The sequence below is a fragment of the Acinetobacter sp. YH12099 genome (genome assembly GCF_013419195.1).
Taxonomy (GTDB): domain Bacteria; phylum Pseudomonadota; class Gammaproteobacteria; order Pseudomonadales; family Moraxellaceae; genus Acinetobacter; species Acinetobacter towneri.
Window position 1 is genome coordinate 57,672 of sequence record NZ_VPAP01000009.1, and the last position, 54,687, is coordinate 112,358.

Here is a 54,687-nt window from a genome sequence, read left to right on the forward strand (position 1 = left end):
GTCATGCAGGGGGTGACTTCATTGCAAGAAGTCAATCGTGTGACCAGTGAATAGTTGTAAAATTTAAAATAAGGATAAATACGCATGGCTGTCAAAAAAGCACAGATGATGCCCACCTTCGTTTATGAAGGGATTGACCGCAAAGGGGCTAAGTTAAAAGGGGAAATTCCAGCGCGTAATATGGCCTTGGCAAAGGTTACATTGCGTAAACAAGGGATTACCATCAAGACGATTCGCCAAAAGAAAAAGAATATTCTTGAAGGCTTAATGAAAAAACGGGTGTCGACCTTAGACATCACTATTTTCACGCGTCAGCTTGCCACTATGATGAAAGCAGGTGTGCCTTTGGTACAAAGCTTTGAGATTGTTGCCGAAGGTCTTGAAAACCCCGCCATGCGTGAAGTGGTTTTAGGCATTAAAGGTGAAGTGGAAGGCGGGAATACCTTTGCTGGCGCATTGCGTAAATATCCTCAATATTTTGACAACCTATTTTGTTCTTTGGTCGAATCTGGTGAACAATCGGGTGCCCTAGAAACCATGCTAGATCGTGTCGCGATCTATAAAGAAAAGAGTGAGTTACTCAAACAAAAAATTAAAAAAGCCATGAAATACCCTGCAACGGTCATTGTGGTGGCCGTGATTGTGACCATTATTTTGATGGTGAAAGTCGTACCTGTGTTTGAAGAGTTGTTTAGCTCTTTTGGTGCGGACTTGCCTGCCTTCACTAAAATGGTGGTGAACATGTCACAATGGATGCAGAAATACTGGTTTATTCTGATTATTGTGATTGGGGTCATGATTGCAGGTTTCTTGGAAACTAAAAAACGCAGTAAAAAATTCCGTGACTTCTTAGACAAAGCGGCACTGAAAGCGCCTATTTTTGGTGACTTGGTCTATAAAGCGATTATTGCACGTTATAGCCGTACTTTAGCCACTACTTTTGCTGCTGGTGTACCCTTAATTGATGCCTTGGAATCTACCGCTGGGGCAACCAATAATGTGGTCTATGAAGAAGCCGTGATGAAAATTCGTGATGATGTTGCGACAGGACAGCAGCTACAATTCGCCATGCGTGTCACCAATAAATTCCCGTCTATGGCAGTGCAAATGGTAGCCATTGGTGAAGAATCAGGTGCGCTAGATGCCATGCTAGATAAAGTCGCAACCCACTATGAAAACGAAGTCGACAACGCAGTAGATGGCTTAACCTCAATGATGGAGCCGTTGATTATGTCTGTCTTGGGTATTTTAGTGGGTGGTTTAGTTGTCGCCATGTACCTTCCAATCTTCCAAATGGGTTCTGTGGTTTAATGCAAGAATTAATCGCGTACTTTATCCAAAATCCAACTGCGCTCTATATCGCAGTTGGACTTTTTAGTTTATGTATTGGCAGTTTTTTGAATGTGGTGATTTACCGCACCCCAAAAATGATGGAACAGGAGTGGCGTAATGACTGCCAAATGTTATTACATCCTGAACAAGCCATTATTGATGAAAGTAAAATCACCCTCAGCAAACCTGCATCGACCTGTCCCAAATGTCACAACCCAATTCGTTGGTATCAAAATATTCCTGTGCTGAGTTGGTTGGTATTACGCGGTAAATGTGGCAACTGCCAAAACCCGATCAGTATACGTTATCCACTGATTGAGGTATTAACTGCTATTTGCGCTCTGATTGTGCTTGCGGTATTTGGCCCAACCGTACAAATGCTATTTGGCTTGCTACTCACTTATACCTTGATTGCGCTCACCTTCATTGATTTCGATACACAACTCTTGCCAGACCGTTATACCCTGCCTTTGGCTGCACTGGGTTTGGCCGTCAACAGCTATGCCATCTATACCTCACCAACCTCGGCAATTTGGGGCTATGTGATTGGCTTCCTATGTCTATGGGTGGTGTATTACCTATTTAAAATCGTCACAGGCAAAGAAGGCATGGGCTATGGCGACTTCAAGCTCCTTGCCGCTTTAGGTGCATGGATGGGGCCGATGATGTTACCCCTGATTGTGCTGCTATCGTCCTTAGTTGGGGCGATTATTGGCATTATTCTGTTAAAAGTACGTAAAGAAAATCAACCCTTTGCGTTTGGTCCGTATATCGCCATTGCGGGCTGGATTGCCTTTTTATGGGGCGAGCAAATCATGAAAGTATATTTGGGACAATAAGGACAGCACATGCGTTTTGTTTTGGGTCTAACAGGAGGAATTGGCAGTGGCAAGTCTGCAGCCAGTGCGTGGTTCGAGACCCAAGGCATTGTTGTGGTCGATGCGGATGTGGTTGCACGTGAAGTGGTTGAAAAAGGACAGCCTACCTTAAAGCAAATTCAACAACACTTTGGCGATTGGGTTTTACTTGAAAATGGCGAACTAGACCGTCGCGCATTACGTGAACACATTTTCAAAGAACCAAGTGCACGACAAACACTTGAAAAAATCACCCACCCTGCAATTCGTGAATCGATTATTCGACAATTAAATGCTGCCAATAGCCCCTACGTGGTTTTGGTTTCACCACTCTTGTTTGAAACCAATCAACATCAATTGACCCGACATACATTATTGATTGATGCTACTGAAGCCCTACAAATTCACCGTGCTTCACAACGTGATGGTCAAACGGTTGAGCAAATTCATAAAATTATTCAAGCACAAATGCCACGTGCTGAAAAACAACGCCTAGCCGATGACATTGTGCTAAATGATGGGCATTTAGAGCATTTGTATAGCAAACTTGAAGTATTGCATCAGCAGTATTTAAAGCGAGCGATGCAGTAAGCAAATTAATCTGACTGTTTTTTTTGCTGTTCAAGTTGGGCTTTTAAGCTGTCAGGTCGTGCCCACCAACGCCAAGGTTGCAAAGCGCCAATCCCCATACCCATCAAGCCACATAAAATTGCCAGACTCAACGGCTCGCCCAATAAAGGGACAGCAAGAATCGCAGCAATAAACGGCGCCAAGGTCACAATACTACCAGTTTTGAATGCCCCCAAACGCTTAATTGCCTCGACATAGCTAAGTGTTGCGATGATTACCACAAATACCCCATGAAAAACAGTTTGCAGCAATAAATGAATCGGTTCGGGTGCGGTGAGTTGTTTCGGGAAAAACAGTACGTAAATCGGGACATAGACGATTGCCGACCAAATTGCGACACCTGCCATAGCATGCCAAGCGGAGAGCTTCCATTGTCTTAATAAAACCGTAAACACACCCCACCAAATAGCGCTGATAAAAAACAGTCCATCCCCAAGTCCAAAGGCAACACCTGTTTCTTGATACATCAGCGCACTCATACCCGCAATGGCGGTCAGCATAATTACAATACTGATCCATGTATGGCGGTCAAAAGGCACTCGAAATAACATCCAAGCAGCAATGGCGGTACAAACAGGAATACAGCCATTCAAAAAAATGGCAGCATGCGCAGCAGGTACATAATGAAAAGCACTATACGCAGTCAGGCAATAGCCCACTCCACCAATCATTGCCAAAATAAAAGGCTCTTTTTTCCATAAAAATGCCGTATCTTTTTTCCAGATAAGAATCGGCATTAAAATACAAAAAGCCAAAGCAAAGCGTAAGGCGGTAATATCCCAAGCACTGATCTGCCATTGTGCATTCAGCCGAGCAGTTAGGGTAAAACCACCCCAAATACACATGGTAACAAGCACCAAAGCATAACCTTGCTTTTGGGGAGATAGACGAATCACGGTGTTGAAAGCATCAATAAAATAGCAAATACAAAATCAGCAATTAAGCCTGACGCTGACGACAAGCTTCATACAAGGCCATACCTGTTGCAACACTGACATTCAGACTTTGCAGATTTCCTGCCATTGGAATAAATACGGTTTGATCACATTGTGACTGGGTAATTGGGCGTAAACCTGTATCTTCTGCGCCCATCACCACGCATACTGCTGTGCCTGTAAAGTCAAATTGCTGAATTGGCAAAGCTTTTTCATCCAGCATCGTACCCACCACGCGCACATTAAACTCTTGTTTCAAATGCGCCAAAGTACGTGCCAAATTGGTCACTTGGATAAATTTGACTTTTTCTGCACCACCTGCAGCTACTTTGCGTGCAGTTGGGGTCAAACTTGCTGAACGATCACGCGGCACAATCACGGCAGTAACCCCCATCGCAGCGGCAGTACGGATACACGCACCCAAGTTATGCGGGTCGGTGACTTGGTCGAGCGCCAAAAGTAAAGGCTTGCTATCAGCCTGCAACAAGGCATCCAAGTCTTTTTCATTCAGAGTTGGATGTGGGCGTACTGCAGCCACCACTCCTTGGTGAAAAGGCAAACCTGCCAGTTTTTCCAAGCTGTCACGGCTGGCTTTTTGCACACTAATGCCAAATGGTTCGGCAAGTTCTAAAATCTTTTGTAAACGCTGATCATCACGCCCTTTTAAGGTAAAAAGAGTTAAGACGCGCTCTGGCTCAAGCTCCAATAATGACTCCACCGAGTGAACGCCATAATAATATTCAGGTTTTGCCATGAACGACCTCTAATTAATGCACCAATAAACCAGCGAAAACGAAAAATCCTGCAAAGCTGACTTTACAGGATTTCAATAAGATCTAGTTTAACCGATTCGGGTGAAAATTTCTTGATTCAATTCCGCTTGATTGGGTGCTCAAGCAGGAGAAAAATGAAATCTTAATTCAATACCCTATTATCGGCTGATTAGCCTTCTAAGTGGCACACGTAATCGAGCACTTCATCGGTTTCGATGCTGAAACGGCTATTGCCAGGCACATAGAACGATTGACCCGCGCGGAATAATTCACTTTCTTCGCTATCGGCAATTTTGACACGACATTCACCTGAAATAATTTCCATACGTTCAGGTACATGCGTTTCGAAAGTCAAGGCTTGTTCAGTCGGTAAAATTACCCCTAAGGTTTTTTTGGTACCGTCTTCAAATTGCACCGTGTGACTGATGCATTGCCCACCAAAATAGACATTCGACTTTTTCACAACTGATACATGATCAAACTGAGCTGACATGCGTATTCTCCAGGTAACGCGTTTTTATATTTTTGACTGATGTAGTTTAATTCTGTCCTCAGAACTAATCAATCTGTGTTTACAGTGGGCTTTGCGTAAATTGAACAATGTTTCAATACGCAGCATGCAACACGCTGACAGCACAGTCTAAGCCAATGCCAGAGGCATGCAAAGTACTCTGCTCTAGATTCTTCCCCACTAAAGTGCTAAATCTGAATGTGAAACAGATCACGAATAGTATCTATATCGTTTAAGTTCCACCATATCAAGCAGCACCGAAAACTCCCCAAGTGAATATACTGCAATTTAATGACCATCCAATGAAATGATCAAATGATCATGTGTTTTATATATGATGCTTATCGGGTACATTTTTTGTTGTTTGCGCTGCAATTTAAGCTAGAATTAAATAGAAGAAAATAACAGCCTTGTTATGGCATTTCCAAAACTTGACTCTCTTTCACTGACACTTTTCGCAGCTTGGATGCGTTTATGCTGACTCATTTAACACTGATTAACTTTGCCCTTGCCGACCACTTAGCACTGGATATTGAAACAGGTTTTAACGTTCTGACAGGGGAAACAGGTGCAGGTAAATCCTTACTTTTAGATGCGCTCTCTGCCTGTTTAGGTGAACGTACCGATACCAATTATGTACGTTTTGGCTCAGATAAAGCCGATGTGACCGCGAGTTTCAGTTATCAGGACAATAGCCCTGAAGCACAATGGCTAAAAGAACATGAATTAGATGATGAGTCTGGTGAAATCCATTTACGTCGGGTAATTTTTGCCACAGGACGCAGCAAGGCATGGATTAATGGACGCCCAAGCAGTTTGGCAGAGCTGAAAGAAATTGGACGCTTACTGGTACAGTTATACAGTCAGCACAGTCAGCAACAATTGCTCGAACCGCCTTATCCAAAACACTGGCTTGATCGTTATTATAATTTTTATGCCCCTGCCCAAGCAGTACGTGATGCTTATAGTACCTGGCAAAAAAATATCCGACAGCATCAGGCAGCGCTGGATGCACAGGCAACTCGCAAGCAACGCATCGAAACCCTAAACTTACAGCTCGAAGAACTCGAAGAACTGGTACAAATAGATTATAAGGAGATTGAACAAGAGTTTGATCGCCTAAGCCATCATGAACATATCATGCAGGATTGCAGTTATAGCTTAAATGCCTTGGATGAAGCCGAGCAAAACATCACTCAGGAAATTGCTTCAATTATTCGCCGCTTGGAATCGCATGCGGGGCGCAGTGAGCAATTATCGGAAATTTATAATTCATTGTTAAATGCGCAAAGTGAATTAGATGATGCGACAGCCAATTTACGTCAGTTTATTGATCGTCAAAGCTTTGATCCAGAGCGCATGGAAGAACTGAATCAGAAGCTGGAAGTTTTTCATCGTTTGGCACGTAAATACCGCACTCAGCCTGAATTACTGAAACAAGAGTTCGATACTTGGCAAGCCGAACTCATGGCTTTACATGAACTGGAAGATCCTGAAACTTTGGCAGAACAAGTCGAAGTGGCACATCAGGACTTTTTAGCCAAAGCACAACATTTAGATGACATCCGTCGTGAAGCAGCCGCACCACTTGCCAAACAACTGACCGAGCAAGTCAAACAGTTGGCACTGCCTGAGGCACATTTTGAATTTAAATTTGAACCTTTAGAACAAGTTTCTGCGGAAGGGTTAAGTTTTATTCAATTATTGTTTACCGCCAACAAAGGTATTCCTGCACAGCCATTGGCACGCGTGGCTTCTGGTGGTGAATTATCGCGGATTGCCTTGGTTATGCAAGTCATGAATGCCGAAAAAACCGAAGCCGAAGTCTTGGTTTTTGATGAAATTGATGTCGGGATTAGTGGTGGTACCGCAGAAATTGTGGGGCGCTTACTCGCAGGTTTGGCGCAACACGTTCAAATTTTATGTATTACCCACCAAGCACAAGTGGCAGCACAGTCTGATCAACACCTTTTAGTGAAAAAGCGTCAGACCGACCCTGCCAGCAGCACCATTGTTGAATTAGAAGAAGATGCGCGTATTTTAGAATTGGCACGCATGACAGGCGGCGTTGAAATTAATGACACTACCTTGCAACACGCCAAACAATTACGCCAATTGAAGTTTCAACAGGCTTAAAAAATAAATCCCCTGATTTTCAGGGGGATTTATTTAGGTCTAAAACAAGCTTAATCATTATTTACCATTTCACAGGTTGGTCACTTGAACCAGGTGTCATTTCATAACCTGGAGAGGTATCATAAAATTGACTGCTAGAAGATTGCACAGGTTGTAGTTTAAGACCCTGTAAAATTTCAGGATTTAAACTTTGGGCAATCTTATCTGCAGTACTATCATTTAAACTATTATTTAAAAGATTCTGTGTCATCAAGTTCGATAAGGTACGATTAAAAGTCCCTGCCGCAACTACCTTACTGGTATTCGCTTCAATCACTCGCCACGTTAAACGCACCTGCTCTGCACCAGCATTTAACCCATACATTTGTTGACCGCTAGCAACTGACAAATCGTTAATACGCCCCACGAGTAAATAATCAGCACCTACTTTTTGACCAATACGCGCTAACTCATGCGGTGCACCATCCCAATACAGGAAGTCATTTTCAAATTGCATTTCATCTATGTAATGACGATCAACAACACTTAACTGCCCTGACTGTGCCAAATAAGTACCTAAAGTATCTGATAATTCTTGACTAAACTCAGAAGCAGAAGCACCGCTGGCTAAGCGGTTATTTTTTTCTGCCATTTGAAATGGCAAGACTGCAATACGGCGCATGTGTTGATCTTGTACAGTAGATTCAAACTTCACCACATGTGCGCGAACTTTAGCGCGATAATTATTTTTAGCACCAGAAACACTCAAGACCTGAAACTTGGTGACAGAACCCGAACCTTGATTGGCTACACTAAATACAGGTGAAACTTTACCCGTATATGTCCAGCCCTGATTATTTACAGATAAAGAAACTGTTTCTTCATAATTCATTTGTGACGATACCGAAGCACCATTCACCGATTGAACTGCAATCAATAATGCTTCAGAAATAGCTTGGTGTTGTGTTGGACCACTACCCGTTGCCTCTTTAATCACTTCTTTAATCGCAGCAAAAGCAGGACTGCACAGTAATCCAGATAATAAGCCTGCAAATAATATTTTTTTCATGTTCTATTCTTCAACAGCAACTGCGCTTATCACAGCGCAGTTGCTTTCAGATTAAATTAAAGACCAAAAGTTGAGCGCTTTGCTGCCTTACGGATTTCTTTTTCGCCTGTCCACTCTACAATGCCAGTTTGTAAGTTCTGCAATTTAAATGTGAACTTGTAATACACATCGCTCTTACCACCTGCATTTTTTACAATACTAGATAGATTGCCATTGAGCATATATTCAGCACCGATATGTCCACCAGTACGCACTGCAGTCGCTTGATTGACCATGCCGCTTTGCTTTTGATAGGCAAGTTGCTGCGCCATCGCATTGACAGATTTCATATCTACAAAACGAAACTTCCCTGAATTAATTAATTTGTTCTGAATCGTATCTGTAATAGATTCTGTATCGATATGTTCTTGTGTCTTGTTATGAATACGATCAAGCACAATGACTGGACGACGAGTTTGCGTCATTTGCACCACAGGTGGGAAGGTCAGCATATCATCCACCATCTTTGCAGCAATCATTTGTAAATCTGTAGATCCAAAATCTTTAGTTAAAGTTTCTACAGCCTGAGCATCTCCATAGCTCACTGCACTTCCTGTTGTTGCACAACCTGTTGCTAAAACTGAAGTCGCTACCACAGCCATCATTAACTTTGCATTCATTGCTCTATCTCGCTTATTTCTTTAAATACACAACAACATCTACAGCCGATGGATTTGGTGCTAAAGATTGCACGCCCTTCACCTCTCGACCCGTTAACTGAATTGGTTTCCAAATCGCACCTTCAGGGTTCACTTCTGCTCCATGTGCATCGACCCATACGATTTTGTAGCTAAAATCTTTGTTATTGAAACGGCGGTTTTTAATGGCAATTGATGCCTTTTTTAAGTCGCCTGCCATAGACATTCCCACACGCTCAACAAATACCTCAGTGGTTAAGACTGGGTTATTGGTAATGGTGCGAATACTTACTTCGTTATTCGCATCTGTCTGTGTAGACAAAGCATTAGGGGCTGTACATCCAACCATCGCCGCAGCACTAAGACCGAGTAATGCGAGTTTTAACTGATTTTTCATAAAGTTCTCTTCAAAATTATTGGCGTGGAATACTACTTACACTTGCTGTAATTTTGTCATTTACATGATGTGCATAAACAAATACTGTCTCATTGGCTTTTACATCTAACTTCACAGAGGAGCTTGACAAATTACCTGACGATAACTGTAAGTTGTGTGTCCCTGGTGTTAAGTTCAGACGTGCAATTTGCGTATTACTTGGCAAAGTTGTCCAAGCTCGTAAATCTGCTCGCTCGGTTGCCATATTGAGCACGTTACCTGCCAATTGCCCTAAAACACCAAATTGGTTACCAAGCTCTTTTTGAGCAGCATATTTGGCTGTGGCACGAATCACTTGGGTTGTTAAAGTTCCAACGACTTTTTCTTTTAAGTCTTTAACAGCCAATGCACCAATATCACTAATCACATAACTGTCTTGCAAAACTCGGTTATTCAGCTTCACTTTCAGGCTTTTGGGTGCAACATAAGTGCTAGGTTCATAAGTCGCAAAAGCAATGTTGATAATGCCGCCTGGAGTCGGAATATCTAACTTATTTTCAATTTTCTGTGGAACGATACCTTGTTCAATAAATACAATAACAGGCACACTACTATTACTTTGTTTTGCAACCAATTGATCTAAACGCTTTACATCTTTAGCAATCTGCTCATCAGGCTGTAACTCATAAGCTTTTTTGTAATCCACCAAAGCATCGTTATATTCGCCTAAGGTTTCCCACAAGTTAGCTGCCATATAAAAAGCATAGGCATTTTGATAAGTATTCTTAATCTTGCCCGCAATTGGATCTAAGCCAACAAATGCCTCATCTAAAACATGCAATGCGGCATTTGAAGATGCATTTGCTTTTGTATTTTTCTCTTTTTTCTTTTCAAACTCAGCCTGATGTGCCAGTTCAATTTCACGCTGAATACCCTGTGCAACACGCATTTCTACTGCAGCAGCCTCAAGGTTTTTTAGAAAAATATAATTTTTGGCTTGAGAAATATGTGCCAATACCTGTTCATGAGGTGGTACCAAATAAGGCACCACCGAATCATTACTCACCATAGAAAGTGCTTTAAATCCGACCCGACTCAGACTAATTTTTGCACGACTTTTTTGTTTATCTAGCAATTCAAAAGCCTGCTTATAATGATTCAAACTTTCTTCATACTGATGATTGACTTGTAATAGACGTGCCTGCTCCAGTAAATATAGTACGCCGTCTTTTGAATCTACTTTATCTTTAAATTTAGCAACTAAATCTTCAGATAAATGATTATTCAAATGACTGCGAAATAAATTACCTTCATCATTATAAGTTCCAAAAATTGCTGCTTGAGAAAAAACTGAAGCTGAAAAAACAGCAGCAAACAAACTTCCCTTTATTAAATAATTCATATTAAACCATCAAAAAAAAGCTATAAAAGATGAAAATTTCACCATCTTACAAACAATCATTTTTTGTTTCAATATGTATTTTATGTATATTTATTGAAACATATCAAGCTATAAAAAACACAAATTTTACACTAAAGTACAAAACTTACAAAAGAGATAAACAAACTTATAGATTTTTTATATTAAAAAACCACTACTCATTAGACAAACTTAATATTTAATAAAAGAGAATCTAAATGTAGTAAAACCGCCTATTTTGCAATTAAAAAACAGAAATCACATTAGTTAAAATTAAAAAAGTAGATTAAAAAATATACACTGAAACATTTAACAAACCCACCTCACAAAGATAATAAAGCAATCAATTATTATGTTCCTATATCTTCAACTTTGTAACTAAATAGATAAATTTAATGACATCATTTTTTCTAAATTTTAGATTTATTCTTTTATTTATTCTTTGTCTCACTTTTACCAAAGCAAAGTTGTCATCAGAGTGGTTTTATGGGATAAGTACAGCTAAGTAATAGTAATTTGCATAATTGAACTTTAATGTTTACGCTGCTGCAAAAGAAGGCTTGTTAACTCTATTACACCACCTCTGTTTAAGGAGAATTGCTTAGGTGACCAAACAATATCTGACGCATCGCTGTCTCATTGCCCCGCCCGATATGAATGACGATTTTTTTGCAAATACCGTTATTTATTTGGCTCGTCATGATGAAGATGGTGCGCAAGGCATTATCATCAACCGTCCTTCTGGCATTCAGATCAAGGAATTACTGAATGATTTAGATATAGACGCCGATAATGTGCATCCTCACGAGGTTTTACAAGGTGGTCCATTACGACCTGAGGCAGGTTTTGTTTTACACACAGGGCAGCCAACTTGGCATTCATCTATCGCTGTTGGTGAAAATGTCTGTATCACCACCTCTAAAGATATTTTAGATGCAATTGCCCACAATGAAGGCGTTGGACGCTACCAAATTGCCTTAGGCTATGCCAGCTGGGGCAAACAACAACTCGAACAGGAAATTGCTCGGGGCGATTGGCTGATTTGCGAATCCGACATGGACTTAATTTTTAATTTACCTTATGACGATCGTTGGGATGCCGCTTATCGTAAAATGGGCGTAGATCCAACATGGTTATCTTCCGAGATTGGTCATGCCTGAAACAACACAAGCCCAAACCATTATGGCATTTGACTTCGGTACGCAAAAAATGGGCATGGCTGTGGGGCAGGCACTGATTGAAAGTGCGACCCCTCTCGCCCTCTTTCCCATGAAAGATGGCATTCCGCAATGGGAAAACTTGCTAAAAATTATCAAGCAACATCAGCCACAATTATTTCTAGTGGGCTTACCTTTAAATATGGATGATAGCGAGTCAGAACTGTCTACCCGTGCGCGTAAGTTTGCTAGACGCTTACGCCATCAAAGCAATATCAACACCCTAATGGTCGATGAACGCCTAACCACACGTGAAGCACGTGATGAGCTTGATCATTATCAAGCCCAAGGGCGTGGTAAAAAACTCGCTGCCGATAGTCTTGCCGCAGCACTATTGATTGAAAGCTGGTATCGTGACCCTCACGGCGTTCAGCCTTAAATCCTATTTCTGAATAGATAACATCGACAAATGCAAAAGAATTGGGACATTGATCGTTAGAATGCCTAAGACCATCTGTAAAAAGTCTATTGGTCTGGCGATTTTTTGATATAAAGTGACACCATCCTTTTGGTGTGAATGGGTAAATCCGCATGGCACTGTCTAGCTTTGGCAAGATTCTCACAGTCTTAGACTTATTTTCAACCGCACGTCCTGTCATTAATGTAGATACCATTAGTGAGGAACTCGGTTTATCTAAGCCCACCAGTTACCGCTATTTAAAAGAGTTGGTTTCGGCAGAGTTGTTGCAGCGCATGAGTGGCACATCAGGAGATTACACCCTAGGACCAAAAATTGCAGTATTGGATTTTATCTCTCGCACGACCGATCCATTGGTCACCATCAGTATTCCGTTTATGAAAAAAATTGCGGAACGTACTGAATTTTGCTGTTTGCTGACCCAACTCAATCAAGATTCCTGCATTGATGTGCATCACGAAATCTTTAAAGATACGCCTTTGCTGTCTTATGGTCGCGGCTGCCCACGTCCTGTTTATGTCGGCTCATCGCCAAAAATTATTATGGCACATCTGCCTAAAGCTAAAATTTTAGACTATTACCAACGTTTTTCTAACGAATTGGCACAAGTCAATTTTGCACAAGATGAAGATGACTTTTTGCAGCAAATGCGCAAAATCAAAAAACAAGGCTATTATTTTTCTAACGGCGAACTCGATGCAGAAATTGCAGGCTTATCTGTACCGATTCGTTTTTCATCTAAAGATGCACCTTATGCATTGACGCTGCTGGCATCTAAAAACCGTTTTGAATTTGTCAATTTGCAAAAACTGATTGAAATTTTGCAGGACAATGCAGAACAAATTGAAAAACAGGTGGAAGTACTGAATACCAGTTTTAGTATAGAACTCACTTAAAGATTTAGGTTGTTGATACCTTAAAGCACTGAATTTAAATACAATTAAAATTTATTCCTGAATAAGGATTTAGAGTGCTAAATCAAGTTTTATTCAATAGCCGTGTGAAAATAGCGAAAGGTCAGATTAATTCTGGGTTGTATAATTTTATTGGACTTCATTAAGGCATGTTTCCAATAGTGTTGTGTCGTGCCACGCATGACCAACAACTGACCGCTGTGCAACAGTAGCTCAACCTTGTTGGCGCGGTGTTTATGCTGAAAACAAAATTTACGGGTTGCCCCCAAACTCAAAGATGCAATGACAGCGTGTCTGCCTAAATTCGGCTCATCATCACTGTGCCAACCCAAGCCCTGCGTACCATCTTGATATAAATTGGCCAAACATGAATTAAAGGGATGCCCGACCCATTGTTCAATTTGCTGTTTCAATCGCCACAAAGCAGGCTGCCATAGCAGTGCCTGCTTAACTGCTCCCGAATAACGATATTGATACTGCTCATCGCCATACCATGCCACTTGGCGCTGTGTCCGATAATACTGACCAAAGAGCAGACCTTCATCAGGCTGCCATGCCAAATGTTGCAGAAAATACTGCAAATAACGCTCACTATGCTCCGCACTCAGCACCAAACCATAGTCCTGCACAATGCCGTCATAAGGCAGTACGTTGTCACAACGCTCAGGTGCAAACAATTCTAGATTCATGGTCATTCCTATGCTGAATAGCTTATTGTTTAATCTAAAACAAGGATCAGGACTGCTCACAAAATGACACAGCTTTTTGGCTTGTGAGTCGTGAAGTTCATCCTTAGACTTAAAATCATCGTTCTTATAACAATAATAGCTTATGAATTTATGGCATTTATTTCAAAAATTGCGTCCCTTCGTTCGACCTTATCAGCTCTTGGTGATTGCTACCTTAGTTTTAACGCTCATCGGCTCATTAACAGCTCAAGTCAATGCACTAACTTTACAATACGCTGTTGACCGTATTAACGCCTTAATTGAGGCAGGACAAGGTCTGTCTGCAGGCTGGCACATTTTAATCACCATTTCAGCCATTTTGCTGGGTAAAGAAATCATCAATGCCTTTGTGCAGTTTGGACAGAAGTTTTATGGTGAAAAACTACGCATTTTTGTGTCACAAGATTTGGCACAGGGCATTATTGAGAAATTTTTGCGTTATCGACTGGCCTTTTTTAATCAGGACAACAACCAAGCAGGTAAATTACAAACACGTATAGATCGTGGCATTGGTTCGCTCACCCGCTTAGTGCAAATTTTCTTTATTGATATTTTGCCACTCTTTACCAGTGCAATTGTGGCTTTGGGCTTAATGTATTATGCCAATTTTTATGTGGGTTTGGTCGCGACACTCATTGTGCCTATTTATTTTTGGCTGACCTATCAGCAGGCACAAAAACTAGGAAGCTGGCGACGTAATTTACGTGATGGACGTGAGAAAAAAAGCCAAGGGATTCTCAGCATCATCAACTCAATTACCGTGATTAAATCATTTAACAGAGAAAGCATCGAAGCAGAAAAACAACTCACCCTGCAGAAAAAACTGACCCACAATCAAATGCAGACTCGCCAAACCAGTTTTTTATTTGATGGTTTAAAAAGCTTTATTGAACAAATTGGCGTGGTGCTGATTATTATTTTAACTGCTTATTTTGTGTTAGATAGACAAATGAGCATCGGCATGATCATGTATCACGTGTTACTGTTTGGCAATGTTTCTGCCCCAATTCGCTCATTGCATCGTATTTATGATGAAGTCAATGATGCAATGATCTATTCAGAAAGCTTCTTTCAAATTTTGGAAGCCGAGCATGAAATTGAGCCAAGTGGTACGCTTAAACCAGTTATTCGAGGGCAGTTTGATCTGCAACAGGTAAACTTTTTTTATCCGAATGGACATCATGCACTCAAAGACATTCAAATGCAGATTCAGCCCAATAAAATTACCGCGTTGGTGGGATTGTCGGGAGCAGGAAAATCTACCCTGATCAGTTTATTAGATAAATTCTATGAACCACAACAGGGAACAATTCAGCTCGATGGGATTGATATTAACCACATCGACACTCAATATTTGCGTGACCATATCGGCTTGGTTTTGCAAAAAAATCATATTTTCCAAGGCTCTATTTTTGAAAATATTCGTTATGGCAAAACTGATGCAAGCTTGGAAGATGTGATTCTGGCAGCCCAAAAAGCCTCTATTCACGAACAAATTTTGCAATTGCCTCAGGCTTATGACGCAGATGCCCTCATGCTTTCAGGCGGTCAACAACAACGGATTGCCCTTGCACGTATGTTCCTGAAAAATCCACCTATTATTTTTTTAGATGAACCGACTGCTAGTCTGGATGCCATTGCAACCGAACAAATCAAACAAAGCCTCGATGAAATTAAACAAGGGCGTACGGTCATCATCATTTCACATAGCTTATCGCAAATTATTGATGCCGATTACACCTATGTCATGAAAGATGGCAGGATTGCGGAACATGGCGAACATGATGCGCTTTATCATCAAAATGGGGTTTATAAAGAAATTTTTGATGCGATGGCAAAAAGTTTAAATATTGAAAAAATTGCCAAAACTTATGAGGATGATGCCGAGGAAGAAACCCATAGTTAATCAAAAAGTGCTTCAATCAGAAGCACTTTTTAATGAAGAATCACGATATTTAAGGTTGTTTCAAATATGGCCATGCCGCTTTTAAATAAATAAACATCGACCAAAGCGTTAGAATTACAGCAGTATAGAGCAACAAATAAGCCACCATTTCCAATGGTTGCCAGTTCAATAAGAACACTGAAATCGCAATCATTTGGAATGCTGTTTTATATTTCCCCACTGTAGACACCGCCACACTGGTACGTGCGCCGAGTTCAGCCATCCACTCTCGTAAGGCAGATACGGTAATTTCACGGGAAATAATTACAATCGCGGCAAAAGCCATAGAAATAGTCGGTTGCCATTGCACTAAAACAATCAATGCCGCAGCGACCATAAGTTTATCGGCCACAGGGTCTAAAAAGCGCCCAAATGCAGAGGTCTGATTCAAAGTACGTGCCAAATAGCCATCAAACCAGTCGGTCACAGCAGCAATCACAAAAATAGACGTCAAAATAATATGACGCGTCATGCCACCATCATAACCATTTACGCCCATTGCAGGCGGCCAATACGCCACCAACAAAAAAACAGGAATCAAGGCGATTCGAGCCAAAGTTAATATATTTGGAATGTTCAGGATACGACCTGTTGTCATAGACACCGCCAATGTTTCCCCTCTTTACGCTGCATATTCACAAGTTTTTTGAGGATTTGTCATCGTGAATAGGCTTCACTTTATACGAAATGCTAGTAGGTGTCACTAGGCAAACACGGTGATGGTCTGTCGGGCAATCGCTATTAGCCGATCCTGATCATCCCATAAGTGCGCATATTCTGTGGCATAACCACCGCTAGCATGATCGGTAAAAACTTTATATTTCATCCAATCTTGCAGCTGATTTTGCAAAGGATTGACATAGGTCACATGCCAAGTCAGTGAACTGGCAGGAGCGAGCTGCTCAAACATCGGCAGTACTCCAGGCGGCCACATATCAAAAGCCACCATCAAATCGGCAATGGTCATGGCACGATTCGTATGCTGTTTTGGGTTAAAACGCATCCAGCCTGCAAAATCAGGTTTATGACTAGCAGTAAACGGATATTGTCCTTCAGACCAAACCAAATCCATCTGCTGAAAACATTCAGGTGCTAAAGGATGATGCTGTGTAACAGGCAATTCCGTTGCAGGTGGAAAATTGGGCGCAGTACGTTCTTGTTGCACCACAATGCTGGATTCACGTGCCGCACCAAAACTGGCAATTAAAATGCTTTGTACTGCATCATCCTGCCATAAACGAACTTCGACACTGGTCACAGATTTGCCTTCACGCAGAATTTCCGCCGTGAGCCGTGCCCGACCTTGTTGCACAGGTCCGACAAACGTGACACTGCTGCTTAGCAAGCGCTTTTTCGGATCGGCAATACAAAGCTGGGCTTTTTGCATCATCAAACCTGCCACCAATCCACCATAAATAGTGCGCCCCTGTAACCACCCAAGCGGGATGTCTATCCATTCTTGCTCGGCAATGGCTTGATAGGTCTGTAGCAACGACATAGCTTTTCCTTAAACAATGTTGTGGTTGATATTACAGGGTTTCGATCTGATGTGAATGTTCAATGACGACAGAGTCAATGCACTTTTTTGCTATTTACCTTTGTAGAAAATACTGCTTTTTATGCAGTAAATAGGGTCTGTTGACAATTCGTCTATGTTTGCGACGTGAGAGATATATCTCGCAAGATTTTTAGCTAATATAAGGCATGAGGCAGGAAATTTAGTCATTCATGCAGCACTTTATAAATCGTACGCGCCATTACTTCACCCAGTCCGGGTACTAAAGTCAACTCTTTTTCAGAAGCTTTCAGGACACCTTGTATGCCACCAAAATGGGTGAGTAAATCACGACGACGTTTTGGCCCTAAGCCCGGAATCACTTCAAGTATTGATGAGCCACGTTTTTTATCGCGCTTGGCACGGTGCTTGGTAATTGCAAATCGGTGTGCTTCATCACGTACCTGCTGAATCAAATGCAGCGCCTTATGATCTTCAGGCAGCTGAATTTTGCTGCCATCGGTAAAATGTAGCGTTTCTAGACCAGGTTTGCGTCCTTCGCCTTTGGACACCCCAATCATAAAGGCATCCAATCCTAACTCCTGCATGACCTCCATCGCCATATTCAACTGCCCTTTACCGCCATCAATCAGCAATAAATCGGGCAGCATGGCTTTTTTATAACGGCGCGTTAAAGCTTGGCGCATGGCAGCATAGTCATCTCCAGCCTGAATATCCTGAATTGAAAATTGTCGATAATCACGTTTGCGAATACCACCACTGTCAAATACCACGCAAGATGCCACAGTGTCTTCGCCCATAGTGTGCGAAATATCAAAACATTCAATTCGATCAATGGGGCGTCCAACCACTTGTTCTAACTGATGAAAACGCTCATTTAATTCAAAGTGATTAGCGAGTTTACCTTTAATAGCATGCTGCACATTCATTTGTGCCAATTCTTGCCACTCGGCACGGGTTTCACGCACTTTATGTTTAATTTGAATTTTTTTATCGAAGTGTTGCTGTAAGGCTTGTTCCAACTCTTTGCAATCTGCCACTTCCACATTAACAATCAATTCCGCTGGAATTTCATCGGCCACCTGAAAGTAAAAGTTGGCAATAAAATCGGCCAACATTTGCCCCAAATCATCGCCCAACATATCAGGAAAATAGCTTTTACCGCCCAGCATTTTGCCATTGCGCACATGCATAATTTGCACACAGGTCACACCTGCCTGATAAGCAATTGCGATAATATCGGCTTCGCCTTTGAGTTTATAAATGGCTTGCTGTGCCTGCACATCACGCAACAAAGCCATACGGTCACGGTAAAAGACTGCTTTTTCAAATTCCAACGCTTCGGCTGCAGCTTCCATTTTGGCAATCAATTGCTGATTCAGTTCTTTACTATCGCCCTGTAAAAATCGAATCGAATTATTAACATCTTCTTTATATTCTTCGGGCGAAATCAATCCTACACACGGTGCCGAACAGCGTTTGATCTGATATTGCAAACACGGACGCTGCCGTTGAGCAAAATAACTGTTTTCACACTGCCGCACATTAAACAGTTTTTGTAACACCACCAAAGTATCGCGGGCATTGTACGCACTCGGATAAGGCCCAAAAAACTTGCCTATCTGATGCTTGCCTTTGCCGCGTCCACTGGCAATACGCGGATAAGGCTGATCTGCCGACACAAAAATATAAACATAGGACTTATCATCGCGCAGCATAATATTGTACGGTGGACGATGCAGCTTAATCAGATTTTGTTCAAGCAATAACGCTTCAGTTTCGGAACGCACCACCAAAGTTTCAATATCATAAATACGCGCCACTAAAGCCTGCGTTTTAGGATGCTCGATGGTTTTGACAAAATAACTCGACACTCGGTTTTTTAAATTTTTGGCTTTGCCGACATATAACAACTCCCCGTCTTTACCCAACATACGGTAAACCCCTGGCAATTGGGTCATATTTGCCAAAATTTTCTCGATATGCTCACCTGCGTTTGGGTTCACGAGTCATCCTATTCTTGCTACATTCTTTACATGATGTGCTGCTTTATCTGATTTTTTCAAGCTTTATCCTGTGGCATAGCGCATGATCTATCCACTAAAACGATCAGCTCAGTGCTAAAAACGATCAGTCGGCAACACAAGATTTGCTATGCTCAGGCATCTTGTCAGCAGAAGGAAAGTGCAGGATGACGACCGCACCACACGGCATACCGACCATTCAATCCGCAACGTCCCAGCCGATCAGTACACATCAGTATGTATCCGCCAAAGACCGTTTGATTGGCAAGCCGCGCTTTCATTTTGAACCTACACAAGTCATGCAATTGTTACGTCAACGGATTATTGGACAAGATGCAGCGCTGAATGAAATCGAAAAAATGCTGTATGTGGTCAAGGCCGATTTCTCCAGCACAGAGCGACCACTTTCAGTGACTTTAATGCTTGGCCCGACAGGTGTTGGCAAGACCGAAACGGTGCGCCTGATTGCCGAAGCCATTTATGGTCGCCCCGATGCCTTCTGCCGCATTGATATGAATACCTTGGCGCAGGAACACTATGCGGCTGCACTCACAGGCGCGCCTCCTGGCTATGTCGGCTCTAAAGAAGGCCATAGTTTATTTGATGAAACTGCGATTGCAGGTTCGCACACCCGCCCAGGCATTATGTTATTTGATGAACTGGAAAAAGCCTCAAGCGAAGTGATACGTGGCTTAATGAATGTGCTAGATACAGGCAAACTGACCCTGACTGCAGGCACCAAAACCATCGACTTTCGCAATTGCATGATTTTTATGACCAGCAATGTGGGTGCTCAAGCCGCACAACAATACTTAGATAAATTGAATCTGTTGCCGCAAAAAGTACAACAACTGTGCTTAAAACACATGCCCACACAACGGATCATTGAAAAAGTCATGCAGCGTAAATTTGACCCTGAATTTTTAAATCGGATTGACCGTAGTTTGCATTATCAAGCGGTATCTGCTGATGCCCTGCCGCAATTGGTTGAAATTGAATTGGAAAAGTTAAACCATCGCCTGCAGCATCAACAACGCCAAGTCGAACTGACTGCAGCAGCTAAAGCCTATTTTTATCAGGGGCATGATATTCGTTACGGCGCACGGCATTTGGGGCGCAAAATTCGTACCGAACTTGAGCCTATTTTAGCTTTATATTTTTTAAAGTATCCTGAAAAATCGGAAATATGTGTAGATTGCAGTGCAAATCAATTGCACCTCAAAATAGAATAAGCCCGCGACTTATACTGCGTGAATCTTGAGAATGCCACTCTGCTCATCCTCAAAGTTTTGATGCTTATTTTTGCTTAAAAAGCCTAGGGTCTGTTGACAATTCGTCTATGTTTGCGACGTGAGAGATATATCTCGCAAGGTTTTTTAGCTGATATAAGGCATGAGGCAGGAAATTTAGTCATTCTAAATGACTGACTCATAACGCAATAGCAGCAAAAAATATGCTCGTTCCGAAGGACTGTGGCTAAAACTTTCTCAGATTGCGTTATGAAACTTGGCAATAGTCTCGCTATTCCCTGCGTTTCATGCCTGATCTGCTCAGTTTTAGCCTACAGCGCAAGCCATTTATGAAATGTCAACAGACCCTAGGGATTAGTCGGTAATTTCCATTCCCAAGGCTTGACTAAATTTGGTCTGATCTTTAGGTGAAACCAATACAAATTTTGGCTGCCCCGCTTGAAGATAATCAATTTTTAAACGCTTCAGCGACAAAGCAGGTGACGCTACAGAATTATTGGTTTTAGATATTTTTTGAATACTGTCGCGTGGAATGTCCCATTTTAAAAACATGCAACGGATCTGCAAGCGTTCTGCATCAACCTGATAACGCGTATTGAACACAGGCCACCACAACACAAAAATGGTAATGAAATACACCCCTGTGTGCACAGGAAATGCTGGCATCGTGCCTTTGGCGTACATGGTCAGCAATAACTGAATCAATAGACCAGACATACAAATCACAAAAGCCAAAACCCACCAATCTTTTTTAGAACGAAACGTTTGCATAAAAATTCCCCTATTTGCTTCATTCTATACATAAAAGTAGGCGGGAATTAAAGCACGTTGCTGAAATTTCTCAAAAATGTCATAAAAAACGCCCCGAAAGGCGTTGTGATGCTTTTAAACGCACTCAGTAGCCACAGATACAGGTAAGTCATACTTAATACGACTATCTTTTGAATTAATAAAAGCGGTATAAATATTAGGGGCTATATGTTCACATGCTGAAATCTTTACTACCCCTGTACTTGTCGCAAGGCTTCGATAACTCGCTAAATTAGAGCCTATTGTAGATGCACAAGTTGCAGCAGCCGCAGCCATAGAGACTTATTGCGCGGCACTACTGGGAGTATCAGATCCCTCAATTAAACGAGTTTCAGTAGAAGTTATCTCCGAAAAATTTAATAATTTTATTATCCGATTTCCTGTTTTAGTATTAGCACCTTTATCTACTTCGGCTAACTTAATCTTAAGGTTATTCCTTCCCTTGATATAAGGATATATATCAAGCATTGGAAATTTCTTACCTACGTTATGCTCAGCAATAGTAAATAGTTGAGGTTGAGCCAAGAATTTAGATGGAAAAGTAATCGTACTTTTACTATTCAGATTAATCGACTGATTAAACTTTGGATCAATTAGATAATATTTTAGTTCAGGGTTAAAAGGTAACGCAGTACTGGCTACTGGAAAGTAGCGCAATACACCATTTCCTTTACTGGTTTTATCTAAAACAATATATAAGTTCTGTCCTTGATATTCAGGATCAATTTTTACAGTTTCTTTAAACTTTAAATTCCCTTCAATTGATTGTTTACCTGTAGTCGGTTCAAAGAAAACTTCTCTAATTTGTTCATTATTTGGAATTAATACGTCTGCGACTAGTTGCCCTCTCGTGGTACTACTATTTACAACAGGTACATACTTATTAACATCGGCTTTCCAACAAGCAGTTGCTGAACACAAAGTTAAATTAGAAATATTAATCTCCCCAGCATCATTATTACTAGAAACTGTTAGATTAACCCTCAAGCGAGACATACTATCTCTTTGAATGCCCTTGTATCCTTCTAGATTTTGGGATGTAAACGGAGGCAAAGCTGCTAAGACGGATGTCGATGATACTAGTAAACTCAATGCGAATAGTTTTTTCATTTTTTATCACTTATTTAATTTTGCTCATTAAATATTAAAGTTTTTATTTAACATTTCCTTTAATAAATGTAATTTGATTGTTACCTACCAAATCTCATTCCATAATTCTTTTTAGGCTCGTTTATTTCTTTAACTTGCTGACTTACATTTCCAATGCCTGTAGAGCTAAGCAAAAAATAAAAGACCACATTGCAAGTCACTGCCTAAACTACCCATATCTACCGACTTCATGCTTTAAAACTTATAATCAAAACAAGGGATTGACTTTTCTGCCCACAACAACCCACTGATAACATCTATTTATCAAGCTTTTCTAAATCAAAAACACAATACAACCTGATTAAAAATAAAAGAGAAAACAATCACTTTCATCTTGCTTTAAACATAGGATTTTAAGATCGGGTCAAAAAGCAATTCCGTGCTATGAGAAAAATCATGACCCTTGCGTCACGGCTTGATACAACTTGCTATATTTTTTTTCGATATAGTTATCGTAAGATTAGCGAGGCATATATGTGTGCAGGACTATCGCACACGCTTCATAACATCAACTTAGAAGTCCTCCAAAATAAAGGAGATCAGGCATGATCCACGCTGGCAATGCCATTACCGTCCAAATGCTTTCGGACGGAATTGCAGAATTCCGCTTTGACTTACAAGGTGAGTCGGTCAACAAATTTAACCGTGCAACGATTGAAGACTTTAAAGCTGCGATTGAGGCTGTTAAAGCAAACAATGAAGTGAAAGGTTTAATCGTCACTTCTGCGAAATCAACCTTTATCGTGGGTGCAGACATCACCGAATTTGGCGCAAACTTCGCTCAAGGCGAACAAGCCATTGTGGATTGGGCATTGCCTGTTCACGACATCTTCAATGCTTTTGAAGATTTAGAAATTCCTAAAGTTGCTGCAATCAATGGTATGGCATTGGGCGGCGGCTTTGAAATGTGTTTGGTATGTGACTACCGTGTCATGTCAGACCAAGCACAGGTGGGCTTACCAGAAATCAAACTCGGTATTTTCCCAGGCTTTGGTGGTACGGTTCGTTTAAGCCGCGTTATTGGTATCGACAATGCGGTTGAATGGATGGCAATGGCCAACCCTAAACGTCCTGATGCTGCACTTAAAGACGGTGCTGTAGATGCTGTGGTTGCTGCAGATCAATTACAAGCGGCTGCGCTTGATTTGGTTAAACAAGCCATTGCAGGTCGTTTGGACTGGAAAGCAAAACGCCAAGAAAAATTAGACCCAGTGAAATTGAACCCACTTGAACAAATGATGGCGTTCAACACTGCAAAAGGTGCGGTATTAGCGAAAGCGAATCCTGCACAATACCCTGCACCAAAACTCATGCTGGATTCTTTACAAGCAGGTGCAAGCTTGCCACGTAATGACGCACTCAAGGCTGAAGCTGAAGGCTTTGCCAAAGCTGCTGTAACGCCTCAAGCAGGTGCGTTGATTGGTTTGTTTATCAACGACCAAGTGGTGAAGAAAACTTCTAAGAAATATGAAAAAGGTGCACATCCTGTTAACCAAGCGGCTGTTCTAGGCGCAGGTATCATGGGTGGTGGTATTGCTTACCAAGCGGCAAGCAAAGGCACACCAATCATCATGAAAGACATTGGTAATCCGCAACTTGCTTTGGGTATGAAAGAAGCCAATGGCTTATTGACCAAACAAGTTGAACGCAAAAAGTTAACCCCTGCAAAAATGGGTGAAACTTTGGCACGCATCCGCCCAACTTTAAGCTATGACGAGTTTAAAGAAGTAGATATCGTGATTGAAGCCGTGACTGAAAATCCGAAAGTCAAAGGCATTGTACTCAAAGAAACTGAATCTAAAGTACGTGAAAACACGATTATTGCATCGAATACATCGACCATTTCGATTACACGTTTGGCTGAAAACCTACAACGTCCAGAAAACTTTGTCGGCATGCACTTCTTTAACCCAGTGCACATGATGCCATTGGTAGAAGTGATTCGTGGTGAAAAAACTTCACCTGAAGCAATTGCGACCACTGTGGTTCTTGCTCAGAAAATGGGTAAAACACCAATCGTAGTGAATGACTGCCCAGGCTTCTTGGTGAACCGCGTATTGTTCCCTTACTTTGGTGCATTCGACTTGTTACTGAAAGATGGTGCAGACTTCCAGCAAGTCGACAAAGTCATGGAAAAATTCGGCTGGCCAATGGGTCCTGCATACTTAATGGACGTGGTCGGTATTGACACGGGCGTTCACGGTGCAGAAGTTATGGCTGAAGGTTTCCCTGACCGCATGAAGCCTGACTATAAAGGCTCAATCCAAGTCATGTACGAAAACAAACGTCTTGGTCAAAAGAATGACATTGGTTTCTACAAATATGAATTGGACCGCAAAGGCAAAAAAGCCAAAGTGGTTGATCCAACTGCATACGAGCTTGTGGCATCTGTTGCAACTGCTGAAAAACGTGAATTTGATGCACAAGAAATCATTGACCGTATGATGCTGGCTTTCTGTAACGAAACTGTTCGTTGCTTAGAAGACAACATTGTGGCAACACCATCTGAAGCAGATATGGCCATGATTATGGGTGTAGGTTTCCCTCCATTCCGCGGTGGTCCATGCCGTTACATCGACCAAACAGGTGTTGCTGAATACGTTGCACTTTGCGACAAATATGCACACTTAGGAAAAGCTTATGAAGCGCCACAAATGTTGCGTGACATGGCTGCTAACAACAAAAAATTCTACGGTTAAGGAGCAACGTGAATGGCTACTTTAAATCCACGTGACGTTGTCATCGTTGATGGCGTACGTTCAGCAATGGGTAAAACCAAAAACGGTATGTTCCGCAATGTACGTGCTGACAGCCTATCGGCTGAATTGGTTCGTGCTTTAGTTGCTCGTAACCAGTTTGATGTTAACGAAGTTGAAGATGTGATCTGGGGCTGTGTGAATCAAACCCTAGAACAAGGCATGAACATTGGCCGTAATATTGCGTTATTGGCTGATCTTCCAAAAACTGTTGCAGGTCAAACTGTAAACCGTCTGTGCGGGTCTTCAATGCAAGCCATCCACACGGCTGCGGCACAAATTGCAACTAATCAAGGTGATATTTTCATCATTGGTGGTGTAGAGCACATGGGCCACGTAGGCATGATGCACGGTATCGACATCAACCCTGCTGCATCTAAGCACTATGCCAAAGCATCTAACATGATGGGCTTAACTGCTGAAATGTTGGGCCGTATGAATGGTATTTCGCGTGAAGAGCAAGATGCGTTTGGTGTGGAATCTCACCGCCGTGCTTGGGCTGCAACGCAGGAAGGTCGTTTTAAAAACGAAATCATTGGCATTGAAGGTCATGACGCAAACGGCTTTAAACAGCTTTGCGACATTGACGAGGTAATTCGTCCTGATGCCAACCTTGAAGCATTCCAAGCGTTACGCCCTGTATTTGATCCGAAAGGCGGTACAGTAACTGCGGCGACATCTTCAGCATTGTCTGATGGTGCTTCTGCTATGTTGCTTATGTCTGCTGAACGTGCACAAGCATTAGGTTTGAAACCACGTGCGGTGATTCGCTCTATGGCCGTTGCAGGCTGTGATGCAGCAATCATGGGTTATGGCCCAGTACCTGCAACGCAAAAAGCACTTAAACGTGCGGGCTTGTCAATTGCAGACATTCAAACCTTTGAATTAAACGAAGCGTTTGCTGCACAAGGTCTATCTGTTCTAAAAGGCTTAGGCATTTATGATCAGCAAGATCGTGTGAACTTGAACGGTGGTGCAATTGCACTCGGTCACCCATTGGGTTGTTCAGGTGCGCGTATCACCACCACGTTATTGAACGTGATGGAACAACAAGACACGCAAATTGGTCTTGCGACCATGTGTATCGGTCTTGGTCAAGGTATCGCGACAATTATTGAGCGTGTGTAAAAAGTCTTCGTAATAAAAAAATCCTCGCATCATGCGGGGATTTTTTATTTTGTTGTTTTGAGCTGTTCTAATTTTTAAATTTTATTCTTTTGCATTGTTATCTTGAAGACTAGATGGCTGATCAGTTGTGATTTACCTGCACGGCTTAAACCAACAACTCCCCCATCAACCATGTCATATAGCGTTCTTTATCCATAAAGTCTGGGGCGCTGCCTGTATCCAAGCAATAATATTGTTGATTAAATTCAATCACAATTTGTTCAGTCTGATGCCAATCTTCAACCAAACGAAAGTGCTGATTAAAGAAGTAACGGTTCTTGCCCCAATTATTTAAATTTTCGAGTTTCGGGTAGTTTTTATTTTCTAAGAATTGCAAATACAGTTGTTGAATATCATCAAAGACTTGAATGCTGTTCATATTGGACCTGCCTAGCTGAGCAATTAAATCAACAGGCACAGTTTAGGCAAGAGATTTGAACGGCAGATGACATTCTTTTGACAATTTGATGTAAGGATTTGCCAGACCTTACAACTTGCTTTCCAGTGCCCGCTGATGCTGCTGAGTGATCTCTTGCATTTGCGTATTGAGCTGCACCATCTCTTGATATACCGCATTAAATTCTTTCAAGGCTGCATCTTCATAGAACATGAAGGTATTGTTTTTGAGCTCCCATTTATTGTTTTTTAAAATTGCAAACAACACATACGCCTTACCCAAATTTTTCTTTTCCAATTCAAATAATGCGTGTCCTTGGTCATTATGGCGGCTTTCTAGCAAAGATTCTGCTAAATGACGGCGCAAATTATGATTGATTTCAAGATTCTCAATCTGCTCCAAAGCCATCGCTTCATGCTGTTCTAAATGTTCCTGATACAGCTCTACCATGGCACGTACTTGCACCAACATGGCTTCGGTATCAGCATAGTCTTGTTTTTTATCTGCAGCAAGTCGTTGAGGATCTAAAAACTGATCCCAATTCAAGGCTTTTAATTCACGTAAATAGCTATTGCGCGCTTCGGCACTTTGCACCATGTGACTCAAGACAAAACTCGCCATAATTTGATAGTCGCCATCTAAACGATTATCTTTTAAGTCAATTTGAATCGGCTTAGACCAATCCTGTGCCTGTACAAAAATTTGTTCGGCTTTTTCATAAATCACATTTTGATAAGCATGCAATTGAGTGACTTGTTTTTGCTGCTGTTGATATTGATAAAACATCCCGCCAAAAATCAGCAGCGTTGCACATCCTATAATTAGCACTATACGTCGCATGCGTGCCCTCTTATTTTTTAGTATTTGCAATATCTTAGCGTGAAGCCTGTCACATTTGTATAGCATTTTATGCTTATTTTCTAATGCAGCCATTAGAATATAGTGAAATAAATCAATTCATTTATGCCTTTATATGATTCTGTATCCATGACGCTATTTGATCAGATGCTCAAAAATAAGTTTAGCATCGCTTTATGCTTTAAATTTTATGTAACATCCCCATCTTAGTAAAAAACAGAATTTGAGATTGTTCATGCGCGTTGATATTTGGTCAGATATTGTTTGCCCGTTTTGCTATATCGGCAAAAAACGTTTAGAGGCTGCTGCTGAAGAAGCAGGTGTAGAATTAGAAGTGCATTGGCACAGCTTTGAACTTGATCCAGATGCGCCACCGCGTCAGGAAGTGTCCAATTCAGAGCGTTTGGCACAAAAATATGGGCGCAGCCTTGCCGAAGTAGAAGACATGCAGCGTAATATTGCCGAAATGGCAAAAGCTGAAGGCATTGACTTTCAATGGGAAAATGCCAACTCTGGCAATACCTTTAATGCCCATCGTTTGGTGCATTTGGCGCAAAGTAAAGGCTTGGGCAGCGAAGCCAAAGAAGCTTTTTTCTATAGCTATATGACTCAAGGTTTGGCAATTGGCGAGCGTGAAACACTAGAAGATGTTGCATCACGTATTGGGCTGAACCCTGTAGAAGTGGATGATGTTTTGGATTCTGACGAATATGCCGACTTTGTAAAATTTGACCAAGAAGTTGCACGTGAACAATTAAACGTCACTGGCGTACCGTTCTTCGTATTTGATCAGCGTATTGCTTTAGCAGGTGCGCAGCCACGCGAAGTTTTTGTGCAAGTTCTGCAAAAAGCCCTTGAAACAGCAAGCGAGCTAGAGCTTGAAGATGCAGCAAGCTGCGATGCAGAACAATGCGATGTATCTGAACCTAAAGCTTAAGATTGAAATACAGACAAGGCTGAATAGTGTTCTTCCGGCTGATTAGACGCACAAAAAAATCCCATTACGGGATTTTTTTGTGCTTTTAAAATGGGTCAAAGTTCCAGCTTTGCCCCGCAACCATGCTTCGGTTAGTTGTCATCTTACTATGCTTCGTTAATGAAGCGAGGTGTTATTCAACCAAGAAGCTGATTTTTAAATTGACCCGATACTCCGTGATTTGATTGTCTTTAACCACCACTTTTTGTTCGTTAATCCACGCCCCTTGGACATTTTTAATTGTTTCTGTCACTTTAGCGATTCCAGTCTGAATCGCGTCTTCAAAACTTTTTGTACTGCTTGAATTAACTTCAACTACTTTTGCAATTGCCATGATTTTCTCACTGTCCTTTATCGTTATTGGAATTCCATCATAGATTAAAAAAACCGCATTTTTAGACTGTTTAACCAATCACAGCCAAAACATTACATGATTTCACACTGTCAAAAACTGTCACCATTCACCCGCATTTCAGACTTATCTAAATACAAATTTTGCAGACATCTCAACCATTTAAGCCTACAAAAAAACTAGAGCTAAAACTCTAATATATTGTTTTATATTGCTATTTTTAAAATAATTGCCGAAATGATCATTTTGTAAATTTTAAACTTTGTTATGATTCATGTGAATTTTTTATTTCGTTTGATCTCCCTACGATGTCTATTCTTCTGCCTAGACATTAACACTTTGGATGGATATTCCCATGAATATGTTTAAATCTGTTTTGATGGTTTCACTTTTAGCAATTGCTGCAAATGTATCTGCTCAAATTGTGCATGTACCTGATTTTCCAACTCAAAAAGTGAATACAGAATCGGCTGCATCTGAAGCTGTTGTAAATGAACCAACTTCGCAAAAGGCAGCTTAAGTTACGCGTTTTATCCACTAATTTTAGCTGTATTAATCTCTCCCATTTCTCTCCCCAAACAGCAGTCTAAAGCAGGCTGCTGTTTGTTTTTCTAATGCTAAATTTGCTTTAAATCGTCCATGCAACATCTAAAAACTGTGTTCTACCCAATTGCTAATACTTTTTTGGCACTGCGATTTAAATTTTTTTGATTATTTTTCATATAAAAAGCGCATTTTTTGTCAATAATGTCTAAAAAAGCACAAAAGCTGACAATTTTTAGCATGTATTTTTTAATTAAATCCATATAATTAAAGTGATTTTTTTCATTGCTATAGCAGATGCCTATGCAACAACTTCAAGCACTTATACAAAGAAAAATTCCACCTCAAGCGATTGAGGTCAGCCATTTAATCGAATTAGCCAAACGCTATCCTCAACCACAATCGGCAGAATATAAATTGATTGAATTGGCTCTGAATATTGTCTTGGCAGATTATTTGGAAAAAGCACAACAACATATTTAAGTATGCATCAATGAATACACTAGAAAAATCACTGTTGATTAAAGAATTACGCGACTTAATTGATGCTTTAACGCATAAAAGACTCAGTCTGTATGAAACAGCCAAAGCCAAAGCACGCATTAAAGAAATTTTTATGCTGTGCGATAAACCGATTTTTCAAAAACAGTTGCTCACATTTAAAGCCTCACAAAATCCAATTCAAACTGCGGTAACTTTTGCAGAACAAAGTTTATATGCACAATCTTTTCGTGGCGTATTTACACAACTTGAAGCACTTGAAACAGTACTTTATCAACAGCCTGAAGCAGGTTGGGCGATTTTGTATCAACCGAGAGCAGGTTGGCAAATTTGGTTAATTCCTGCTGCTGACCGCACTGCTTTACTAAGTGAGTTTCAAGATTTAGAGCAGGTCTATCGCTGGATGTTGGAACAGCAGCAACAATATCACTGCCTTCAAACCGATGCAGAACTCAAGCAAGCTGCTGTGCTAGAAGCTGCTCAAACTGTAACGATAGAAGCAGCACAAACTCAACCAATTTTTGCCACTGTAGACCCAGAAGAAAATAAAGCTGCAGATCCGCCAATTCAATTTGACTTTATTAGAGACCACATCGCTACAGAAGAAGTTGCCTCGTCTGATACTCAAGTTGTGGACGTGGCTAAAGATGAACTTACAATTGAACCGACAGCAGACCAAACGATCATTTCCAACGCAATACTGAATACAGCTCAGCCTGATGCAACGACAATAGATACTGCCCAGATGACGGCTGGCACGCAAAAACCAAGCGTCAACCCAGCTTATAATCTATTGTTAAGCCAATATAGTTGCCCCATTTCTGCGCTCAATCTTAGCCAAAATGAGTCAGCACAGTTGTATCGGGTCTTTTTGCCTGAAGCGCCAGAAGTCACGCAATATGCCGATGTATTGGTGCATTTGTCTGATCCCGAAGAAGATCAGCAACAGGTGTTGGCGCGTGCGGTATATTTGGCAGAGCAAACCAATACGCAAGGACGCTTTATTAAATATGTGGTACTGCTTGGCGCATTAGATCAAATGCAAGCGATTCGTTTGACTCAAAACTTTTGCCAACAGTTTGAACATGAAATTGCAGCAATACGTGAAATTTCTTGGGAAAAATTACAAGAACATTTATTTGATTTCGATCAGCTTTTTCAATGCTATAGTCATGATGCTCAAATCGTGTGGCAGCAAGAGCATTATTTTCCTTTCATTCCGATACAGCACATTCAAACTACTAAGTTTATTCAGTTTGAAGAAAGTGAAGCACAGAGTCATACCCCTTTGATTTTACTGAAAGAACGACAAAAAATTCGTGTGATTCATGGTCAAAAGCGCTTACAACTGTCCCGTACTGAACAAGCTATACCGCACATTTTATTAGATCGACAACAAGGTATTAGTTGGCAAATGATTCAAAAAGTCATCTCCCAATTACAGCAACCGATTGATGCTTTGCAGTTATGCCAAGCACTTCAAATGTATCAAGAAAAAGAGGTTTCTGCCTAAAAACTGCCGTTTATATTATGATTTTGTAGCCAAGTCTTGCTTTTATCTCATAGATTTTCAACACTAACAAAAATGGCTTAAAGATCAGTAAATAATGTCAAGAATAAAGCACACATCGCCTTTTATATTAAGCTGTCTCTTAAGTGGGGTCGCAGGCATCACTTTTGCACAAGAATCAACTCAATCAGTGGATCAAGCCCATACGTCACTGCCACCTTATGAATTGCCTGTCGCTCCGCCAAGTGCAGTAGATAAAAGCAGTTTTTATTACACGATTCCACGTTGGATTGATGCTACACCGACGGTATTACCCGAACAATCCAATGAACCCATTGTACCTGCCACCGCAGAAACGGAACATTTAACTTGGTTCGATCAACGTCAAAAAAATATTCGCAACTGGGCAGATAAAACAGCACATAAACTGGATAACTGGTTTGGTGAACCAAGTCCTGAACAGCCTGCCTCAGCCACTTTACGGGTTTTGGTCGATAGCAGTTGGGACAAGCATAATGAATATGAAGTCAAACCTCGTATTCGCGGGAAAATCCAACTGCCTACGCTTGAAAATAAACTCAGTGTGGTCTTTGGTGATGACTCGCTCGATAACGAATTGCAAAATAACGTCGCCATTACCAACGAAAACCCAGCGCATGACGCAGACAAAACCGTAGACAGCAAACGTAGCCGTGAAGACAACAGTTCTCTGGCAATACGTTGGTCGAACTTTGCCGAGCGTCTACCTTTTGAAACAGATGTCGATTTAGGGGTACGTTCTGGCGATGATATTTATCTGCGTTTAAAAGCCTCTAAAGACTGGACTTTGGAAAATGATTTCTCTTTTCATGCCGAACAAATTTATCGTTATGGCATCGACAGTGAAAATTATCTCAGAACCAACTTGGAGCTCACGCACGCACGCCCCAATCAGGCTTTCTTGTCCAATCAATTTAGCCTGACCTATGCCGATGAACAAGATGATGATTTGGTTTGGGACAACTACACCTTTAGACAACATCAATTCTTTGCAGGCAACCGCTTTAACTATGGCATTTATACAGGCGGTTATTATCACGATGATGACTTACGTTTAAATCGTTGGGGGCCATTTGTCTCTTGGCGTCAACCATTTTTACGTGAATGGTTCTTTATTCAGGGCGATGTCAATTATTTAAATGATGATCGCGCAGATCGTAATCATTATCTCGGTGCTTTAGTGCGTTTAGAAGCCATTTTCTAAACAGGTAACATCTACAATCAAGCCAAATTAAAAAACCAAGTCTTGCGAACAGGACTTGGTTTTTTTGCAAGATGATCTTGCAAGATGACGATGCATTATTTGTACAACGCATCATCGATCATGTTCATGCGAAAGCAGACTTACTTTAACAGTAAGCTATTAATACGTTTCACATATTCCGCTGGGTCTTCAGGCAAGCCACCTTCAGCAATCACAGCTTGATCAAAAATCACATGCGCCAAATCATCAAATTGATTGGAGTCCTGTAATTTTTTCACCAAAGGATGCTCTGGGTTGATTTCCAAAATTGGCTTCATATCAGGTACAGCTTGCCCTGCATCCTTCAACATACGAATCAATTGTGGTGACAGTTCACCTTCACCTGTTACCAAACAAGCAGGGGAATCAACCAAACGTGTAGTCACACGCACTTCTTTGGTTTTACCGCTTAAAGATGCAGACAATTGCTCAACCACAGGTTTAAATTGTTCTGCAGCCGCGTCTAAAGCTTTCTTCTCTTCAGCATCTTGTAGATCGCCTAAATCAACCGCACCTTTAGATACGTTTTGCATTGGCGTGCCATCAAACTCCTGCACAAAGTTCATCGCCCACTCGTCTACGCGTTCTGCCATCAACAACACTTCAATGCCTTTTTTCTTAAACAACTCCAACTGTGGAGAATGCTTTGCTGCGTTCAAGTTGTCTGCCGTAACGTAGTAAATGGCTTTCTGACCTTCTTTCATTCGCGCTTTATAGTCCGCCAATGAGGTACTGATGTCATCATTACTTGAAGTAGCGTAGCGTAATAATTTCAGGATACGTTCACGGTTGCCAAAGTCTTCGCCTAAGCCTTCTTTTAAGACTGAACCAAATTCTTGATAGAATTGCTTAAATTTTTCTTGGTCTTTTTCATCTTCAGACTTGGCTAAATTGTCCAACATGGTCAACACACGACGGGTATTGCCTTCGCGGATGGTTTTAACATCACGGCTTTCTTGCAATAACTCACGGCTCACGTTCAATGGCAAATCGGCGCTATCCACCACACCTTGTACAAAACGTAGATAGTTCGGGATCAGGTTCTCTGCCTCATCCATAATAAATACGCGCTTCACATACAATTTAATCCCCGCTTTGGCTTCACGAGTAAAAATGTTGTGCGGTGCTTTACTTGGCACATACAACAACTGGGTGTATTCAGTACTGCCTTCAACGCGGTTATGCGCCCATGCCAATGGTGCGTCAAAATCATGACTGAGGTTTTTATAAAATTCGATGTACTGTTCTTCACTAATTTCGTTTTTATTGCGCGTCCACAACGCACTGGCCGAGTTAATTGCTTCCCATTCATCAGTTTTCACATACTGACCTGCTTTCGGCGTTTCACCTTCAGCTGCTTCTTCTTGCTGCCATACTTCTTTCTGCATTTGAATTGGCAAACTGATGTGATCAGAGTATTTATTGATGATCTGCTTAACTTTGTAGCTTTCTAAATAATCCAGTGCATCTTCACGCAAGTGCAGAATAATATCGGTACCCCGTTCTGCTTTGTGAATTTGCTCAACATCAAACTCGCCAGTACCCGTGCTGCTCCAACGCACGGCTTCATCTGCAGCCAATCCTGCACGGCGTGATTCCACAGTAATTTTATCTGCCACGATAAAACCTGAATAGAAACCCACACCAAATTGACCAATCAATTGCGCATCGGCTTTTTGATCGCCCGTTAATTTAGACATAAAGTCTTTGGTGCCCGATTTGGCAATGGTACCCAAATGCTCAATCGCTTCCTGTTGGCTTAAACCAATGCCGTTATCTGAAATGGTTATGGTTTTTTGATCTTGATCTAAACGAATACGCACACGTAAATCAGGATCATTTTCATAATATTCAGGATGATTGATACCCTCAAAACGTAATTTGTCGCAGGCATCTGATGCGTTAGAAATCAGTTCACGCAAAAAAATTTCAGGGTTGGAATAAAGAGAATGGGTCACCAAATGTAATAACTGCGCCACTTCGGCTTGGAAACTGTGTTTTTGGCTGTGCTCGCTCATTCATCACTCCTTAAATTCATAAACATGGTTATTGTTGGATGTGTTAATGAATTGGAGTGATTGCCAGATTTTTCAAGCCTAAACCCAGAAAAATTTAAAAAGGCGCACGTTGATAGACCTGATTTAAATGATCCTCTAATTTCTGCTGACGCAAATTATACACTTGGGTTAAACAATCGACGGAAGCGCCACAACGATCACGCAACTCTAACCAGCGAAATTGTTCATCACGAATTTGTGAACGCGTCCCCATGGCGACCAAACGGCTGACGATACGATAGGTGGTTGCCATTTTCACATCGGCATCATTAACCGCACGATGTTCACAAATGGCATACTCCGTTTGTGTTTTGGCTTTCTCACAAGAAAAACTCGCCGCATGCCCCGCGACACTCAGCATTAAACCAACACCCACAAGCCAACCGTATTTTATCAACATGAATCAATTCCTTCTTTATCGTTCTTTACTTTATCTTTCAGACTGTAAATGAACATGGCACATGCACTCAATTTTTTCATTCGATTCATTTGTTATTTTTTGCAATAAAAAACCCCATCATAAAGATGGGGTTGCGCTGATTTTTATTATTATAAAGAGCTACGTTTTATGATTAGAATTTGTAGCTATAACCGATGGTATACACCATTGGGTCGATGTCTAAATCAAACTTAGCCGCCGTTGCACCTGCAGCCGTTTTAGCAGTTACTTCTGGACTCAATTGTGCATAACGTGCATCAAAGAACACACCCCAGTTTTTCGCATCAGCTGGCTGGAAGTTAAAACCAACTTGACCTGCAAAACCAAAGTCTTCTTTAACTTTTACATCCAAAGAAGCTAAAGCACCTGACGTTTTTTCATCCCAAGCAACAAATGCTGTACCACCCACCCCAATGTATGGGGTAAAACCAGTTGAGTTTTTAAAGTGATATTTTGCAGTTAGTGTTGGCGGTAAGTGCTTAATTTTTACAACATCATTACCATTTAGAGCTACATCATGACTAATTGGTGCAGCCAATAAAAGCTCTGTAGAGATATTGTCATTAAAGAAATATTCTACTGAAGGCGTAAATGCATATTCATGGTCAGCCTCAAAAGTACCAAGTGCAGGGTTTGTAACATTCGTATCAGCAGTTGGAGAAATAACAGAACCACCAACTTTAACTTGCCATTGACCAGCCATTGCAGAAGCAGACATACCCATTAATGCAATTAGAGCAACTTGCTTTAACATTTTAAAACCACCTTTAGAATAAAAATCTTAACGCTTAATTAATATTAAACATGACTGCTATTAATATGCAACACATATTAAACATATATTTTAAATTATTTTACAACTCATTCATTATTATATAAATTTACTTTAAATAGACCAAATTACTTGGTTTTAAAACCCGAGTTAATTAATAAAGTTTATATTATTATTTCCCGACTATATTACTCAATTTTATTTAAAATTAAATTAAAATATCTATTTAAAATACATCTTGTATTTATTTAAAAATTAAACAAATTTATTTTAAATTAATTAATTCACTCAGAATTTTCTATTTTTAAATCATAGAAAATCAATAAAAATTATTAAAATTAAATAAAGAGAATTAAAATCATCTTCATTCTAATATTAGAAGTTAATTACAACGAAAATGAATCATTCTGTTTGAAGATTTTAAATCGTGTATTGAGATTCAATCGGCAGATGCAAGGATGAATTTGAGAAAGATTCTTCTTGTCGTTTTAGCACGATGCTGCAACGTGCCCAACCTATTCTGAACACGTGTGCTTACAAATTTTGGTGATGATTTACAGCACCATCGCTGCAATCCAGCCAAAAATAATCAGTGGAATATTAAAGTGAATAAAAGTCGGTACCACACTGTCTTTCATGTGGTCGTGCTGCCCATCCATATTTAAACCCGAAGTTGGCCCCAAGGTTGAATCCGATGCTGGAGAACCCGCATCTCCTAAGGCTGCTGCTGTACCAATAATCGCAATGGTTGCTGCAGGGCTAAAACCGAACTGCAAACATAAAGGCACATAAATAATCGCTAAAATAGGCACGGTAGAGAAAGATGAGCCAATCCCCAAGGTGATTAACAAACCAATCAATAACATTAAAAATGCAGCCAAAGCTTTGCTATTGCCAATCCATTCCACCGACGCTTCTACCAAAGCAGGCACTTGATTAGTCGCTTCAATCACTGAAGCGAAACCTTGTGCAGCAATCATAATAAAGCCGATGAGTGCCATCATACGCATACCTGTAATGATCACATCATCTGCTTCTTTCCATTTGAAAATTCCCGCACAGCTTAAAATGGCAACACCCACCAAACCTGCCAGAATCATCGAATCTGAATACAATTGCACCGCCAAGGTTGCAATAATCGCAAACACTGCCATCCACAAGGTAAATTTTGCAATCTGAGGCGCTTGTAGGGTTGGCGCGGCGGTATTTGCATTGAGCTCACTCGAAATGCTTTGGGTACGCTCTACCTGCACATCTTGATAATGTCGAGGCTTACGATAGCTCACAAACAACGCGATCAATAGCCCAATAAACATCCCAAACACAGGAATAAACATGGCAGCAGGAATATCTTCATTTTGAATGGCAAAACCATACGGAGCACCAAAGGTGTTGATATTGTGCGCCAAAATATCATTCAGAAAGATTGCACCGAAACCCACAGGAACAAACATATAGGTGGCAACCAAACCAAAAGTCAGCAAACAAACCACTGCACGACGGTCTAGGTTTAAATGATTGAAAACACTTAATAAAGGTGGAATCAATACAGGAATAAATGCAATATGTACAGGGATTAAGTTTTGTGAAAATACCGCTGCCAAAGCCACAGTAAAATAAATCAGATATTTAACGCGGTTCTGTACCTTAGTATTACTGCCACCTGTTAAAGTGCGAATCAGCTTATACGCCAATAAGTCTGGCAAACCTGAACGTGCCAAAGCCAAAGCAAATGCACCTAAAATACCGTAAGCAAGAGCAATTTTAGCGCCACCACCTAAACCATTATTAAACGCATCTAAAGTGCCTTGTAAGCCTAAACCAGCCAGTAAACCACCTGAGACTGCACCAATAACCAAGGCAAAAACCACAGGCACACGAGCCAACGACAATCCGAACATGATTGCAATGGCAGCAAGAATTGCGAACATAAGAGATGAAAATTCAAAAAAGAAGCTATTTTATCAGAGATTATGCAGATTGGAGTTGACCAAACATTCAACTCCGACAAGCGTTTCTGATTTAAATTGCTGCAGCATGTGAATTTGCATGACCTAAAGCAAAATCACGGATGGCAGTAGCAACTGCTTGCGGCTGACTAAGAATCGCCCAGTGATTAGCTGCCAACTCTACACGTTGAAAATCATCTACCCAAAGCGACATTTCATCAATCAATTCAGCACCCACAAATTGATCATATTTCAAGACAATAGCTTGCACAGGACAAATTGCATAACGTTGACGCGGCTTTAATAAACGTGGGATAAAATTGGCACGATATAAATTGACGCCATAGCGCCCATCTTTGCGGATATTAGGATTGACCGGAATATCTTGATCGCGTTCTAAGCGCATCACTACCTGACGCCATTGTTCAGGTTGAAAGAACTGCCAAACTGTAGGCGCAAGTGCAGGAAGTTGAAAGGCAGCAATATACCAAGATTTACGCATTTGTTTGAAAAATTTAATTTTATTTTCAGAAAACTGCTTACGCATCCAGAACGCTGCATGATCCAAACATGGGCCTGAAATACTGCTGTACGATAAAATTCGTCCCTTTAATTCTGGATCCGTCACTGCTTCCCAAGACTGAATTGAACCCCAGTCATGAGCTGCCAAGTGAAATGCACGCTGCCCCAAAACGGCATTAGCAACAGCCATTAAATCTGCAGCCAATTGAGCCAAGCTATAGGCACGAATGGATTTGGGAATGGAGGATTGTCCCGCACCACGTACATCGTAACTCACCACATAAAAATCTTGTACCAACACGGCAATCACGCGTTTCCAGACTACTTGGTTATCTGGATAGCCATGCAGCAAAATCAATGCAGGTGCTGTTTTTTCACCCCAAGTTTTGACATAAAGCTGTTGTCGATCAGAGGTTTCAATCCATTGCGTTTGCGCTTGCATAAACATCTTTTTTATTTTTATTCACCTTTGTTGCACTCAGCATAACAAAACATGCCATATTGATGCCTAAATTTTAGACTAATATAAGGCATCCAGACTTGAAAGATATAGTTAAAATCATATGAATCTGCTTAAAAAACTACAAAGTATTCCACTTATTTCTAAATATTTTTTAAATCGTTATGCACCCTATCGCGGTGCAGGTATTGAAATTGATCAAATCGATTTAGCCAACCACCATGTCCGTGTCAAAATGCCACTCACCCGCAAAAATCAAAATATTGTCGGCGTACATTTTGGCGGCAGCCTCTATTCTATGGTCGATCCTTTCTATATGCTCATTCTGATGCATCACTTGGGTTCAACATATATTGTTTGGGATAAAGCGGCAACGATTCATTTCCTTGCCCCAGGACGCAGTACGGTGTATGCCGATATTCGCCTGAGTGCCGCTGAAGTCGAGGAAATCAAACAGATCGCAGAAGACTATGCGCCTCTGACACGTCAATATACGCTCAATATTGTCGATGAATCAGGTGTTCGAATTGCAGAAGTGCATAAAACTTTATATATCCGACGTAAAAAGCCCAAAGCCGTAGCAACGTAATTTTTAGCTCACATAAAAATGCAGAATCTAATGATTCTGCGTTGTTGGTAATATTATTTTAATCAAAAGACAAAAAGATCAATGTCACCGACAAACTTCTCTACTCTTTTTGAGCAGGTATGAATTAATTAACGTATTACAGTTGATACATCAGTGGATCATAAAAATTATAAACATTGATAGTATTTAAAATTAAAGGATTATTAAAATGAAAAAAAATCTTGTGCCAATCTTTTCCCTACTTTGTTTCTATTCATCGACATCCCTCCATGCTTTGGTGCCGAATACATTTACCAAAGTCCAGACTTTGAAAAATGTGGCTTATGGATCTCATCCTCAACAAGTGATGGATGTCTATTTCCCTGCCAAAGTACTCACAGATCAAACACCAGCCCCGCTCATGATGATGGTCCATGGCGGTGCTTGGAAAATGGGTGATAAAAATCATGCTGCTGTGGTCAAAAATAAGCTGAGTTACTGGACCAAGCAAAACTGGATTTTTGTGTCTATCAACTATAGATTAGTTCCAGATGTGACCGTACAGCAGCAAACTCAGGATATCGCCCAAGCGCTTATTTATATCCAAAATCAGGCACCGCATTGGCATGCTGACTCAAAACGCTTGGTGCTGATGGGACATTCTGCGGGCGCACACCTGGTCAGTCTATTAACCGTTCGCCCCCATTGGCTGGCACCCCAGCCACAGCCTTGGCGTGCTACAGTTGCTTTAGATAGCGCGGCTTATGATATAGAAAAGATAATGCAAACACGTCATGCACGTTTTTATGATCAAGCCTTTGGTGATCAACCTTCCAACTGGAAAGCCCTTTCTCCGATAGCTCAGCTACATCAAGCTTTACCTGCATTTCTCGCGGTGTGCTCAACCATCCGTGCAGATCAACCCTGTACTCAAGCTCGACAATTTATTCAACAAGCACAGAAATTCGGAACTCAAACCCAGTTATTGCCTGTCCGACTTTCACATGCTGAAATCAACAAGTCATTGGGACAAAATAATGCTTATACTCAAGCAGTCAATCAATTTATCCAAACGCATTAATTTTTCAGCTAGCGCATAAAAAACGCAGAATCATAAGACTCTGCGTTGGATGTACTGAAATATAAATACTTCAGTAGGATGGCATGGCTGTTCGTATTCAGATTAACGCTTTTGCTCGATGGCTGCACCAGCACCACCACCAACAGCACCACCGATTGCAGCGCCTGCATTACCACCTATCACTTCTTTACCTAAAATTGAACCAATCGCACCGCCAATTCCACTATAGGTTGCGTTACGGTTAGAACCATCTTGGGTTTTACTTCCAACTGCTGCACCTGCACCTGCGCCTGCTGCTGCACCAACACTACCACCTACGCTGTTACCCGCTGCGCCACCAACGGCACCGCCTAATGCTGCTGCACCAATACGTTGGTCATTTGAACTCATGCTCTCACAACCCGCCATTAACATGGTCGATACTGTGGCAACTGCCAATACGCTAAATACTTTTTTCATCGCGATGTCTCCCCGCTGTTGTTGATTTTAAGTGTAGTGCATCTTGCGGCATCAACTTTGAAAAATCTGTTACCAAGCACAGTAAGATATGAGTATTTCTGTAAAATGCTTAAGGCATCATAAAGGATTCTGTACCCTCTTCTTCAAGTACCACCACATCACGTGTGGTTTTACCATCTTCAGTAAACACAGCATGAGAAACTGTTTCTTTGCTTTCAGGCGTTTTGACCCGATCCAGTTTTAATGTGCGATGAATTGGCGCCTGCCCCTGCTTATATTCCATGCCTTCTGCATCAATCGTTTTCACTTCAGAAATGACTTTACCATCCTGCTTTAGGGTTTTATTCAACTCAATTTTTGAGGTTGGTACAATCACCCCACCTTTTTGAATCACAGGAATACCCAATTGTTTCTCTGAAAACTGTGCTTGATCATCATCAAAAACAACTTCCTTTGCCACAATATCTTTACCCTGATTGCTCACTTCAAAAATCGTGGCTTCTACATGGCGTATAGGCTTTTCACCTGTCACTGTACGAATCACTTCAGTTTTTAGAATAGGCACAATGGCTTTGTCTTTCACCACAATGCTGTTTGGCATTGGTGCAGCCGAAACAGACACACTCAGTAGCATTGCCGATAAACACAGTGTCAGTCCTCTAAATTGCATAAGCTATCCCCTTAGTTTTCTTGATATTTTTAAATTGTTCTTAATTCACTATATGCAATATTGCGGCTTTATTAAAGCAAAATATGCAACTAAAACGTTGGCAAAAAAAAGACGCCTCGAAAGGCGTCTTTAAATGATGCTTTAAAACGAATTAGAGATCATTAAATTCATCGCTAAATGCTTGGCTTAATGCTTGATCTACATCAGAGAAATCATTCACTAATGCCAATTCAGCAGCTTCAGCTTCTTGACGACGACGCTCTAAGTGGTAAGCAAGACCCGTACCTGCTGGGATCAAACGACCCACAACAACGTTCTCTTTCAAGCCACGTAAATCATCTTCTTTACCTGTTACAGCCGCTTCAGTTAACACACGTGTAGTTTCCTGGAACGATGCAGCAGAAATGAACGAGTCTGTTGAAAGCGATGCTTTGGTGATACCCATCAATTGACGTTCAAACTTCGCTGGGAACTTGTTTTGTGCAAGTACAGCTTGGTTTTCTTGTACCACGCGAATGTAATCCACTTGTTCGCCTTTGATGAAGCTCGTATCGCCACCATCGGTGATTTCAACTTTACGCAACATTTGACGCACGATGACTTCAATGTGCTTATCGTTAATTTTTACACCTTGTAAGCGGTAAACGTCTTGAACTTCGTTCACGATGTAGTTGGTTAATGCCACTTCACCTTTCAAGCGTAAGATGTCATGTGGGTTTTGTGGACCATCAGAAATGGTTTCACCACGGTTCACATGCTCACCTTCAAACACGTTGATGTTACGCCATTTTGGAATCAACTCTTCGTAAATCTCAGAGCCATCATCTGGTGTAATCACTAAACGGTTCTTACCTTTGGTTTCTTTACCAAAGCTCACGATACCTGACACTTCTGCAAGAATCGCATGCTCTTTTGGTTTACGTGCTTCAAATAAGTCTGCAACGCGTGGTAAACCACCGGTAATATCACGAGTACGTGAAGATTCTTGTGGTACACGACCAATAACGTCACCCACACCGATATTTTCGCCATCACGGACAGAAAGAATCGTGTTCTGTGGCAAGAAGTAGAACTGTTCGCCACCATCCACAGTGTCTAATACCACAGCAGGACGTAAGTCTTTACCTGACGCAGGACGTGAAGTCACTGGCAAGATTTCAACTGTGGTCATACCTGTTGCATCATCAGTTTTCGAGGTTGCAGTCACGCCATCAGCAATTTGGCTGAAACGGATTTTACCCGCAACTTCGGTCACAAGTGGATGCGTGTGTGGATCCCAAGTCGCCACAATGCCGCCAGCTTCTACCGCTTCGCCATCTTTGAGCAAGATTGACGCACCGTATGGCAGTTTATAACGCTCACGCTCACGACCTAACTCATCGGCAATACCAATTTCACCTGAACGTGAAACAGATACCAAGTGACCTTTAGCGTGTTGTACAGTTTTCACGTTATGGAAACGTACTGAACCTTTGTTACGCACTTGTACGCTATTGGCTGCAGAAGTTCGGCTTGCCGCACCACCCACGTGGAATGTACGCATGGTTAACTGTGTACCTGGCTCACCAATCGATTGAGCAGCCATTACACCCACAGATTCACCTGGATTCACCAAGTGACCACGTGCTAGGTCACGACCATAACACTTCGCACATACACCAAAGGTCGATTCACAAGATACCACTGAACGTACTTTTACTTCATCGACACCTTGCTCTTCTAAGAAGTTAGCAAGTTTTTCATCAATGAGTGTGTTACGTGGCAGAATAACTTCGTCTGAACCCGCTTTCTTCACATCTTCTGCAGTTACACGACCTAATACACGCGTACCAAGGTTTTCAATGACATCACCACCTTGAATGAATGGTGTCATCACTAAACCGCCATAAGTACCGCAATCTGGCTCAGTAATTACCAAGTCTTGTGCAACGTCAACCAAACGACGTGTCAAGTAACCTGAGTTCGCTGTTTTCAATGCGGTATCGGCCAAACCTTTACGCGCACCGTGAGTTGAAATGAAGTACTGAAGTACCGTCAAACCTTCACGGAAGTTCGCTTTAATTGGCGTTTCAATGATCGAACCATCTGGTTTCGCCATCAAACCACGCATACCCGCCAACTGACGAATCTGTGCCGCACTACCACGCGCACCTGAATCCGACATCATGTAGATCGAGTTGAATGATTTTTGCTTCTCGTCTTCACCCTGTTTGTTTTTCACAGTTGTGAATGACAAGTTGTCCATCATCGCTTTAGCAACTTGGTCGTTGGTACGTGCCCAAATATCGACCACTTTGTTATAACGCTCACCCGCAGTTACGAAGCCTTGCTCGAACTGTTGTTCAATTTCACGAACTTCAGTTTCTGCTTTTTCAATAATTTCTTGTTTTTGTGGTGGAATAACCATGTCTTCCATACCCACAGAAACACCTGAACGTGTCGCTTGACGGAAGCCCAAGTACATCAATTGGTCTGCAAAAATAACCGTGTCTTTTAGACCTAATTTACGGTAGCAAGAGTTGATTAACTTTGAGATGTTCTTTTTGTTCATCTCTAGGTTAATTTGCTCGAAGCTTAAACCTTCAGGCACAACTTCCCAAAGCAAGCAGCGACCTGGTGTCGTATCTACAACAATAGTTTGTTGCTCACGCTCACCATTTTCATTGATTACGGTTTGGTGTACACGTGCTTTTACGCGAGCGTGTAAGTCAACTTGACCCGTTGCAAGTGCACGGTTTACTTCGTGCGTATCTGCAAACACCATGCCTTCACCTTTGGCATTGATTGCATCACGCGTGATGTAATACAAGCCCAACACCACGTCCTGAGATGGTACGATGATTGGTTCACCGTTCGCAGGAGACAAGATGTTGTTGGTGGACATCATTAACGCACGCGCTTCTAATTGCGCTTCAAGCGTTAATGGTACGTGTACCGCCATTTGGTCACCGTCGAAGTCGGCGTTAAACGCAGCACAAACGAGTGGGTGTAGACGGATGGCTTTACCTTCAATCAGGATCGGTTCAAATGCTTGAAGACCCAAACGGTGAAGTGTAGGCGCACGGTTCAACATCACTGGGTGTTGACGAATCACAGAGGCAAGTACGTCCCAAACTTCTGGGGTTTCGCGCTCAACCATTTTCTTCGCAGCTTTAATGGTGGTAGCTTGACCTGAAGCTTGTAGTTTCGCAAAGATGAATGGCTTGAACAGTTCAAGTGCCATTTTCTTCGGAAGACCGCACTGGTGTAAACGTAGGTTTGGACCAACGGTAATCACCGAACGACCTGAATAGTCAACACGCTTACCAAGTAAGTTTTGACGGAAACGACCTTGCTTACCTTTGATCATATCTGCCAAAGATTTAAGCGGACGCTTGTTTGAACCTGTGATTGCACGACCACGACGACCGTTATCTAACAAGGCATCAACAGACTCTTGTAACATACGTTTTTCGTTACGTACGATGATGTCTGGCGCTGCAAGGTCAAGAAGACGCTTCAAACGGTTGTTACGGTTAATCACACGACGATAAAGATCGTTCAAGTCAGACGTCGCAAAACGACCACCTTCAAGTGGAACCAACGGACGAAGATCTGGTGGAAGTACAGGCAGTACATTCATCACCATCCATTCTGGCTTGTTGTTCGACTCTTTGAACGCTTCCATCAACTTCAAACGCTTAGACGCTTTTTTCAGCTTAGTTTCTGAAGTTGTTTGTGGAATTTCTTCACGTAAACGAGCAATTTCAGCTTCAAGATCGATGTCTTTTAACAAGTCTTGAACTGCTTCAGCACCCATTTTCGCAGTGAATTCATCACCATGCTCTTCTAGAGCATTGAAGTATTCTTCGTCATTGAGAAGTTGATATTTCTCAAATGGCGTCATACCTGGGTCAGTAACCACATAAGATTCGAAATACAATACGCGCTCGATATCACGTAAAGTCATATCAAGTAATAAACCAATACGGCTTGGTAATGATTTCAAGAACCAAATGTGTGCAACTGGAGAAGCGAGTTCGATGTGACCCATACGCTCACGACGAACTTTTGCAGTCGTTACTTCAACGCCACATTTTTCACAAATGACGCCTTTGTATTTCATACGCTTGTATTTACCACACAAGCATTCGTAATCTTTTACTGGACCAAAAATTTTGGCACAGAATAAACCATCACGTTCAGGCTTAAACGTACGATAGTTAATGGTTTCTGGCTTTTTAACTTCACCGTGAGACCATGACTTAATCATTTCTGGTGACGCAAGACCAATACGGATGCGGTCAAACTCTACTGGAGCATGACCGTCTGAATCCGTCTTTTTGCGCATGATATCGAGCAAGTCTTTCAATTTTTTTCTCCGTGTGCTGGGAGGCTGTTTTCACATCCCAACTGGGTCACAAATATTGTTTTTTAACTGAGTTTTAATCCCCCTTAATCCCCCTTTTTCAAAGGGGGAAAAGTCCCTCTTTTATAAAGAGGGATTTAGGGAGATTTAATGGAGATGCTTAGTCACCATTTTTCAGTTCAATGTTGATACCTAAAGAACGGATCTCTTTGGTCAATACGTTAAACGATTCAGGCATACCTGGGTCCATATAATGGTTACCATCTACAATGTTCTTATAGATACGGGTACGACCTTCAACGTCATCCGACTTCACAGTGAGCATTTCTTGCAGCGTATAAGCAGCACCGTATGCTTCAAGTGCCCAGACTTCCATCTCACCGAAACGCTGACCACCGAATTGTGCCTTACCACCTAACGGCTGTTGCGTTACAAGTGAGTAAGAACCTGTAGAACGTGCATGCATCTTGTCATCTACCAAGTGGTTAAGTTTGAGCATGTACATATAACCTACAGTCACAGGACGGTCGAATTTCTCGCCTGTACGTCCATCATACAATACGGTCTGACCAGAACGTGGTAATTCAGCAAGTTCAAGCAATTCTTTGATTTGACCTTCTTCAGCACCATCAAATACTGGAGTAGCCAATGGAACACCTGCACGCAAGTTACCCGCCAATACCAAGATTTCATCATCAGTTAAGCTGTCAAGATCTTCTTGCTCGCCACCCACTTTGTTATAAATCTTGTCTAGGAACGCACGTAGTTCAGCAATCTCACGTTGTTGTTTGAGCATCTTGTCAATTTGCTCACCCAAACCTTTGGCTGCCATACCCAAGTGTGTTTCAAGAATCTGACCCACGTTCATACGAGATGGTACACCTAGTGGGTTCAATACGATGTCAACAGGTACACCGTTAGCATCGTGCGGCATGTCTTCTACTGGCAAGATGTTAGATACAACACCTTTGTTACCGTGACGACCCGCCATCTTATCACCCGGTTGGATGCGACGTTTAACAGCCAAGTACACCTTAACAACTTTCAACACGCCTGTAGTGAGCTCATCGCCTGTAGAAAGTTTACGTTTCTTCTCAGCAAATTTCTCATCAATTTCAAAGCTCTTCTCTTTCAAGAAGGTTTGAATTTGCGTTAAGCGTTCAGCAATCGCTTCATCACTTGGTTGAATTTCAAGTAAATCCACTAAAGCCAAGCCTGACAACATATCTTCAGAAAGCTTGTCGCCACGTTTGGTTGTACCGCCACCGTTAGACTCTTGGCCTTTCAATAAACGGATGATACGTTCACGTGCAGCTTCTTCAAAGATTTTGTATTCTTCTTTCAAGTCTTTGCGATATGCATCTAACTGTGCTTTTTCAATTGCTTGCGCACGTTCGTCTTTTTCAAGACCATCGCGGGTAAACACTTGAACGTCAATCACTGTACCTTTAGTACCTGATGGCACGCGAAGCGATGAATCTTTAACGTCAGCCGCTTTTTCACCAAAGATTGCACGAAGCAATTTTTCTTCAGGTGTTAATTGCGTTTCACCTTTAGGTGTTACTTTACCTACAAGGATATCGCCCGCAGTCACTTCAGCACCAATATAAACAATACCTGACTCGTCTAATTTAGACAGTGCAGCTTCGCCTACGTTTGGAATATCAGCTGTGATTTCTTCAGCACCCAATTTGGTATCACGTGCAACACATGACAATTCTTGAATGTGAATCGACGTTAGACGGTCTTCTTGAAGTACACGCTCAGAAAGCAAGATCGAGTCTTCGTAGTTATAACCATTCCAAGTCATGAACGCAACGCGCATGTTCTGACCAAGCGCAAGCTCACCGCCATCAGTCGATGGGCCGTCAGCCAATACATCACCACGACCAACCTTATCACCCATCTTCACCAAAACTTTTTGGTTAATACAAGTGTTCTGGTTCGAACGCGTGTATTTGATCAGGTTGTAGATATCCACACCTGCTTCACCTGCGATCATTTCTTCTTCGTTAACACGAATCACCACACGTGACGCATCAACATATTCAATACGACCACCACGTTTCGCGATCACACATACACCTGAGTCATGCGCTACGTTGGCTTCCATACCTGTACCAACAAGTGGCTTGTCGGCAATTAAAGTTGGAACCGCTTGACGTTGCATGTTCGAACCCATCAAGGCACGGTTGGCGTCATCGTGCTCAAGGAATGGAATCAGTGATGCTGCAACAGAAACAACCTGTTGTGCAGATACGTCCATGTGCGTTACACGCTCTGGTGGCATACGCACGAAATCACCTTGGTGACGTACAGATACGAATTCTTCTGTTAAGTTGCCATCTTGGTCTACGCTTGAATCCGCTTGCGCAATAATTGTGCCGACTTCTTCAATTGCAGATAAGTATTCAACTTCTTCAGTCACACGGCCTTCAACGACTTTACGGTATGGTGTTTCCAAGAAACCAAAATTGTTGGCTTTGGCATACACAGAAAGTGAGTTAATCAAACCAATGTTTGGACCTTCAGGCGTTTCAATTGGACATACACGACCATAGTGAGTTTGGTGTACGTCACGCACCTCAAAGCCTGCGCGTTCACGTGTCAAACCACCTGGACCAAGCGCAGATACACGACGCTTATGCGTGATTTCAGACAATGGGTTGTTTTGGTCCATGAACTGAGACAATTGGCTTGAACCAAAGAATTCTTTGATTGCAGCAGCCACTGGCTTCGCGTTGATTAAATCTTGCGGAGACAAGTTGTCTGTTTCAGCTTGAGACAAACGCTCTTTAACAGCACGTTCTACACGCACTAAACCAACACGGAATTGGTTTTCTGTCATCTCACCTACTGAACGCACGCGACGGTTACCTAAGTGGTCGATGTCGTCGACTTCACCTTTACCGTTACGGATTTCAATTAAGGTTTTCAGTACGTCGGTAATGTCTTCATTTGACAAAATACCTTCAACTTCACGCGACTTCTGATCTGTACCCACTTCGTAAGGACGACCCAAACGACGGTTAAACTTCATACGACCAACTGGCGATAAATCATAACGCTCAGAAGAGAAGAACAAGTTATTGAACAGATTTTCAGCGGCTTCTTTCGTTGGTGGCTCACCTGGACGCATCACTTTGTAGATTTCTACAAGCGCATCTTCACGACCCGTTGTAGTATCTGCACGTAAAGTATCGGCAATGAAAGAACCACGGTCGATGTCATTGGTGAACAGAATATTGAACTGTTTTACGCCGCCTTCAGCAATTTTAACCATGACTTCATGGCTTAACAGCGTGTTTGCAGCAATCACTTCGCCATCACGTAAAGCAATGTCTTCTGCCGTGATGCGTTCGTACAAGTATTCATCTGGAACTGAAAGTTTTTCTAGGCCAGCAGCTTCCATTTGACGTACGTGACGCGCATTAATACGTTTACCTTGTTCAACAATCACTTTACCGTCAGCATCAGTGATGTCGAATTGCGCCATTTCGCCACGTAAGCGTTCTGGTACAAGGTCAATCTGGTAGCTACCCATGTCTAAGTAGACAGGTACTTTCTCAAAGAACAAGTCTAGGATTTGTTCGTTGCTATAACCTAATGCACGCAATACCACAGTCGCTAATAATTTACGACGACGGTCAATACGTACATACACCAAGTCTTTGGCATCGAATTCAAAGTCTAACCATGAGCCACGGTAAGGAATGATACGTGCTGAATACAACACTTTACCGCTCGAGTGGGTTTTACCTTTATCGTGGTCAAAGAACACACCTGGTGAACGGTGTAATTGAGATACGATCACACGCTCGGTACCGTTAATTACGAAAGTACCGTTATCCGTCATTAAAGGCATTTCGCCCATATAGACTTCTTGTTCACGCACATCTTTGATTGATTTTGTTTCGCGATCTTTAATGATCAAACGAATTTTTACGCGCATTGGTGCCGCATAAGTTGAGCCGCGAAGAATACACTCACGCACGTCAAACTCAGGCTTACCAAGACTATACTCAACAAATTCTAAAGCAGCATTGCCAGAATAACTTTCTATAGGAAAAACTGAACGAAATGCGGCTTGGAGACCGATATCTTCGCGGCTTTTTGGAGTTTTGCCATCTTGTAGAAATGTACGGTACGAGTCGACTTGAATCGAAAGCAAGTACGGTGCATCCATCACTTGGGGCAATTTACCAAAATTCTTACGGATCCGTTTCTTTTCGGTATATGAGTATGCCATCTGGAGTCCTCGGAAAGTAAACTAAACCCGCCTGCAGAACGGGTTTAGAAGGAATTACGCAGGCCGATATGGCCACCACTCTTTACAAATGCTGCAATTTTTAGTGGTATTAAAACGCTTAACAATATTTTCAAATGTGGAAAAATATTGGTAAGCGTTTGATTATATTGATTTATATTCTTTTTGATGGTTTTTCCATCATTCAAACAAAAATCGAGCCGATAATTGTAACGCAAAAAGGCTGATGACCCAAGAGCCATCAGCCATTTTTTGGAGCCGATTGTAAAAAAATCGACTCCCCTTAAGATTACTTAAGTGTAACTGTAGCACCAGCTTCTTCAAGTTTCTTCTTAAGCTCTTCACCTTCTTCTTTAGAAACAGCTTCTTTGATCACTGAAGGAGCGCCTTCAACGATGTCTTTAGCTTCTTTAAGACCAAGGCCAGTAGCTTCACGAACTGCTTTAATTACAGCAACTTTGTTCGCACCGAAAGAAGTCAACTCAACGTTGAATTCTGATTGCTCTTCTGCAGCACCAGCAGCAGCGCCAGGAGCAGCAGCAACAGCTACAGCAGCAGCTGATACATTGAATTTCTCTTCAAAAGCAGAGATAAGTTCAACAAGTTCAAGAACAGTTTTTTCAGCAACTGCGTTTAAGATTTCTTCGTTAGTTAAAGCCATGAGAATAACTCCAAATGGAAATTGAATGGTGTGGAAATAAATTTCAGCTTATGCAGCTTCTGACTCGTTTTTCTCTTTGAGCGCAGTAATAAGGCGACCCAATTTCGAAATAGGAGCTTGAAGAACGTTTGCAAGCATAGTAAGCGCTTTTTCTTGGTTCGGAAGATTCGCAATTACGCTAACTTCAGCACCTTGGTAAAGTTTGCCGTCAAATGCAGCAGCTTTAAGTTCAAATGCTTTGTTTGTTTTAGCGAATTCTTCGAACAAGCGTGCAGCTGCACCCATGTCGTCTTCAGAAGTCGAGAAAGCTAAAATTGTTGGGCCAACAAGGTTGTCGTTCAAGATCGTGAATTGCGTATCTTGAAGAGCGCGTTTTGCCAAAGTATTACGTACAACACGTGTAGTAACGCCTAATTTACGCGCTTCAACACGTAGAGCCGTTAATTGCTCAACGCTTAAACCCTGATAGTCAGCAACAACAGCTGAGAACGCTTTAGAAGCAACTTCGTTTACTTCTGCTACGATCTGTTTTTTGTCTTCGATAAGAAGAGCCATTGTAAAACCTCCTAACGGTGATTTATGTACTTACACGAAGTACACTCCCAATTCGTAAATTCAAAACTGAATTTACACGCGGAGGATGAATAAATCACACCACCGCGTCTACCCAGGCTGGGATATTAAGAAAGCAGCATAAAACCACTTTCGCCTGAGGTCTTTGACGCTGATAAATTCTCATTTACCAATTCAAAGTCCGCCTGAATATCCCCTCTCCTGCTAGGAGAGGCTAGGGAGATGTTTAACTCTCATCCCAACCTTCTCCCAGAGGAAGAAGGAGACTTTTCAGGACTTTAAAATTCTTGCTAAGTCAGACTTAGTTAGAAACGTTTTGTACATCAATAGTAAGACCAGGGCCCATAGTTGAGCTTAAAGTGATCTTTTTGATGTAAACACCTTTAGAAGTTGCAGGCTTTAACTTTTTCAAGTCAGCAACTAAAGTTTCAACGTTTGAACGAACAGCTTCAGCAGTAAAACCTACTTGGCCAATCGCAGCGTGGATGATACCCGCTTTGTCTACACGGTAACGTGCTTGACCTGCTTTTGCATTTTTAACTGCAGTTGCAACGTCAGGAGTTACAGTACCCACTTTAGGGTTTGGCATTAAGCCACGTGGACCAAGAATCGTACCCAACTTACCTACTACGCGCATTGCATCCGGAGCTGCAATCACAACGTCAAAGTCAAGGTTACCCGCTTGAATGCTTTCAGCTAAGTCGTCGAAACCAACCACGTCTGCGCCTTCAGCTTTAGCAGCTTCTGCAGCAGCACCTTGAGCGAAAACAGCTACACGTACAGTTTTACCAGTACCTGCAGGAAGTGTAGTCGCACCACGAACAACCTGATCAGATTTACGTGGGTCAACACCTAGGTTTACCGCAACATCCAAAGATTCTTTGAATTTAGCAGCAGGAAGGTTGTTTAGAACTTCAACTGCTTCTTCCAAAGTGTAAACTTTGTTTGCTTCTACAGCAGCAGCAATGGCTTTTTGACGTTTAGTTAACTTTGCCATGTCTTATAGCTCCACATCCAAGCCCATAGAACGTGCAGAACCAGCAATGGTACGCACACGTGCTTCTAAATCAGCACCAGTTAAATCTGGTTCTTTAGTAGTCGCGATTTCTTCTAATTGAGCACGAGTCAACTTACCAACTTTGTTTTTGTTAGGTACAGCTGAACCCTTTTGAATGCCTGCAGCTTTCTTAAGAAGAATTGCAGCAGGAGGAGTTTTCATGATGAATGTGAACGACTTGTCGTTGTACACAGTGATCACTACAGGAATTGGCAAACCTGGTTCAACTTTTTGTGTAGCAGCATTGAATTCTTTACAGAATGCCATGATGTTAACACCACGTTGACCTAATGCAGGACCAATTGGTGGAGATGGATTCGCTTTACCAGCTGGAACTTGCAGCTTGATATAGCCGTCAATCTTCTTAGCCATTTCAAATTACCTCTGGGTACAAACGCCGCTAGGCTCCCCAATATTTTAAGTAACGATACCGTTACAACAACAATGCCCGATTCATCATAAATCGGGCGTTTTCCAACCACTCAAACTTAAACGGATTTTTCGACTTGACGAAATTCCAGCTCAACCTGAGTAGGTCGATTAAATACATTAATTGTCAACGTTAAACGTGACTTCTCGTATTGAACTTCTTCCACCACGCCTTTAAAGTCGGTGAATGGACCATCAATCACAAGTAATTCTTCGCCTGGTTCAAACATCGTCTTCGGACGAGGTGCTTCACCAGTATTGCGTACACGTGCAAGAATCGCGTCAGCTTCTTTTTGCGTAATTGGGGCAGGCTTTTCTGCTGTACCACCAATAAAACCTAAAACTTTTGGACACTCTTTAACAATGTGCCAAGTTTCATCGTTCATTTCCATTTCAACCAATACATAGCCTGGAAAGAACTTACGCTCTGACTTACGTTTCTTACCATCCTTCATTTCTACCACTTCTTCGGTAGGAACAAGGACTTCACCAAAGCTATCGGCAACAGCGCTACGCTGGATTCGATCATTAAGCGAACGCATCACTTGTTTTTCATAACCTGAGTAGGCATGAATAATGTACCAACGTTTCATAGCTCTTTTACCCGATAATTAACTTGATTGCCCAGCCTAACAAATAGTCAAAACACCACAATACAATTGAAGTGACTACAACAACAATCAATACATGCCATGACGTTGTTACAGTTTCCTGTTTAGTAGGCCAAGTGACTCGACGTAACTCAATACGTGAATCTTTAAGCAAACGAACAAAGCCTTTGCCTTGATGGGTGGCGTATAATAAACCTAAAGCCACAACGATACAAGCCAAAATTACCCCAACACGCACCCAAATATCATTGGCTGGTGCCCAATACGCAGGAAGATGCTGATTCACCATCATCGAAGCGATGAATAAAATCAAAGCGATACCCCACAACACGTAGTCTAATGGAGAACTCGATTGAACAACTTCAGCAGAATTATTTCTTTGAGGGATTGGCGCGTCGCTTAATGCGTCACGCGATTTATCATTCGACATTTTTGTACTCGTCGTAGAATTCGCGACTTATTATATGACTAGATTAGCCGACATCAAGCTTTTTTAAAAAAAGTGGCAGGCCAGGAGGGACTCGAACCCCCAACATTCGGTTTTGGAGACCGACGCTCTACCAATTGAACTACTGACCTACAAAACAGAACGAGAGCCAAAGCTCTCGACCTGTTTAACACATTCTATAATTATGCTGTTACTTTAGCAACAACACCAGCACCTACAGTACGACCACCTTCACGGATCGCAAAACGTAGACCTGGGTCCATTGCGATTGGGTGGATTAATTCTACTGACATTTCAACGTTGTCACC

The 54,687-nt window shown here is 41.7% G+C and carries 50 protein-coding genes, 1 tRNA gene and 1 pseudogene (1 of these 52 cut by a window edge); 19 read left to right on the top strand and 33 right to left on the bottom strand.

All coding sequences use genetic code 11. The features are described 5' to 3' along the window. The 4 genes in view from pilB to coaE are tightly spaced (at most 30 nt apart) and all read left to right on the top strand, a layout consistent with a single transcriptional unit that may run on beyond the window. Positions 1-54, top strand: the 3' portion of a protein-coding gene (gene pilB / locus FTU39_RS07285; RefSeq protein WP_004975865.1) for a type IV-A pilus assembly ATPase PilB. 1,659 nt of this gene lie to the left of the window's left edge; only the last 54 of its 1,713 coding nucleotides appear in the window; its start codon lies off the left edge, out of view; it ends in the stop codon at positions 52-54. Between the two features lie 30 nt (positions 55-84). Next, the gene (locus tag FTU39_RS07290) at positions 85-1,311 is read left to right on the top strand and encodes a type II secretion system F family protein (RefSeq protein ID WP_179997302.1); all 1,227 of its coding nucleotides are present in this window, start codon (positions 85-87) and stop codon (positions 1,309-1,311) included. Beyond that, positions 1,311-2,171, top strand: coding sequence for an A24 family peptidase (locus tag FTU39_RS07295; protein ID WP_180051936.1), 861 nt, complete (start codon positions 1,311-1,313; stop codon positions 2,169-2,171). The genes FTU39_RS07290 and FTU39_RS07295 overlap by 1 nt, the downstream gene beginning before the upstream one ends. A gap of 9 nt (positions 2,172-2,180) precedes the next feature. Beyond that, positions 2,181-2,780 carry a dephospho-CoA kinase gene (gene coaE / locus FTU39_RS07300; RefSeq protein ID WP_180051937.1) on the top strand — a complete coding sequence of 200 codons (600 nt, stop codon included), beginning with the start codon at positions 2,181-2,183 and terminating at the stop codon, positions 2,778-2,780. 5 nt (positions 2,781-2,785) lie between these two features. Here coaE and FTU39_RS07305 read toward each other — a convergent pair whose 3' ends face one another. From FTU39_RS07305 to FTU39_RS07315, 3 genes are all read right to left on the bottom strand, one after another. After that, positions 2,786-3,715, bottom strand: coding sequence for a DMT family transporter (locus FTU39_RS07305; protein ID WP_179988499.1), 930 nt, complete (start codon positions 3,713-3,715; stop codon positions 2,786-2,788). Between the two features lie 43 nt (positions 3,716-3,758). Beyond that, positions 3,759-4,508 carry a 23S rRNA (guanosine(2251)-2'-O)-methyltransferase RlmB gene (rlmB, locus tag FTU39_RS07310; RefSeq protein WP_004975856.1) on the bottom strand — a complete coding sequence of 250 codons (750 nt, stop codon included), beginning with the start codon at positions 4,506-4,508 and terminating at the stop codon, positions 3,759-3,761. A 188-nt stretch (positions 4,509-4,696) separates the two neighbouring features. Then, a complete protein-coding gene (locus tag FTU39_RS07315) occupies positions 4,697-5,020 on the bottom strand; it encodes a pyrimidine/purine nucleoside phosphorylase (protein WP_004975854.1) in 324 nt (107 codons plus the stop codon). Positions 5,021-5,512: 492 nt separating this feature from the next. Here FTU39_RS07315 and recN point away from each other — a divergent pair, with 492 nt between their 5' ends. Then, complete coding sequence (gene recN / locus FTU39_RS07320; RefSeq protein WP_180051938.1) at positions 5,513-7,174, top strand: DNA repair protein RecN; 1,662 nt, start codon at positions 5,513-5,515, stop codon at positions 7,172-7,174. A 61-nt stretch (positions 7,175-7,235) separates the two neighbouring features. Here the strand turns inward: recN and FTU39_RS07325 are convergent, their stop codons facing one another. From FTU39_RS07325 to FTU39_RS07340, 4 genes are read right to left on the bottom strand one after another with little or no spacing between them, the layout of a single operon-like run. After that, positions 7,236-8,222 (bottom strand): CsgG/HfaB family protein, encoded by a 987-nt coding sequence (locus FTU39_RS07325; RefSeq protein WP_004975851.1) that lies wholly within the window; start codon positions 8,220-8,222, stop codon positions 7,236-7,238. 56 nt (positions 8,223-8,278) lie between these two features. After that, on the bottom strand, positions 8,279-8,881 hold the full coding sequence (lpoB, locus tag FTU39_RS07330; RefSeq protein ID WP_180051939.1) for a penicillin-binding protein activator LpoB: 603 nt from the start codon (positions 8,879-8,881) through the stop codon (positions 8,279-8,281). A 13-nt stretch (positions 8,882-8,894) separates the two neighbouring features. Next, complete coding sequence (locus FTU39_RS07335) at positions 8,895-9,296, bottom strand: DUF1425 domain-containing protein (RefSeq protein ID WP_004975847.1); 402 nt, start codon at positions 9,294-9,296, stop codon at positions 8,895-8,897. A 16-nt stretch (positions 9,297-9,312) separates the two neighbouring features. Continuing rightward, on the bottom strand, positions 9,313-10,677 hold the full coding sequence (locus FTU39_RS07340) for a COG3014 family protein (RefSeq protein ID WP_179988501.1): 1,365 nt from the start codon (positions 10,675-10,677) through the stop codon (positions 9,313-9,315). A 623-nt stretch (positions 10,678-11,300) separates the two neighbouring features. On the opposite strand from FTU39_RS07340, the gene FTU39_RS07345 reads away from it, so the two are divergent. The 3 genes from FTU39_RS07345 to FTU39_RS07355 all read left to right on the top strand — a co-directional run bounded on the left by FTU39_RS07345 (position 11,301) and on the right by FTU39_RS07355 (position 13,226). After that, positions 11,301-11,855 carry a YqgE/AlgH family protein gene (locus FTU39_RS07345; RefSeq protein WP_180051940.1) on the top strand — a complete coding sequence of 185 codons (555 nt, stop codon included), beginning with the start codon at positions 11,301-11,303 and terminating at the stop codon, positions 11,853-11,855. Next, positions 11,848-12,291 (top strand): Holliday junction resolvase RuvX, encoded by a 444-nt coding sequence (gene ruvX / locus FTU39_RS07350; RefSeq protein ID WP_096901348.1) that lies wholly within the window; start codon positions 11,848-11,850, stop codon positions 12,289-12,291. Before FTU39_RS07345 ends, ruvX begins: the two co-directional genes overlap by 8 nt. 152 nt (positions 12,292-12,443) lie before the next feature. Next, entirely contained in the window at positions 12,444-13,226 is a 783-nt protein-coding gene (locus FTU39_RS07355) for an IclR family transcriptional regulator (protein ID WP_004975841.1), read from the top strand. A gap of 89 nt (positions 13,227-13,315) precedes the next feature. Here FTU39_RS07355 and FTU39_RS07360 read toward each other — a convergent pair whose 3' ends face one another. Next, positions 13,316-13,933 (bottom strand): alpha-ketoglutarate-dependent dioxygenase AlkB, encoded by a 618-nt coding sequence (locus FTU39_RS07360; protein WP_179993499.1) that lies wholly within the window; start codon positions 13,931-13,933, stop codon positions 13,316-13,318. 142 nt (positions 13,934-14,075) lie between these two features. On the opposite strand from FTU39_RS07360, the gene FTU39_RS07365 reads away from it, so the two are divergent. Further along, entirely contained in the window at positions 14,076-15,878 is a 1,803-nt protein-coding gene (locus FTU39_RS07365; protein ID WP_154321120.1) for an ABC transporter ATP-binding protein, read from the top strand. A gap of 49 nt (positions 15,879-15,927) precedes the next feature. On the opposite strand, the gene pgsA is transcribed toward FTU39_RS07365, so the two are convergent. The 3 genes from pgsA to uvrC all read right to left on the bottom strand — a co-directional run bounded on the left by pgsA (position 15,928) and on the right by uvrC (position 19,439). Next, entirely contained in the window at positions 15,928-16,515 is a 588-nt protein-coding gene (pgsA, locus tag FTU39_RS07370; RefSeq protein WP_004975835.1) for a CDP-diacylglycerol--glycerol-3-phosphate 3-phosphatidyltransferase, read from the bottom strand. Between the two features lie 105 nt (positions 16,516-16,620). Next, a complete protein-coding gene (locus FTU39_RS07375; protein WP_096901351.1) occupies positions 16,621-17,415 on the bottom strand; it encodes a thioesterase family protein in 795 nt (264 codons plus the stop codon). Positions 17,416-17,639: 224 nt separating this feature from the next. Beyond that, positions 17,640-19,439, bottom strand: coding sequence for an excinuclease ABC subunit UvrC (gene uvrC / locus FTU39_RS07380; protein WP_004975832.1), 1,800 nt, complete (start codon positions 19,437-19,439; stop codon positions 17,640-17,642). A gap of 185 nt (positions 19,440-19,624) precedes the next feature. Between uvrC and FTU39_RS07385 the strand changes: the two genes are divergently transcribed. Further along, positions 19,625-20,689, top strand: a complete 1,065-nt coding sequence (locus tag FTU39_RS07385; RefSeq protein WP_180051941.1) for an AAA family ATPase — start codon at positions 19,625-19,627, stop codon at positions 20,687-20,689. Between the two features lie 372 nt (positions 20,690-21,061). Here FTU39_RS07385 and FTU39_RS07390 read toward each other — a convergent pair whose 3' ends face one another. Both FTU39_RS07390 and FTU39_RS07395 read right to left on the bottom strand, forming a co-directional pair. After that, a complete protein-coding gene (locus FTU39_RS07390; protein ID WP_004975829.1) occupies positions 21,062-21,478 on the bottom strand; it encodes a PH domain-containing protein in 417 nt (138 codons plus the stop codon). Positions 21,479-21,799: 321 nt separating this feature from the next. After that, positions 21,800-22,627: a hypothetical protein gene (locus FTU39_RS07395; RefSeq protein WP_242439149.1), complete on the bottom strand. Its 828-nt coding sequence runs from the start codon at positions 22,625-22,627 to the stop codon at positions 21,800-21,802. A 584-nt stretch (positions 22,628-23,211) separates the two neighbouring features. On the opposite strand from FTU39_RS07395, the gene fadB reads away from it, so the two are divergent. Then, entirely contained in the window at positions 23,212-25,365 is a 2,154-nt protein-coding gene (fadB, locus tag FTU39_RS07400) for a fatty acid oxidation complex subunit alpha FadB (RefSeq protein WP_180051942.1), read from the top strand. 12 nt (positions 25,366-25,377) lie between these two features. Continuing rightward, positions 25,378-26,550: an acetyl-CoA C-acyltransferase FadA gene (fadA, locus tag FTU39_RS07405; protein ID WP_004975824.1), complete on the top strand. Its 1,173-nt coding sequence runs from the start codon at positions 25,378-25,380 to the stop codon at positions 26,548-26,550. Positions 26,551-26,695: 145 nt separating this feature from the next. Here the strand turns inward: fadA and FTU39_RS07410 are convergent, their stop codons facing one another. Together FTU39_RS07410 and FTU39_RS07415 are read right to left on the bottom strand one after the other, a co-directional pair. Beyond that, a complete protein-coding gene (locus tag FTU39_RS07410; RefSeq protein ID WP_004975814.1) occupies positions 26,696-26,968 on the bottom strand; it encodes a hypothetical protein in 273 nt (90 codons plus the stop codon). Between the two features lie 108 nt (positions 26,969-27,076). After that, complete coding sequence (locus FTU39_RS07415) at positions 27,077-27,826, bottom strand: hypothetical protein (protein ID WP_104852942.1); 750 nt, start codon at positions 27,824-27,826, stop codon at positions 27,077-27,079. A gap of 253 nt (positions 27,827-28,079) precedes the next feature. On the opposite strand from FTU39_RS07415, the gene FTU39_RS07420 reads away from it, so the two are divergent. Further along, a complete protein-coding gene (locus FTU39_RS07420) occupies positions 28,080-28,781 on the top strand; it encodes a DsbA family protein (RefSeq protein WP_004975810.1) in 702 nt (233 codons plus the stop codon). Between the two features lie 172 nt (positions 28,782-28,953). Here the strand turns inward: FTU39_RS07420 and FTU39_RS07425 are convergent, their stop codons facing one another. Next, on the bottom strand, positions 28,954-29,154 hold the full coding sequence (locus FTU39_RS07425; protein WP_004975809.1) for a dodecin family protein: 201 nt from the start codon (positions 29,152-29,154) through the stop codon (positions 28,954-28,956). Between the two features lie 373 nt (positions 29,155-29,527). Here FTU39_RS07425 and FTU39_RS07430 point away from each other — a divergent pair, with 373 nt between their 5' ends. The 4 genes from FTU39_RS07430 (at position 29,528) to FTU39_RS07445 (ending at position 32,969) form a co-directional block, all read left to right on the top strand. Next, positions 29,528-29,692: a hypothetical protein gene (locus tag FTU39_RS07430; RefSeq protein WP_019836107.1), complete on the top strand. Its 165-nt coding sequence runs from the start codon at positions 29,528-29,530 to the stop codon at positions 29,690-29,692. Positions 29,693-30,018: 326 nt separating this feature from the next. Beyond that, positions 30,019-30,198, top strand: a complete 180-nt coding sequence (locus FTU39_RS07435) for a hypothetical protein (RefSeq protein ID WP_004975807.1) — start codon at positions 30,019-30,021, stop codon at positions 30,196-30,198. 10 nt (positions 30,199-30,208) lie between these two features. After that, the gene (locus FTU39_RS07440) at positions 30,209-31,729 is read left to right on the top strand and encodes a hypothetical protein (protein WP_180051943.1); all 1,521 of its coding nucleotides are present in this window, start codon (positions 30,209-30,211) and stop codon (positions 31,727-31,729) included. Between the two features lie 94 nt (positions 31,730-31,823). Then, positions 31,824-32,969 (top strand): hypothetical protein, encoded by a 1,146-nt coding sequence (locus FTU39_RS07445; RefSeq protein WP_180051944.1) that lies wholly within the window; start codon positions 31,824-31,826, stop codon positions 32,967-32,969. 140 nt (positions 32,970-33,109) lie between these two features. Here FTU39_RS07445 and htpG read toward each other — a convergent pair whose 3' ends face one another. The 5 genes from htpG to FTU39_RS07470 form a co-directional block, all read right to left on the bottom strand. Further along, positions 33,110-35,026 carry a molecular chaperone HtpG gene (gene htpG, locus FTU39_RS07450; protein ID WP_180051945.1) on the bottom strand — a complete coding sequence of 639 codons (1,917 nt, stop codon included), beginning with the start codon at positions 35,024-35,026 and terminating at the stop codon, positions 33,110-33,112. 94 nt (positions 35,027-35,120) lie between these two features. After that, positions 35,121-35,465, bottom strand: coding sequence for a lysozyme inhibitor LprI family protein (locus tag FTU39_RS07455; RefSeq protein WP_136144750.1), 345 nt, complete (start codon positions 35,463-35,465; stop codon positions 35,121-35,123). Between the two features lie 172 nt (positions 35,466-35,637). After that, positions 35,638-36,258: an OmpW family protein gene (locus FTU39_RS07460; protein WP_136144749.1), complete on the bottom strand. Its 621-nt coding sequence runs from the start codon at positions 36,256-36,258 to the stop codon at positions 35,638-35,640. Positions 36,259-36,830: 572 nt separating this feature from the next. After that, positions 36,831-38,207 carry a Na+/H+ antiporter family protein gene (locus FTU39_RS07465; protein ID WP_179996317.1) on the bottom strand — a complete coding sequence of 459 codons (1,377 nt, stop codon included), beginning with the start codon at positions 38,205-38,207 and terminating at the stop codon, positions 36,831-36,833. A gap of 91 nt (positions 38,208-38,298) precedes the next feature. Beyond that, positions 38,299-39,189: an alpha/beta fold hydrolase gene (locus FTU39_RS07470; RefSeq protein ID WP_180051946.1), complete on the bottom strand. Its 891-nt coding sequence runs from the start codon at positions 39,187-39,189 to the stop codon at positions 38,299-38,301. A gap of 121 nt (positions 39,190-39,310) precedes the next feature. Between FTU39_RS07470 and FTU39_RS07475 the strand changes: the two genes are divergently transcribed. Further along, positions 39,311-39,796, top strand: coding sequence for a DUF4442 domain-containing protein (locus FTU39_RS07475; protein WP_096902327.1), 486 nt, complete (start codon positions 39,311-39,313; stop codon positions 39,794-39,796). Positions 39,797-40,004: 208 nt separating this feature from the next. Beyond that, the gene (locus FTU39_RS07480; RefSeq protein ID WP_096902328.1) at positions 40,005-40,856 is read left to right on the top strand and encodes an alpha/beta hydrolase; all 852 of its coding nucleotides are present in this window, start codon (positions 40,005-40,007) and stop codon (positions 40,854-40,856) included. 102 nt (positions 40,857-40,958) lie between these two features. On the opposite strand, the gene FTU39_RS07485 is transcribed toward FTU39_RS07480, so the two are convergent. The 12 genes and pseudogenes from FTU39_RS07485 to FTU39_RS07540 form a co-directional block, all read right to left on the bottom strand. Then, entirely contained in the window at positions 40,959-41,315 is a 357-nt protein-coding gene (locus tag FTU39_RS07485) for a DNA transfer protein p32 (protein ID WP_096902329.1), read from the bottom strand. 109 nt (positions 41,316-41,424) lie between these two features. Then, positions 41,425-41,985, bottom strand: a complete 561-nt coding sequence (locus FTU39_RS07490) for a hypothetical protein (protein ID WP_154321134.1) — start codon at positions 41,983-41,985, stop codon at positions 41,425-41,427. 151 nt (positions 41,986-42,136) lie between these two features. Continuing rightward, positions 42,137-46,336: a DNA-directed RNA polymerase subunit beta' gene (gene rpoC, locus FTU39_RS07495; RefSeq protein WP_180051947.1), complete on the bottom strand. Its 4,200-nt coding sequence runs from the start codon at positions 46,334-46,336 to the stop codon at positions 42,137-42,139. Positions 46,337-46,493: 157 nt separating this feature from the next. Beyond that, positions 46,494-50,582: a DNA-directed RNA polymerase subunit beta gene (rpoB, locus tag FTU39_RS07500; protein WP_168417621.1), complete on the bottom strand. Its 4,089-nt coding sequence runs from the start codon at positions 50,580-50,582 to the stop codon at positions 46,494-46,496. 307 nt (positions 50,583-50,889) lie between these two features. Continuing rightward, positions 50,890-51,261: a 50S ribosomal protein L7/L12 gene (gene rplL / locus FTU39_RS07505; protein WP_168417622.1), complete on the bottom strand. Its 372-nt coding sequence runs from the start codon at positions 51,259-51,261 to the stop codon at positions 50,890-50,892. A 48-nt stretch (positions 51,262-51,309) separates the two neighbouring features. Beyond that, positions 51,310-51,816, bottom strand: a complete 507-nt coding sequence (gene rplJ, locus FTU39_RS07510; protein ID WP_019836123.1) for a 50S ribosomal protein L10 — start codon at positions 51,814-51,816, stop codon at positions 51,310-51,312. A gap of 319 nt (positions 51,817-52,135) precedes the next feature. Further along, positions 52,136-52,831: a 50S ribosomal protein L1 gene (gene rplA / locus FTU39_RS07515; RefSeq protein WP_180051948.1), complete on the bottom strand. Its 696-nt coding sequence runs from the start codon at positions 52,829-52,831 to the stop codon at positions 52,136-52,138. A 3-nt stretch (positions 52,832-52,834) separates the two neighbouring features. Next, the gene (rplK, locus tag FTU39_RS07520) at positions 52,835-53,263 is read right to left on the bottom strand and encodes a 50S ribosomal protein L11 (RefSeq protein ID WP_004975771.1); all 429 of its coding nucleotides are present in this window, start codon (positions 53,261-53,263) and stop codon (positions 52,835-52,837) included. A 116-nt stretch (positions 53,264-53,379) separates the two neighbouring features. Continuing rightward, a complete protein-coding gene (gene nusG / locus FTU39_RS07525) occupies positions 53,380-53,913 on the bottom strand; it encodes a transcription termination/antitermination protein NusG (RefSeq protein WP_004975770.1) in 534 nt (177 codons plus the stop codon). A gap of 7 nt (positions 53,914-53,920) precedes the next feature. Continuing rightward, positions 53,921-54,361 (bottom strand): preprotein translocase subunit SecE, encoded by a 441-nt coding sequence (gene secE, locus FTU39_RS07530; protein WP_004975769.1) that lies wholly within the window; start codon positions 54,359-54,361, stop codon positions 53,921-53,923. A gap of 73 nt (positions 54,362-54,434) precedes the next feature. Then, positions 54,435-54,510 (bottom strand) — tRNA-Trp (locus FTU39_RS07535). A 51-nt stretch (positions 54,511-54,561) separates the two neighbouring features. Beyond that, positions 54,562-54,687: pseudogene (locus FTU39_RS07540) on the bottom strand (elongation factor Tu); the annotation flags it as partial.

Excerpts from the sequence above, each read along its gene's own strand:
- FTU39_RS07290 (WP_179997302.1), top strand. The coding sequence starts at position 85 with ATGGCTGTCAAAAAAGCACAGATGATGCCCACCTTCGTTTATGAAGGG.
- FTU39_RS07295 (WP_180051936.1), top strand. The coding sequence starts at position 1,311 with ATGCAAGAATTAATCGCGTACTTTATCCAAAATCCAACTGCGCTCTAT.
- coaE (WP_180051937.1), top strand. The coding sequence starts at position 2,181 with ATGCGTTTTGTTTTGGGTCTAACAGGAGGAATTGGCAGTGGCAAGTCT.
- rlmB (WP_004975856.1), bottom strand. The coding sequence starts at position 4,508 with ATGGCAAAACCTGAATATTATTATGGCGTTCACTCGGTGGAGTCATTA.
- FTU39_RS07315 (WP_004975854.1), bottom strand. The coding sequence starts at position 5,020 with ATGTCAGCTCAGTTTGATCATGTATCAGTTGTGAAAAAGTCGAATGTC.
- recN (WP_180051938.1), top strand. The coding sequence starts at position 5,513 with ATGCTGACTCATTTAACACTGATTAACTTTGCCCTTGCCGACCACTTA.
- FTU39_RS07325 (WP_004975851.1), bottom strand. The coding sequence starts at position 8,222 with ATGAAAAAAATATTATTTGCAGGCTTATTATCTGGATTACTGTGCAGT.
- lpoB (WP_180051939.1), bottom strand. The coding sequence starts at position 8,881 with ATGAATGCAAAGTTAATGATGGCTGTGGTAGCGACTTCAGTTTTAGCA.
- FTU39_RS07335 (WP_004975847.1), bottom strand. The coding sequence starts at position 9,296 with ATGAAAAATCAGTTAAAACTCGCATTACTCGGTCTTAGTGCTGCGGCG.
- FTU39_RS07340 (WP_179988501.1), bottom strand. The coding sequence starts at position 10,677 with ATGAATTATTTAATAAAGGGAAGTTTGTTTGCTGCTGTTTTTTCAGCT.
- ruvX (WP_096901348.1), top strand. The coding sequence starts at position 11,848 with ATGCCTGAAACAACACAAGCCCAAACCATTATGGCATTTGACTTCGGT.
- FTU39_RS07355 (WP_004975841.1), top strand. The coding sequence starts at position 12,444 with ATGGCACTGTCTAGCTTTGGCAAGATTCTCACAGTCTTAGACTTATTT.
- FTU39_RS07360 (WP_179993499.1), bottom strand. The coding sequence starts at position 13,933 with ATGAATCTAGAATTGTTTGCACCTGAGCGTTGTGACAACGTACTGCCT.
- FTU39_RS07365 (WP_154321120.1), top strand. The coding sequence starts at position 14,076 with ATGAATTTATGGCATTTATTTCAAAAATTGCGTCCCTTCGTTCGACCT.
- pgsA (WP_004975835.1), bottom strand. The coding sequence starts at position 16,515 with ATGACAACAGGTCGTATCCTGAACATTCCAAATATATTAACTTTGGCT.
- FTU39_RS07375 (WP_096901351.1), bottom strand. The coding sequence starts at position 17,415 with ATGTCGTTGCTACAGACCTATCAAGCCATTGCCGAGCAAGAATGGATA.
- FTU39_RS07385 (WP_180051941.1), top strand. The coding sequence starts at position 19,625 with ATGACGACCGCACCACACGGCATACCGACCATTCAATCCGCAACGTCC.
- FTU39_RS07390 (WP_004975829.1), bottom strand. The coding sequence starts at position 21,478 with ATGCAAACGTTTCGTTCTAAAAAAGATTGGTGGGTTTTGGCTTTTGTG.
- FTU39_RS07395 (WP_242439149.1), bottom strand. The coding sequence starts at position 22,627 with ATGAAAAAACTATTCGCATTGAGTTTACTAGTATCATCGACATCCGTC.
- fadB (WP_180051942.1), top strand. The coding sequence starts at position 23,212 with ATGATCCACGCTGGCAATGCCATTACCGTCCAAATGCTTTCGGACGGA.
- fadA (WP_004975824.1), top strand. The coding sequence starts at position 25,378 with ATGGCTACTTTAAATCCACGTGACGTTGTCATCGTTGATGGCGTACGT.
- FTU39_RS07410 (WP_004975814.1), bottom strand. The coding sequence starts at position 26,968 with ATGAACAGCATTCAAGTCTTTGATGATATTCAACAACTGTATTTGCAA.
- FTU39_RS07415 (WP_104852942.1), bottom strand. The coding sequence starts at position 27,826 with ATGCGACGTATAGTGCTAATTATAGGATGTGCAACGCTGCTGATTTTT.
- FTU39_RS07420 (WP_004975810.1), top strand. The coding sequence starts at position 28,080 with ATGCGCGTTGATATTTGGTCAGATATTGTTTGCCCGTTTTGCTATATC.
- FTU39_RS07425 (WP_004975809.1), bottom strand. The coding sequence starts at position 29,154 with ATGGCAATTGCAAAAGTAGTTGAAGTTAATTCAAGCAGTACAAAAAGT.
- FTU39_RS07430 (WP_019836107.1), top strand. The coding sequence starts at position 29,528 with ATGAATATGTTTAAATCTGTTTTGATGGTTTCACTTTTAGCAATTGCT.
- FTU39_RS07435 (WP_004975807.1), top strand. The coding sequence starts at position 30,019 with ATGCAACAACTTCAAGCACTTATACAAAGAAAAATTCCACCTCAAGCG.
- FTU39_RS07440 (WP_180051943.1), top strand. The coding sequence starts at position 30,209 with ATGAATACACTAGAAAAATCACTGTTGATTAAAGAATTACGCGACTTA.
- FTU39_RS07445 (WP_180051944.1), top strand. The coding sequence starts at position 31,824 with ATGTCAAGAATAAAGCACACATCGCCTTTTATATTAAGCTGTCTCTTA.
- htpG (WP_180051945.1), bottom strand. The coding sequence starts at position 35,026 with ATGAGCGAGCACAGCCAAAAACACAGTTTCCAAGCCGAAGTGGCGCAG.
- FTU39_RS07455 (WP_136144750.1), bottom strand. The coding sequence starts at position 35,465 with ATGTTGATAAAATACGGTTGGCTTGTGGGTGTTGGTTTAATGCTGAGT.
- FTU39_RS07460 (WP_136144749.1), bottom strand. The coding sequence starts at position 36,258 with ATGTTAAAGCAAGTTGCTCTAATTGCATTAATGGGTATGTCTGCTTCT.
- FTU39_RS07465 (WP_179996317.1), bottom strand. The coding sequence starts at position 38,207 with ATGTTCGCAATTCTTGCTGCCATTGCAATCATGTTCGGATTGTCGTTG.
- FTU39_RS07470 (WP_180051946.1), bottom strand. The coding sequence starts at position 39,189 with ATGCAAGCGCAAACGCAATGGATTGAAACCTCTGATCGACAACAGCTT.
- FTU39_RS07475 (WP_096902327.1), top strand. The coding sequence starts at position 39,311 with ATGAATCTGCTTAAAAAACTACAAAGTATTCCACTTATTTCTAAATAT.
- FTU39_RS07480 (WP_096902328.1), top strand. The coding sequence starts at position 40,005 with ATGAAAAAAAATCTTGTGCCAATCTTTTCCCTACTTTGTTTCTATTCA.
- FTU39_RS07485 (WP_096902329.1), bottom strand. The coding sequence starts at position 41,315 with ATGAAAAAAGTATTTAGCGTATTGGCAGTTGCCACAGTATCGACCATG.
- FTU39_RS07490 (WP_154321134.1), bottom strand. The coding sequence starts at position 41,985 with ATGCAATTTAGAGGACTGACACTGTGTTTATCGGCAATGCTACTGAGT.
- rpoB (WP_168417621.1), bottom strand. The coding sequence starts at position 50,582 with ATGGCATACTCATATACCGAAAAGAAACGGATCCGTAAGAATTTTGGT.
- rplL (WP_168417622.1), bottom strand. The coding sequence starts at position 51,261 with ATGGCTTTAACTAACGAAGAAATCTTAAACGCAGTTGCTGAAAAAACT.
- rplJ (WP_019836123.1), bottom strand. The coding sequence starts at position 51,816 with ATGGCTCTTCTTATCGAAGACAAAAAACAGATCGTAGCAGAAGTAAAC.
- rplA (WP_180051948.1), bottom strand. The coding sequence starts at position 52,831 with ATGGCAAAGTTAACTAAACGTCAAAAAGCCATTGCTGCTGCTGTAGAA.
- rplK (WP_004975771.1), bottom strand. The coding sequence starts at position 53,263 with ATGGCTAAGAAGATTGACGGCTATATCAAGCTGCAAGTTCCAGCTGGT.
- nusG (WP_004975770.1), bottom strand. The coding sequence starts at position 53,913 with ATGAAACGTTGGTACATTATTCATGCCTACTCAGGTTATGAAAAACAA.
- secE (WP_004975769.1), bottom strand. The coding sequence starts at position 54,361 with ATGTCGAATGATAAATCGCGTGACGCATTAAGCGACGCGCCAATCCCT.